General features: G+C 72.5%; 47 protein-coding genes and 2 tRNA genes (2 of these 49 running past the window's edge). 17 read left to right on the forward strand and 32 right to left on the reverse strand.

Annotated features, from left to right (window positions below):
• The 7 genes from dnaE to K1J50_RS03140 all read left to right on the forward strand — a co-directional run.
• Window positions 1-1,127 carry the 3' portion of a DNA polymerase III subunit alpha gene (dnaE, locus tag K1J50_RS03110; protein ID WP_220115977.1) on the forward strand. It extends 2,314 nt beyond the left edge of the window, so only the last 1,127 of its 3,441 coding nucleotides appear in the window; the start codon falls outside the window, past its left edge; its stop codon occupies window positions 1,125-1,127.
• Window positions 1,128-1,639: 512 nt separating this feature from the next.
• Window positions 1,640-2,485, forward strand: coding sequence for a nucleoside triphosphate pyrophosphohydrolase (gene mazG, locus K1J50_RS03115; RefSeq protein WP_220115978.1), 846 nt, complete (start codon window positions 1,640-1,642; stop codon window positions 2,483-2,485).
• A 322-nt stretch (window positions 2,486-2,807) separates the two neighbouring features.
• Window positions 2,808-4,079, forward strand: a complete 1,272-nt coding sequence (locus K1J50_RS03120; protein ID WP_220115979.1) for an ABC transporter substrate-binding protein — start codon at window positions 2,808-2,810, stop codon at window positions 4,077-4,079.
• Window positions 4,080-4,173: 94 nt separating this feature from the next.
• On the forward strand, window positions 4,174-6,048 hold the full coding sequence (locus tag K1J50_RS03125) for an ABC transporter permease (protein ID WP_220115980.1): 1,875 nt from the start codon (window positions 4,174-4,176) through the stop codon (window positions 6,046-6,048).
• The gene (locus K1J50_RS03130; RefSeq protein WP_220115981.1) at window positions 6,045-6,806 is read left to right on the forward strand and encodes an ABC transporter ATP-binding protein; all 762 of its coding nucleotides are present in this window, start codon (window positions 6,045-6,047) and stop codon (window positions 6,804-6,806) included. The genes K1J50_RS03125 and K1J50_RS03130 overlap by 4 nt, the downstream gene beginning before the upstream one ends.
• Window positions 6,803-7,528 carry an ABC transporter ATP-binding protein gene (locus K1J50_RS03135; protein WP_255574866.1) on the forward strand — a complete coding sequence of 242 codons (726 nt, stop codon included), beginning with the start codon at window positions 6,803-6,805 and terminating at the stop codon, window positions 7,526-7,528. Before K1J50_RS03130 ends, K1J50_RS03135 begins: the two co-directional genes overlap by 4 nt.
• 1,058 nt (window positions 7,529-8,586) lie before the next feature.
• Window positions 8,587-9,135 carry a YcbK family protein gene (locus tag K1J50_RS03140; RefSeq protein ID WP_220115982.1) on the forward strand — a complete coding sequence of 183 codons (549 nt, stop codon included), beginning with the start codon at window positions 8,587-8,589 and terminating at the stop codon, window positions 9,133-9,135.
• A gap of 51 nt (window positions 9,136-9,186) precedes the next feature.
• Here K1J50_RS03140 and K1J50_RS03145 read toward each other — a convergent pair whose 3' ends face one another.
• The gene (locus K1J50_RS03145) at window positions 9,187-10,170 is read right to left on the reverse strand and encodes a S1C family serine protease (protein WP_220115983.1); all 984 of its coding nucleotides are present in this window, start codon (window positions 10,168-10,170) and stop codon (window positions 9,187-9,189) included.
• A 391-nt stretch (window positions 10,171-10,561) separates the two neighbouring features.
• Between K1J50_RS03145 and K1J50_RS03150 the strand changes: the two genes are divergently transcribed.
• Window positions 10,562-12,526, forward strand: coding sequence for a putative bifunctional diguanylate cyclase/phosphodiesterase (locus K1J50_RS03150; protein ID WP_220115984.1), 1,965 nt, complete (start codon window positions 10,562-10,564; stop codon window positions 12,524-12,526).
• Between the two features lie 119 nt (window positions 12,527-12,645).
• On the opposite strand, the gene K1J50_RS03155 is transcribed toward K1J50_RS03150, so the two are convergent.
• Window positions 12,646-13,881 (reverse strand): aminotransferase-like domain-containing protein, encoded by a 1,236-nt coding sequence (locus tag K1J50_RS03155; RefSeq protein ID WP_220115985.1) that lies wholly within the window; start codon window positions 13,879-13,881, stop codon window positions 12,646-12,648.
• A gap of 232 nt (window positions 13,882-14,113) precedes the next feature.
• Between K1J50_RS03155 and K1J50_RS03160 the strand changes: the two genes are divergently transcribed.
• Both K1J50_RS03160 and K1J50_RS03165 read left to right on the forward strand, forming a co-directional pair.
• Window positions 14,114-15,148, forward strand: coding sequence for an MBL fold metallo-hydrolase (locus tag K1J50_RS03160; RefSeq protein ID WP_220115986.1), 1,035 nt, complete (start codon window positions 14,114-14,116; stop codon window positions 15,146-15,148).
• Window positions 15,149-15,246: 98 nt separating this feature from the next.
• The gene (locus K1J50_RS03165) at window positions 15,247-15,645 is read left to right on the forward strand and encodes a carboxymuconolactone decarboxylase family protein (RefSeq protein ID WP_220115987.1); all 399 of its coding nucleotides are present in this window, start codon (window positions 15,247-15,249) and stop codon (window positions 15,643-15,645) included.
• Between the two features lie 38 nt (window positions 15,646-15,683).
• Here K1J50_RS03165 and K1J50_RS03170 read toward each other — a convergent pair whose 3' ends face one another.
• The 28 genes from K1J50_RS03170 to K1J50_RS03305 form a co-directional block, all read right to left on the reverse strand.
• Window positions 15,684-16,370: an ABC transporter ATP-binding protein gene (locus K1J50_RS03170; RefSeq protein ID WP_220115988.1), complete on the reverse strand. Its 687-nt coding sequence runs from the start codon at window positions 16,368-16,370 to the stop codon at window positions 15,684-15,686.
• Window positions 16,363-17,616, reverse strand: a complete 1,254-nt coding sequence (locus K1J50_RS03175) for a lipoprotein-releasing ABC transporter permease subunit (protein ID WP_220115989.1) — start codon at window positions 17,614-17,616, stop codon at window positions 16,363-16,365. The genes K1J50_RS03170 and K1J50_RS03175 overlap by 8 nt, the downstream gene beginning before the upstream one ends.
• A 40-nt stretch (window positions 17,617-17,656) precedes the next feature.
• Window positions 17,657-18,970, reverse strand: a complete 1,314-nt coding sequence (proS, locus tag K1J50_RS03180; RefSeq protein ID WP_220115990.1) for a proline--tRNA ligase — start codon at window positions 18,968-18,970, stop codon at window positions 17,657-17,659.
• 457 nt (window positions 18,971-19,427) lie between these two features.
• Window positions 19,428-19,691: a DUF1467 family protein gene (locus tag K1J50_RS03185; protein WP_220115991.1), complete on the reverse strand. Its 264-nt coding sequence runs from the start codon at window positions 19,689-19,691 to the stop codon at window positions 19,428-19,430.
• 27 nt (window positions 19,692-19,718) lie between these two features.
• Window positions 19,719-21,380: a ribonuclease J gene (locus K1J50_RS03190; RefSeq protein WP_220115992.1), complete on the reverse strand. Its 1,662-nt coding sequence runs from the start codon at window positions 21,378-21,380 to the stop codon at window positions 19,719-19,721.
• Window positions 21,381-21,392: 12 nt separating this feature from the next.
• Window positions 21,393-22,196: a type III pantothenate kinase gene (locus K1J50_RS03195; RefSeq protein ID WP_220115993.1), complete on the reverse strand. Its 804-nt coding sequence runs from the start codon at window positions 22,194-22,196 to the stop codon at window positions 21,393-21,395.
• A gap of 3 nt (window positions 22,197-22,199) precedes the next feature.
• Window positions 22,200-22,967, reverse strand: a complete 768-nt coding sequence (locus tag K1J50_RS03200; RefSeq protein WP_220115994.1) for a biotin--[acetyl-CoA-carboxylase] ligase — start codon at window positions 22,965-22,967, stop codon at window positions 22,200-22,202.
• Window positions 22,964-24,418, reverse strand: a complete 1,455-nt coding sequence (nuoN, locus tag K1J50_RS03205) for an NADH-quinone oxidoreductase subunit NuoN (RefSeq protein ID WP_220116052.1) — start codon at window positions 24,416-24,418, stop codon at window positions 22,964-22,966. Before nuoN ends, K1J50_RS03200 begins: the two co-directional genes overlap by 4 nt.
• Window positions 24,418-25,941 (reverse strand): NADH-quinone oxidoreductase subunit M, encoded by a 1,524-nt coding sequence (locus K1J50_RS03210; RefSeq protein ID WP_220115995.1) that lies wholly within the window; start codon window positions 25,939-25,941, stop codon window positions 24,418-24,420. Before K1J50_RS03210 ends, nuoN begins: the two co-directional genes overlap by 1 nt.
• On the reverse strand, window positions 25,941-27,857 hold the full coding sequence (nuoL, locus tag K1J50_RS03215) for an NADH-quinone oxidoreductase subunit L (RefSeq protein ID WP_220115996.1): 1,917 nt from the start codon (window positions 27,855-27,857) through the stop codon (window positions 25,941-25,943). The genes K1J50_RS03210 and nuoL overlap by 1 nt, the downstream gene beginning before the upstream one ends.
• 9 nt (window positions 27,858-27,866) lie before the next feature.
• Window positions 27,867-28,196 (reverse strand): NADH-quinone oxidoreductase subunit NuoK, encoded by a 330-nt coding sequence (gene nuoK / locus K1J50_RS03220; RefSeq protein ID WP_456304549.1) that lies wholly within the window; start codon window positions 28,194-28,196, stop codon window positions 27,867-27,869.
• Window positions 28,177-28,878, reverse strand: a complete 702-nt coding sequence (locus K1J50_RS03225) for an NADH-quinone oxidoreductase subunit J (protein WP_220115997.1) — start codon at window positions 28,876-28,878, stop codon at window positions 28,177-28,179. The genes nuoK and K1J50_RS03225 overlap by 20 nt, the downstream gene beginning before the upstream one ends.
• A gap of 11 nt (window positions 28,879-28,889) precedes the next feature.
• Window positions 28,890-29,381 carry an NADH-quinone oxidoreductase subunit NuoI gene (gene nuoI / locus K1J50_RS03230; RefSeq protein WP_220115998.1) on the reverse strand — a complete coding sequence of 164 codons (492 nt, stop codon included), beginning with the start codon at window positions 29,379-29,381 and terminating at the stop codon, window positions 28,890-28,892.
• A 61-nt stretch (window positions 29,382-29,442) separates the two neighbouring features.
• Window positions 29,443-30,453, reverse strand: a complete 1,011-nt coding sequence (gene nuoH / locus K1J50_RS03235) for an NADH-quinone oxidoreductase subunit NuoH (RefSeq protein WP_220115999.1) — start codon at window positions 30,451-30,453, stop codon at window positions 29,443-29,445.
• Between the two features lie 9 nt (window positions 30,454-30,462).
• Window positions 30,463-32,532 (reverse strand): NADH-quinone oxidoreductase subunit NuoG, encoded by a 2,070-nt coding sequence (gene nuoG, locus K1J50_RS03240; protein WP_220116000.1) that lies wholly within the window; start codon window positions 32,530-32,532, stop codon window positions 30,463-30,465.
• Window positions 32,533-32,538: 6 nt separating this feature from the next.
• Window positions 32,539-33,852 carry an NADH-quinone oxidoreductase subunit NuoF gene (gene nuoF / locus K1J50_RS03245; protein ID WP_220116001.1) on the reverse strand — a complete coding sequence of 438 codons (1,314 nt, stop codon included), beginning with the start codon at window positions 33,850-33,852 and terminating at the stop codon, window positions 32,539-32,541.
• A 10-nt stretch (window positions 33,853-33,862) separates the two neighbouring features.
• Window positions 33,863-34,501 carry a complex I 24 kDa subunit family protein gene (locus K1J50_RS03250; RefSeq protein ID WP_220116054.1) on the reverse strand — a complete coding sequence of 213 codons (639 nt, stop codon included), beginning with the start codon at window positions 34,499-34,501 and terminating at the stop codon, window positions 33,863-33,865.
• A gap of 38 nt (window positions 34,502-34,539) precedes the next feature.
• Window positions 34,540-35,841, reverse strand: a complete 1,302-nt coding sequence (locus tag K1J50_RS03255; RefSeq protein ID WP_220116002.1) for an NADH-quinone oxidoreductase subunit D — start codon at window positions 35,839-35,841, stop codon at window positions 34,540-34,542.
• Window positions 35,838-36,539, reverse strand: a complete 702-nt coding sequence (locus K1J50_RS03260; protein WP_408869358.1) for an NADH-quinone oxidoreductase subunit C — start codon at window positions 36,537-36,539, stop codon at window positions 35,838-35,840. The genes K1J50_RS03255 and K1J50_RS03260 overlap by 4 nt, the downstream gene beginning before the upstream one ends.
• Window positions 36,532-37,089: a NuoB/complex I 20 kDa subunit family protein gene (locus tag K1J50_RS03265; RefSeq protein WP_220116003.1), complete on the reverse strand. Its 558-nt coding sequence runs from the start codon at window positions 37,087-37,089 to the stop codon at window positions 36,532-36,534. The genes K1J50_RS03260 and K1J50_RS03265 overlap by 8 nt, the downstream gene beginning before the upstream one ends.
• Before the next feature lie 7 nt (window positions 37,090-37,096).
• Entirely contained in the window at window positions 37,097-37,465 is a 369-nt protein-coding gene (locus K1J50_RS03270) for an NADH-quinone oxidoreductase subunit A (protein WP_220116004.1), read from the reverse strand.
• A 258-nt stretch (window positions 37,466-37,723) separates the two neighbouring features.
• A tRNA-Asp gene (locus tag K1J50_RS03275) sits at window positions 37,724-37,800 on the reverse strand.
• Between the two features lie 120 nt (window positions 37,801-37,920).
• Window positions 37,921-37,992: transfer RNA gene (locus tag K1J50_RS03280), tRNA-Val, on the reverse strand.
• Between the two features lie 151 nt (window positions 37,993-38,143).
• A complete protein-coding gene (locus K1J50_RS03285; RefSeq protein ID WP_220116005.1) occupies window positions 38,144-38,416 on the reverse strand; it encodes an HU family DNA-binding protein in 273 nt (90 codons plus the stop codon).
• A gap of 246 nt (window positions 38,417-38,662) precedes the next feature.
• A complete protein-coding gene (lon, locus tag K1J50_RS03290) occupies window positions 38,663-41,092 on the reverse strand; it encodes an endopeptidase La (protein WP_220116006.1) in 2,430 nt (809 codons plus the stop codon).
• Between the two features lie 215 nt (window positions 41,093-41,307).
• Window positions 41,308-42,564 (reverse strand): ATP-dependent Clp protease ATP-binding subunit ClpX, encoded by a 1,257-nt coding sequence (gene clpX / locus K1J50_RS03295; protein ID WP_220116007.1) that lies wholly within the window; start codon window positions 42,562-42,564, stop codon window positions 41,308-41,310.
• 199 nt (window positions 42,565-42,763) lie between these two features.
• Window positions 42,764-43,414: an ATP-dependent Clp endopeptidase proteolytic subunit ClpP gene (gene clpP, locus K1J50_RS03300; protein ID WP_220116008.1), complete on the reverse strand. Its 651-nt coding sequence runs from the start codon at window positions 43,412-43,414 to the stop codon at window positions 42,764-42,766.
• A 579-nt stretch (window positions 43,415-43,993) separates the two neighbouring features.
• On the reverse strand, window positions 43,994-45,601 hold the full coding sequence (locus K1J50_RS03305) for an ABC transporter substrate-binding protein (protein ID WP_220116009.1): 1,608 nt from the start codon (window positions 45,599-45,601) through the stop codon (window positions 43,994-43,996).
• A gap of 130 nt (window positions 45,602-45,731) precedes the next feature.
• Between K1J50_RS03305 and K1J50_RS03310 the strand changes: the two genes are divergently transcribed.
• Window positions 45,732-46,391, forward strand: a complete 660-nt coding sequence (locus K1J50_RS03310; protein ID WP_220116010.1) for a DsbA family oxidoreductase — start codon at window positions 45,732-45,734, stop codon at window positions 46,389-46,391.
• 12 nt (window positions 46,392-46,403) lie between these two features.
• Here the strand turns inward: K1J50_RS03310 and mfd are convergent, their stop codons facing one another.
• Entirely contained in the window at window positions 46,404-49,856 is a 3,453-nt protein-coding gene (mfd, locus tag K1J50_RS03315; RefSeq protein WP_220116011.1) for a transcription-repair coupling factor, read from the reverse strand.
• Window positions 49,853-50,140, reverse strand: a complete 288-nt coding sequence (locus K1J50_RS03320) for an FAD assembly factor SdhE (protein ID WP_255574867.1) — start codon at window positions 50,138-50,140, stop codon at window positions 49,853-49,855. The genes mfd and K1J50_RS03320 overlap by 4 nt, the downstream gene beginning before the upstream one ends.
• A 37-nt stretch (window positions 50,141-50,177) precedes the next feature.
• Here K1J50_RS03320 and recG point away from each other — a divergent pair, with 37 nt between their 5' ends.
• The 6 genes from recG to K1J50_RS03350 all read left to right on the forward strand — a co-directional run.
• Window positions 50,178-52,319: an ATP-dependent DNA helicase RecG gene (gene recG / locus K1J50_RS03325; RefSeq protein WP_220116013.1), complete on the forward strand. Its 2,142-nt coding sequence runs from the start codon at window positions 50,178-50,180 to the stop codon at window positions 52,317-52,319.
• A 131-nt stretch (window positions 52,320-52,450) separates the two neighbouring features.
• Window positions 52,451-53,206: an ABC transporter ATP-binding protein gene (locus tag K1J50_RS03330; RefSeq protein ID WP_220116014.1), complete on the forward strand. Its 756-nt coding sequence runs from the start codon at window positions 52,451-52,453 to the stop codon at window positions 53,204-53,206.
• Window position 53,207: 1 nt separating this feature from the next.
• Entirely contained in the window at window positions 53,208-53,939 is a 732-nt protein-coding gene (locus K1J50_RS03335) for an ABC transporter permease (RefSeq protein WP_220116015.1), read from the forward strand.
• Window positions 53,940-53,943: 4 nt separating this feature from the next.
• Window positions 53,944-55,923: a GldG family protein gene (locus tag K1J50_RS03340; protein ID WP_220116016.1), complete on the forward strand. Its 1,980-nt coding sequence runs from the start codon at window positions 53,944-53,946 to the stop codon at window positions 55,921-55,923.
• Window positions 55,924-55,936: 13 nt separating this feature from the next.
• Entirely contained in the window at window positions 55,937-57,001 is a 1,065-nt protein-coding gene (locus tag K1J50_RS03345; protein WP_220116017.1) for a DUF4340 domain-containing protein, read from the forward strand.
• Window positions 56,998-57,086 carry the 5' end (the start) of an NUDIX hydrolase gene (locus K1J50_RS03350; protein WP_220116018.1) on the forward strand. Its footprint extends 358 nt past the window's final position, so only the first 89 of its 447 coding nucleotides appear in the window; it begins with the start codon at window positions 56,998-57,000; the stop codon falls past the right edge of the window. The genes K1J50_RS03345 and K1J50_RS03350 overlap by 4 nt, the downstream gene beginning before the upstream one ends.

Consider the following 57,086-nt stretch of genomic DNA (forward strand, 5'->3'; position numbering starts at 1 on the left):
TCGCCTTCCTCGCCGCCTCGATGTCGCTCGATCTCGACAAGACGGAGAAGCTCGCGGGCCACATGCAGGAGGCGGCGCGGCTCGGCATCGCCGTGCTGCCGCCGGACGTGAACCGGTCGGAGGCCGAGTTCGCGGTGGAGACCGGCCCGGACGGAGCGCCCGCCATCCGCTTCGCGCTCGCCGCGGTGAAGCGGGTCGGGCTCGGCGCGATGCGGGAGCTGGTGGCGGAGCGGGCGCGGGGCGGCCCGTTCGCCTCGATCGCGGACTTCGCCGGGCGGGTGGACCCGAAGCTCCTCAACAAGATGCAGCTCGAGAACCTGGCCAAGGCGGGCGCCTTCGACTCGCTCGAGCCCAACCGGGCGCGGCTGGTCGCCGGCGCCGAGATCATCCTGCGCCGCGCCCAGGCCGCGGCCGAGGAGCGGGCGAGCGCCCAGATCGGCCTGTTCGGCGACGGCGCCGCCCGCGCCGAGCCGCTCCGCCTGCCGGAGGTGGCCGACTGGCCCCAGCTCGAGCGCCTGGCGCGGGAGGCCGAGGCGGTCGGGTTCCACCTCTCGGCCCATCCGCTCGACGCCTACGCGCGCGCGCTGAAGCGGCTCGGCGTCGTGCCCTCGGCGCGGATCGCCGAGCGGGCGCGGGCGGGCGCGGCGCGGCTCCGGCTCGCCGGCACGGTGGCCGCCACCAAGGAGCGGACGACGCGGACCGGGAGCCGGATGTGCTGGGCGACGCTCTCCGATCCCCAGGGGTCGTTCGAGGTGACGCTGTTCTCCGAGGTGCTGAACCGCTGCCGCGACCTGCTCGCCGAGGGCACCGCGGTCCTCGTCACCGCCGAGGCGCGGCTGGAGGGCGAGACGCTGCGCCTGACCGCGAGCGAGGTCGAGTCCCTGGAGAAGGCGGCGCAGGGGGTGGGGCAGGGCATCCGCCTCTGGCTCGAGCAGACCGAGGCGGTGGAGCACATCCGCGTGCTGCTGCAGCGCGAGGGCCGCGGCCGCGGCCGGGTGGTCCTGGTGCCGCGGACGGGCCCGGGCCAGGAGGTGGAGATCGCGCTGCCCGGCGGCTTCCAGGTGAGCCCGCGGCTGATGCAGGCGATGAAGGTGCTGCCCGGCGTGTCGGGGGTCGAGGAGCTGTAGCCGGGCGGGCGCCTGCGGGGAGCGGTCCGGCGCGCGCCTGCCGGGAACGGGCGTTCGCGCGGCGTTGACGAATTTTCCCGCCGGACCGCCAGCGCGGGCTTTTCCCCAGCTTATCCCCAGGCGCGTTTATTTTCCATAATATATCTTATGCGGCAAAAGGAGGTTGTGGATTGGCGCGCATCGCCCGCCGCGGCCCCGGCCGGTTGGCCCTGGCCCCACCCCTCGGATCGGCCTGACCGGGAGCTGCCTGGCCTGGCTCCCGGCGGTTCCGGGCCTGTCGGACGCTCTGCCGCCCGGGCTCGAGGTCCAGGCCGGAGGTCGGCTCGCCCCTCCGGCCTTCCGGATCGCCTCCTCGGCGCGCCCGCCAACGGCGACGCGCGGGGTGCCCGGGGCGCCGATTCCGGCGCGCGGCCGGTTCCGGCCGCGCGCGATCGGCTCTAACCCTCCGGACCGCGGCCGGCCTGCGCTGCCTTGCCCGGCAGGCGCGCGGCCACGAGCAAGGAGAAATTTCCATGCCCCTCCCGGACAGCGCGGCGGCGACGGCGCTGGCGCGCCTTCTTTCGGTGATGGCCCGGCTGCGCGACCCGGTCGCCGGCTGCCCCTGGGACCGGATGCAGAACTTTCGCAGCATCGCGCCGTACACGATTGAAGAGGCATACGAAGTGTCCGCCGTCATTCAGGAAGGCAATGACGGTGCTCCCGACTGGGCGGCGCTGCAGGACGAGCTCGGCGATCTCCTGTTCCAGGTCGTCTATCATGCCCGGATGGCGTGGGAATCCGGTCAGTTCGGCTTCGCCGAGGTCGCGGACCACATTGCTAGGAAAATGATCCTGAGACACCCGCACGTCTTTGCCGGGGACGAAGTGCGAACAGCAGAGGAACAGAACCTCGCCTGGGAGGCCCAGAAGGCCGCGGAACGGGCGGCCCGCGCCGAAACCGGCACCCTCGCCGGCGTGCCTGCCGCCCTCCCCGCCCTCACCCGCGCCGCCAAGCTCACCCGCCGCGCCGCCCGGGTCGGCTTCGACTGGCCGGACGCCGATGCCATCCTCGACAAGCTGGCGGAGGAGGCCGAGGAGCTGCGCGCCGAACTGCGGCCCGGCGCGGCGTCGCCGCCCGATCGTGCCCGCCTGGCCGACGAGGTCGGCGATCTCCTGTTCGTCCTCGCCAACCTCGCCCGCAAGCTGGAGCTCGACCCCGAGGACTGCCTGCGCGCCGCGAACGCCAAATTCGAGCGCCGCTTTGCGGCGGTCGAACGGGCGCTCGCCCGGGAAGGGAAGACCCCCGCCGAGGTCGGGCTGGAGGCGATGGAGGCGCACTGGCAGGCGGCCAAGGCGGCCGAGCGCGCCCCCTCCGCCTGAGGCGGGCGTCGCTCCGCGGCACGGGTGCGAGCGGCCCGGGGCCGCATCGCCGCCCGGCCTGTGCGACGGCGGGGCGCGCCCTGCGCGGCCCGGCCCACGCGGATCGCTGTCGCCCGCGCCCCCTGTTCCCGGCCGGCGCGGCCGCCATGGCGGCGGCCGACCCGCTTGCCGCGCCGCCGGATCCGTATTTTGCTGCGCCGGCCCGGCGTCGTGGCGCTTCCCGTTCGCCCCGCTTCGGCCCAATTCGTCCGCCAAAGGGCCGCGCGCGGGAGGGCCGAGGCTCCCCGATCCCCGCAGGCCAAACCGGGAAGGAGTGACCGATATGGATTCCGGGTTGCTCGCGCGGCGCTCGCTGCTGCGCCGCTCGGCCGCCGCCGTTGCCGTCGCCGCGGCGGCGCCGCTCGCCGCCCCTGCGATCGCGCGCGCCCAGGCGGCCGCGGGCGGCGCGGCCGGCCCGATCCGCATCGGCGAGATCAACAGCTACACCGCCATCCCCGCCTTCCTGCAGCCCTACCGCAACGCCTGGCTGATGGCCCAGGACGAGGTCAACGCCCAGGGCGGCATCCACGGCCGCCGGCTGGAGACGGTGTTCCGCGACGACGCCGGCCGGCCCGAGGACGCCGTCCGCCATGCCGGCGAGCTGGTGAACGTCGAGCGCGTCCATCTGCTCGCCGGGGCGTTCCTCTCCAACGTCGGCCTTGCCCTCTCCGACTTCGCCAACCAGCACCGGCGCCTCTTCGTCGCCTCGGAGCCGCTGACCGACGCGCTGGTCTGGTCGCGCGGCAACCGCTTCACCTTCCGCCTCCGCCCCTCGACCTACATGCAGTGCGCGATGCTGGTGGAGGAGGCGGCGAAGCTCCCCGCCCGCCGCTGGGCCATCGTCGCCCCCAACTACGAGTACGGCCAGAGCGCCGCGCGCTGGTTCAAGGAGCTGCTCGCCCGCGCCAGGCCGGATGTGCAGTTCGTCGCAGAGCAGTACCCCGCCCTCGGCCGCATCGACGCCGGCGCCACGGTGCAGGCGCTGGCCGGCGCCAACCCGGAGGCGATCTTCAACGTCACCTTCGCCCAGGACCTCACCAATTTCGTCCGCCAGGGCAACACCCGCGGCCTGTTCGAGCGCCGCCACGTCGTCTCGCTGCTGACCGGGGAGCCGGAATACCTGCTTCCCCTCGGCGACGAGGCGCCGGAAGGCTGGATCGTCACCGGCTACCCCTACGCCGACCTCGACAACCCGCGGCACAACGCCTTCCGCGAGGCCTATCGCCGGCGCTTCAACGAGGAGCCGCGCTGCGGCAGCGTGGTCGGCTACGACACCGTCACCGCCATCGCGACGATGCTGCGCAGGACCGGCGGCGCGACCGGGACCGACGCGATGATCGAGGCGATGCGCGGCCTGCGCTTCCCCACCGCCTTCGGCACCGCCGAGGTTGAGTTCCGCGCCATCGACCACCAGTCCACGCTCGGCGCCTTCGTCGGCAAGACGGCGCTGCGCGACGGCCGGGGCGTGATGGTCGACTGGCGCTACGCCGACGGCGCGAAGTACCTGCCGCCGGACGAGGTGGTGCGCCAGATGCGCCCGCAATCGGCGTCGTGAGGCGCCGGCCCGCCGCCCGGCGCGGCTCCGTCGCCGCGCGCCCGCGGCCGGGGGCGGTGCCGGCCCGCGCCGCGCGGCGTGCCCCCCCTGCCGCATGGATGCGCTGATCCTCCAGGCGCTGAACGGACTCGCCAGCGCCTCCTCGCTGTTCCTGGTCGCCTCGGGCCTGACGGTGATCTTCGGCGTCAGCCGCATCGTCAATTTCGCCCATGGCAGCCTCTACATGCTCGGCGCCTATCTCGGCTGGACGCTGGTCACGCGCTTCGCCGGGGGCGGCGCGCCGGGGCCGCTCGGCTTCTGGGGCGGGGTCCTGCTCGCCGCGCTCGCGGTCGGCCTGATCGGCGTCGCGATCGAGGTGCTGCTGCTGCGCCGGCTCTACCGGGCGCCGGAGCTGTTCCCCCTGCTCGCCACCTTCGGCGTGGTGCTGATCGTGCAGGACCTCGCGCTCTGGGCCTGGGGGCCCCAGGACCTGCTCGGCCCGCGCGCGCCCGGCCTGCACGGCGCGGTGGAGCTGCCCCTCCTCGGCCTGCGCTTCCCCCGCTACGAGCTGTTCCTGATCGCGCTCGGCCCCGTCGTGCTCGGGCTGCTCTGGCTGCTGTTCCGCCGCACCCGCTTCGGCCTGCTGATCCGCGCCGCGACCGAGGACCGCGAGATGGTCGGCGCCCTCGGCGTGGACCAGCGCGCCCTGTTCACGGGGGTGTTCTTCCTCGGCGCCGTGCTCGCCGGCCTCGCCGGGGCGCTGCAGCTGCCGCGCGAGTCGGTGAACCTGCACATGGACCTCGCGGTGATCGTCGAGGCCTTCGTGGTGGTGGTGGTGGGCGGGCTCGGCTCGCTCGGCGGCGCCTTCCTCGCCGCGCTGCTGATCGGCGAGCTGCACGCCTTCGGCATCCTGGTCTTCCCCCGCATCACCCTGGTGCTGGTGTTCCTGGTGATGGCGGTGGTGCTGGTGCTGCGCCCGCACGGCCTGGCCGGCGCCGCCCCGGCCGCGGTCCCGCCCGGCGCGCCCGGCGCGGCCGAGCCGGTGATCCGCCCCGCGCCGCTCGCGCTGCGCCGGTTCGCGCTCGCCGTCTTCGCCCTCGCCTGCGCCCTGCCGTCCGTTCTCGGCGACTACGCGCTCAGCGTGTTCGCCGACTTCGCCGTGTTCGTGCTGTTCGCGATGAGCCTGCACCTCCTGATGGGTCCCGGCGGGATGGCTAGCTTCGGCCACGCCGCCTATTTCGGCATCGGCGCCTACGCGGCGGCGCTGCTCGCCCATCACCTCGCGGCGCCGATGGCGGCCGGGATCGCCCTCGCCCCCCTCGCCGCGGGGCTCGCCGGGCTCGCCTTCGGCTGGTTCTGCGTCCGGCTCTCCGGCGTCTATGCGGCGATGCTCACCCTCGCCTTCGCGCAGATCGCCTGGTCCGTCGCCTTCCAGTGGGTCGAGGTCACGGGCGGGGACAACGGCATCCTCGGCGTCTGGCCCGACGCGTGGGCGCGCGACAGGCGGGTGTTCGCCTGGCTCGCCCTCGCCCTCTCGGCCGGCGGCACGCTCCTGCTGCTGCGCGCGATCCACGCCCCCTTCGGCTACGCGCTGCGCGCGCTGCGCGACAGCGCGCCGCGCGCGGCGGCGATCGGCATTCCGGCGCTCACGGTCCGCTGGCTCGCCTTCGCCTTCGCCGCCGGCCTCGCCGGCCTCGCCGGCGCACTCTTCGCCTACGGCAAGGGCAGCGTCTTCCCGACCCTGCTCGCCATCCCGCGCAGCGTGGACGCGCTGCTGATGGTGCTGCTCGGCGGGGTGCGGACGGTGACCGGCCCGATCTGGGGCGCGCTTGCCTATGCCGGCCTGTCGGAGCAGCTGGTGCGCGCCACCGACCACTGGCGCCTGCTGCTCGGCCTCGCCATCGTGGCGCTGGTGCTGTTCTTCCCCGAGGGCCTCGCCGGCGCCGCGCGGCGCTGGTGGGAGGCGCGCGAGAGCGACGGCCGGCGATGAGCGCCCCCCCTCCCCCGGTGCTCGAGGCGCGCGGCCTGGTGCGCAGCTTCGGCGGCGTGCGCGCGGTGGACGGCGTCTCGCTCGCCGTGCGCGCGGGCGAGCTGCTCGCGCTGATCGGCCCCAACGGCGCCGGCAAGACCACCTGCTTCCACCTGATCGGCGGCCAGCTCCGCCCCGAGGCCGGCACGGTGCGCCTCGCCGGCCGCGACATCACCGGCCTGCCGCCGCCGCGGATCTTCCGCGCCGGGGTCGGGCGCACCTTCCAGATCACCGCCACCTTCGGCTCGATGACGGTGCGCGAGAACGTGCAGATGGCGCTGCTCTCGCACGCGCAACGCCTGTTCGGCCTGTGGCGCCCGGCGCGCCGGCAGATGCGCGCGGAGGCCGAGGCCCTGCTCGCGCGCGTCGGCATGGCGGAGCAGGCGGAGCGGGCCTCGGGCGTGCTCGCCTACGGCGATCTCAAGCGCCTCGAGCTCGCGATTGCGCTCGCCGGCAGGCCGCGCCTCCTGCTGATGGACGAGCCGACCGCCGGCATGGCCGCGGCCGAGCGCCGTGCGCTGATGGCCCTGGTCGCGCGCCTCGCCCGCGAATCGGGCCTCGCCGTGCTGTTCACCGAGCACGACATGGACGTGGTGTTCGGCCATGCCGACCGCGTGCTGGTGCTCGACCGCGGCCGGGTGCTGGCGGAGGGGACGCCGGAGGCGGTGCGCGCCGATCCCCGCGTGCGCGCCGCCTATCTCGGGGGGGTGGCGGCATGACCGGGGCGCTGCCGCCCGCCCTGCTCGCGGTCGAGGGGCTGGAGGCGCGCTATGGCCGCGCCCGCATCCTGGCGGGGCTCACCTTCCACGTCGCGCGCGGCGAGGTGGTGGTCCTCCTCGGCCGCAACGGCGCCGGCAAGAGCACGACGCTCAAGGCGATCATGGGCCTGGTGCCGCCCACGGCCGGGCGCGTGCGCCTCGCGGGACGCGATCTCGCCGGCCTGCCGCCCTTCCGCATCGCCCGCGCCGGTCTCGGCTACGTGCCGGAGGAGCGGCGCCTCTTTGCCGGGCTCACCGTGCGCGAGAACCTCGCGGTCGGGATGCGTCCCGCCCCGCCCGGACGGCAACCCTGGACGGAGGAGCGGCTGTTCGCGCTGTTCCCCGCGCTCGCCGCGCTGCGCGACCGCCCGGCGGGGCGGATGAGCGGCGGCGAGCAGCAGATGCTCGCCATCGCCCGCACGCTCGCCGGCAATCCGCGGCTGCTGCTGCTGGACGAGCCGGCGGAGGGGCTGGCGCCGGTGGTGGTGGAGCGGCTGGCCGAGGCGGTCAAGGCGCTGCGGGCGGAGGGCCTCGGCATCCTGCTCTCGGAGCAGAACCTGCGCTTCGCCGGCGCGGTCGGCGACCGGGCGCTGATCCTCGAGACCGGCGCGATCCGCTGGGAGGGCCCGCTCGCCACGCTGCTCGCCGAGGAGGCGCTGCGGGCGCGCTACCTCGCGGTGTGAGGCGGGGCGGGCACGGGGACGCGGCGAGGGCCCCGCCTCCCCGGATCGCGGCGACTCGGTTCTGGAAGTGGAAGGGCGCCCTGCGCGCCATCGCGCGCGCGATCCTTCGCGCCGCGCTTGTCACCATCGGACGCAAGCCGGAGAATGCGACGGCACCCGCCGGAGCCGCGCCTCCCTCCATGTCCGCCCCGCCTGCCGATCCCCGCCTTGCGCGACGCCTTCTCGTCCTGCGGCTGGCCGCGCTTGGCGCGGCGCTGCCCGCGGCCGGCGCCGCCATGGGCCCGGGCGAGGCGGCGGCCCAGGGCGCCAAGGCCGGTCCGTCCCCGCTGCCGAAGGACGGCCGCGACGGCGGCGGCCGCACCGGCCTCACCGACGCCGATCCCGACGATGCCCCTGGCGAGGGCCGCGGAGGACTGGGGCCGCGGGGCCGCGGAGGCGTCTCGGACGCCGACCCGGGGGATCCGCCGGGCCGCGGCCGTGGCGGAGGCGGGGTGTCGGACGCGGATCCGGGCGACCCGCCGGGGCAGGGCCGCGGCGGGCCGGGTTCCTCCGATTCCGACCCGGCCGACCCGCCCGGACGCGGGCGGGGGGGCCGGACGCAGGAGCGCAGCATCGGCACGTCCGACGCCGACCCCTCGGACGAGCCCGGCCGGGGGCGTGGCAGCCCAGGAAAGGACGCCGCCCCCCGCGAGCGCCGTGTGACCGACAACGATCCTGACGATCCCCCCGGGCGGGGACGCGGCTGGAACTGACGGCCTGCGGCCGCCCGGCCGCGGCGCAGGCCGGGGCGAGCGTTCCGGCCTTGCTCCCCTCCCCGCCCCCGCACGCCGCAGGCGTTCCGCCCCCTGCCCGATGACCGCGCCGGTCTCCGCCGCCTGGCCGCACGCCTCGGGCGCCCGGGCGCGATGGCCGGATCGGCCTGTTCCCTGTCCGCCGCCCCGAGCGCAGGATGGGCAGGCGTGGCGCCGCAGGGCCCCCAGGGCGCAAACCGGAAAGGTCGGAAAGCAGGACGGAAATTCGCGCCACCGGCGCCGGAACGGTGCATAATGGATCGCGCCATGCGGGCCCCGTCACGACGCCGGATGCTGGTCGTCGCCGCCGCCAGCGCGGCCGGCCTCCTTGCGCCCTCTCGCGTCCGCGCCCGCCCGCTGCAGCGGCTGATCTGGGTGATCAACCAGCGGGACGAGGAATTCGCCGCCACCTACCGGCGCGAGGACGGGCACTACGACTTCCATGCGCTGGCGCGGCTCCAGCACCTGTTCCGCGACATCCGCGAGAACCTGCCCGGGCCGCTGCCGCCGCAGCTGATCGACCTGCTCGCCATACTGCAGGAAAGCTTCGGCTTCGACCGGCCGCTTCGACTGCACTCCGGCTACCGCACGCCGCGCACCAACGCCTCGATCGGAGAAGGGGCCTCGCCGCGCAGCTTCCACCTGCATGGCATGGCGGCCGACATCTCGATGCGCGGGGTTTCGCCGCTCGACCTGGCGCTGGCCGCGCACGCGATCTCGCTGCGGCTCGGGATCATGGGCGTCGGGCTCTACGGCCACTTCGTCCATGTGGACATCGGGCCGGTCGCGCGCTGGACCCGGATCGGAAGAAGCTGAGCGGCCGGCCGCGGGCCCGGTCCGGGCCGGGACGGCCGCGGGGCTGCGCCGTCAGTGCAGCCGCGGCGCCTTGAGGAACCGGCGCCGGTCGGCCGACTCGACCACCACCTCGCGCCGCCGTCCGCCGCGGAGGATCACCAGGGGAACCGGCGCGCCCGCCGCGCCGCAGCCCCACACCGCCTTCCAGAAGGCACCCAGCTCCTCGATCCGAGTGGCGCCCACCGCGAGCAGGCGATCGCCCGGGCGAACCCCCGCATGCTCCGCCGGCCCCCCGGGCGCCACCGCGACCACCGTGACGCCCTCCTCGTCCTCCGAGGCGTAGAGGCCGAGCCAGGGGCGCGCCGGCCGGTTCACGCGGCCATAGGCCAGCAGGTCATCGAGGATCGGCGCCAGGCCGCTGACCGGCACCACCATGTTGAGGTCGAGCCTGCGGCCCATCGAATCGCGCCGCTGCAGGATGAGCGAGCCGATGCCGAGCAATCTCCCGTCCTCGCCGATCAGCGCCGCGCCGCCCCAGGCAGGATGGGCTGGCGCGGTGTAGAAGGCGTCGTCGAGGGCGTATTCCCAGTAGCCCGCAAAGGGCTGGCGCGCCGCGATGACGCAGGCGACCGCCCGCGCGCGGCCGCCGGCGGCGGCCAGCACCGCCCGCGAGCCCGGCTGCGCCTGCCCTGCCTCGCCGATCTCGAGCGCCGGCACGTCCTCCAGCCGGCCGAGCGCCTGCACCAGGCCGAAGCCGCTCTCGTGGTCATAGGCGAGCGCGTGGCCCGGGACGACCCGCCCGGCCGCCGTGGTGAGCCAGACCGATTCCGCCTCGGCGATCAGGTAGCCGATGGTGAGCACCAGCCCGTCGCGGCGGATCAGCACGCCGCTGCCCTGACGCTCGGTGCCGAGGGTGCGCGCGGTGAAGGCGTCCTCCGGAACCACCGACTTCAGCCCGAGCACCGCCCCGAGCGCGCGGTCGAGCGGAAACGGCCACTCCACGGGGTCCGGTTGGAGTTCGGCCGGGATTTCCCAGTCCTCTTCGCTGTTTGCCATGCGTCGATCCATCAGGGGCGCGGAGGCCGGCCTGCCCGCGAGGAGGGACAGCATACCGGCGCCCCCTTTCTCCCGCCACGCTCCCGGGTGGCGCCGCGGGCCGCCAACGCCTTCACTTCATATGCCATGAAAATCGTTCAGTCCCTTGATATAATAAAACATGACACGCCCGATCGAGACTCATCCCGATTCGCAAGAAAGGCCGTAACGCGGTTCGCGCAAACCGCCTCCTTCGCGCGGTCCGGGACCGGGCGCCGGCAGCCGTCGCGACCCGCCCGCACCGGCCGCCCCGCCATGGGGCGTGCCGCTTCTTCTCTCGCATAGCCGGCGCAAAGGCCGCCCGGCGCCGGGTTAGCCGCTTGTTCATGCGGGCGTGAGAAGTGCTCGGCGGATGCGATCCCCCCTCCTTCAACTCCCCCGGCGCCATCACGGCGATGGGCCGAGCGGCGGCCAGAAGCCCGCGACCGCCCGCTTCCCGAACGACCGCTGCGACGGCGTCTGTCGTGCCGCACTCGTGCTGCTGGCGCTGCTCGTGGGCCTGCTCGGCGGGCTGCCCTACTGGATGGGCACGGCGCGTGCCCCGGCCGAGGCCGCGGGCGTCGCCGACCCGCGCGCCGACGCCGTGCTGCCGCCCTCTTCGCGTCCGGGACGGCACCAGGGCATCGCCGCTGCCGCGCCGGAGCCGCCCCGGTCCTGGCCGGGGGATCTGGCCGGGACGCCCGCCACCGCCACGCCCGTCCTCGGGCTGCTCGTGGCCCTGCTCTCGGCCCTGCTGCTGTTCCTCGCGGCCAGGCTCGGCGCGCGCCCCGCGGAGCGCGCGCTCGCGAGGCTGTCCGACGAGACGCAGACCGACGCGCTCACCGGCCTGCCCAACCGCGGAGCCTTCGTCGCACGGCTCGCGGCGATGCTCGCTGGGGCCGGGACCGGCCACCAGGTGGCACTGATCGTCCTGCACCTCGACCGGCTGCGCGAGGCCAACGCGATGCAGGGGCAGGCGGCCGGCGATGCGCTGGTGCGCGAGGCCGCGGAGCGGATGCGGCGCTGTCTGCGCCCCGGAGACGCGCTGGGCCGGCTCAGCGGCGACGAATTCGCCGTCGCCGCGGCGGGGCTTCCGGACGCCGGTTCCGCCGCCGCGCTGGCGGCGCGGCTGCAGGCGGCGCTGCAGGCGAAACCCGTCGCGCATGACGGACGGTCGCTCCGTCTCAGCGCCACACTTGGCCTTGCCGTCGCGCCGGACGCGATCCCCGCCGCCGAGCCGGACACGCCCGATCCCGGCGCGCGCCGGGCCGAGGCCCTGCTCGGCGCCGCCTGCAGCGCCCTCTACCGCGCGAAGGGCTCGGCGCGCGGGACCGTGGCGGTCTTCTCCGTCGCCGATCGGCAGCGCGCCGAACGCGAGGCGGTCCTGCTGCAAAGCCTCGAAGCCGTCGCCGGCGCTTCGCCTGCCATGGGAAGCGGGGCCGCCTTCCCGGACGGCACCCCCGCCCTGGAAGGCCTGTATGCGGCGTTCCAGCCCCAGGTGCGCCTGGCGGATGGCGCAGTGACGGGTTTCGAGGCCCTGCTGCGCTGGGACCATCCCGTGCTCGGCCCCCTGTCGCCGGCGGAGTTCCTGCCCTGGGCGGAGCGGGCCGGGCACGCGGCCCTGCTCGGCGAGGCGGTCCGCCGCATCGCCTTCCGCGCCTACGCCCGATTGCGGGCCGCCGGCCTCTTCACCGGCGCCGTCGCGCCGCCACGCCTGGCCGTGAACCTCTCCGCGGCCGAGCTGGCGAGTCCGGACTGCACGCTCCGGCTCGAACACGCCCTCATCGAGGCCGGCCTCTCCCCGGAGGCGCTGGAAATCGAGATCACCGAGGAGGTGCTGCTCGACCGGGTCGCCCCCGAGGTGCGCGAGCGTCTGGCCGCCTTGCGCCGGCGCGGCGCGCGCCTCGCGCTGGACGATTTCGGCACCGGCTATGCCGGGCTGCACCAGCTGCTGCGGCTGCCGCTCGACGCGATCAAGCTCGACCGCTGCTTCGTCGGCGGCCTCGGCCTCGACCGCCGGGCAGAGGAGATCGTGCGCGCCGCGGTCACCCTGGCGCACAGCCTCGGGCTGGAGCTGGTGGCCGAAGGGGTGGAGACCGAACTGCAGCTCGCCCGGCTGCGTGCCCTGCGCTGCGACGCCGTCCAGGGCTTCCTGATCGCCCGGCCGATGCGACCGCAGGAACTTGCCACCTGGCTGCTGGCCCGGCGCAGCGGGTTCGATGCCACGGTCAGGCTGCCGACGCCCGGGGCGCTGCCGCCCTCGCCACCGGCCGCCGCCCGGGCCGCTCCGGGCGTCGTCGCGCTGCGCCGGCGCGAGACGGGCGCGCAGCAGCGCTAGAGCCGGCCGCCGACGGCCGGACGCGACGGAAGCGGCGATCGGCCCCGCGAACAAACGGCAAGGGCCGCTGCCGGGAACAGGGTGAAACGGCCCCGCCCCGCCGGAGCCCGCGGCACCCCTCAGCGGCGGTGGCGCACGTTGCCGCTCCGCTCCGGGATGCCGGTCTGCTCGAAGCACACCCGCGCGAAGGCCGCGATCCCCTCGCGGATCTCCTCCTTCGACGGCAGCGCGAAGCAGAGCCGGAGCTGCGAGCGGGCGCTCGCCGGGTCGCAGGCCCATTCCGGGCCGGGATTGAAGGCGATGCCCCGCTCGGCCGCCGGCTGGACGAGCTTCGTCACGTCCACCGCGTCGGGCAGGCGGACCCACAGGAAGATCCCGCCCTTCGGCGCCCAGCACTCGGCGGCGCTGCCGAACTCGCGCGCAACCGCCTCCAGCATGGTGGTGAGCTTGTCCTCCAGCACGCCGCGCAGCCTCGCCACATGGCTGTCAAAGTGGCGCGAGAAGTACTCGGCGACGAGCATCTGCTCGAGCGCCCCGGTGCCGGCGTCGGTCTTCAGCGCGACGAGGCGGGAGAGCACGGGCCAGGGCGCGACCGCGTAGGCGACGCGCAGCGCCGGCGCGAGCGTCTTGGAGAAGGAGCCGATGTGGATCACCTGCTCCGGGTCGAGCGCGTAGAGCGCCGGCGGCGCCTCGGTGCCGGCCCAGACCAGGTCGGCATAGCACTCGTCCTCGAAGATCGGCACGCCGTGCGCGCGGGCGAGCGCGATCAGCCGGTGCCGGCGCTCGAGCGGCAGGATCGAGCCGGTGGGGTTCTGGATGGTGGGGATGGTGTAGAGGAATTTCGGCGTGATCCCCCGCGCCTTCAGGTCGCCGAGGATCGTCTCCAGCGCGTCCATGCGGATCCCGTCGGCGTCGAGGGGCATCGGCACGATGTTCGCGCCGCGCTTGCGCGCCCGGGTGATGGTGCCGTTGTAGGACAGCTCCTCGATCAGGACCGTATCGCCGGGCTCGATCAGCAGGTCCATGACCAGATCGAGGCCCTGGAGCGAGCCTGAGGTGATCAGCACGTCCTCGCGCGTGCAGGCGATGCCGCGGTGGCGCGCGAGCTTGTCGGCGACCACCTCGCGCAGCCCCGCGTGGCCGAGCGGGCCGTGGCCAAGGTTGTAGAGGGCGAGGTTCGGCCCCTCGCGCCGCAGCACCGCGGCGGCGGCCGCGGCGAGCGCCTCGGCCGGAACCTGCGTCGGGTCGTTGTGCCCGCCGACGAAATTGTACCTCGGGAAGCCAGTCCAGCGCGGCGCCGGTTCCGGCGTGTCCTTGCGGAAGAGGCGGGCATAGTCGGGGCCGGGGCTGGTCATGGCGGAGACACGTTCGGTCCTTGGCCGTGGTCGGCGGGTTCGAGACTGTGCGCGGACGCCGGTCCGGAGGTTCCTTCCGCCGGCACGCGGGCCGGGCCGGGGCGGCCTCCTCCCCGCACTCTGCCGACCGTTGAACATCCCGGCAACCCTCATCGCCTGCGCCGGCCGGCGGGGCATCGGCTATGCTCGGCCCCACGGCGCCGCCGGAGCGCCGGCGCGAGGGAGGAGACGCATGATCTTCCGTCAGCTCTTCGACCCGGTCTCCTGCACCTACACCTACCTGCTCGCCAGCCGCCGCGGCGGGGAGGCGCTGATCCTGGATCCGGTGCTCGAGCGGGTAGACCGCTACCTCCAGCTCATCGAGGAGCTCGGCCTCAGGCTGGTCAAGGCGGTGGACACCCATCTTCATGCCGACCACATCACCGGCCTCGGTGCGCTGCGCGACCGCACGCGCTGCATCACCGTGATGGGCGAGCGGAGCGGCGTGGACGTCGTCTCCATGCGCGTGCGCGACGGCGAGACGCTGGATATCGAGGGGATCACCCTCGGCGTGATCTACACGCCCGGGCACACGGATGATTCCTACTGCTTCACCCTGCCCGACCGCGTCTTCACCGGCGACACGCTGCTGATCCGCGGCACCGGGCGCACCGATTTCCAGAACGGGGATCCGCGCGCGCAGTACGAGTCGATCTTCAACCGCCTTCTCAGGCTGCCGGACGAGACCCTCGTCTATCCCGCCCACGACTACAAGGGCGACACGGTGAGCACCATCGGCGAGGAGCGGGCGCACAACCCGCGCCTCCAGGTCCGCTCCGTCGAGGAGTACGCGGACCTGATGAACAACCTGAAGCTCGCCAACCCGAGGATGATGGACGTGGCGGTGCCGGCGAACATGCGCCAGGGCCTGAACCAGGAGGAGGTCGCGCGGCGCGGCTGGGCGGTGGGCGCGCGGGAGGCGTTGGCCCTGCTCGGCCAGCCCGGCGTGGCGCTGGTGGACCTGCGCGAGCGCGGCGAGCGCGAGCGGCACGGCGCGATACCCGGTGCGCTGCACGTGCCCTATCAGGACCTGCAGGAGGGCATCCGGCCCGGCGGCGTGCTGCACGAGGCCGCCTCCGCCGCCGGCAAGCGCCTGGTGTTCTACTGCGCCTTCGGCGAACGGTCGGCGATGGCGGTGCAGACGGCGCAGGATGCGGGCCTCACCGCCTCCTGCCACCTCCACGGCGGGCTCGCCGCGTGGAAGAAGGCGGGCGGGCCGCTGGCCTGAGGCGGAGGCCTCCTCCCCGCGGAGGCGGCGCGGCACCGCTTGCCCCGCCCCCGGCCCCTGATAGGCTCGGCCCCGCCGCAGGCGGGAGGAGGCGAACGATGGCGAAGGGCGAACTCTACGAGAAGGGACGCGAGGTCCGCCGCCAGCTCCTGGGCGAGGCATTCGTCGAGCGGATGAATGCCGCCGTCTATGACGATCCGCTCATGGAAGGGTTCGCCGAGTACACCGCCGAGGCGGTGTTCGGGATGCTCTGGACGCGACCTGGACTCGACATGAAGACCCGGGCCCTGATCTGCGTCGTCTCCGACACGGCGACAGGCGCCTGGCCGGAGCTCGCGCTGCATCTGCGCATGGCGCGGCGCCAGGGCTGGACCGAACAGGAGCTGGCGGAGGCGCTGCTGCACCTCTCCGGCTACATCGGCGTCCCCCCGGTGCGCGAGGCGCTGATCGTGGCGAAGAAGGTCTTCGCCGAGATGCGCGCCGAGGAGAAGGGGTAGCCGCCCGCCGGTCCTCGCCGGCCGGCGGGAGCGGCCGCTCAGGCGGGCACCAGCCGGCCGTCGCGCAGGGTCACGACGCGGTCCATCCGGCGCGCGAGCTCCGGGTTGTGCGTCGCGACCAGCGCCGCGACTCTCCGGTTGCGCACCGCATCGAGCAGCTCGGAGAACACGCGGTCGGAGGTGGCGACATCGAGATTGCCGGTCGGCTCGTCGGCGAGCAGGACGCGCGGGGCGTTGGCCAGCGCGCGGGCGATCGCGACGCGCTGCTGCTCGCCGCCGGAGAGCCGGCCGGGCCGGTGGTGCTCGCGCCCCTGCAGGCCGAAGGCGGCGAGCAGGGCGCGCGCGCGTTCCCGGGCGGCGGCGCGCGGCGTGCCGGCGGCGAGCTGCGGGAGGACGACGTTCTCCTCGGCCGTGAACTCCGGCAGCAGGTGGTGGAACTGGTAGACGAAGCCGATGGTGGAACGCCGGATCGCGGTGCGCGCGTCGTCGGGCAAGCGCCCGGCCGCCCGGCCCTCGACGAAGACCTCGCCGCCGTCCGGCTTCTCGAGCAGGCCGGCGAGGTGCAGCAGCGTGGACTTGCCGGCGCCGGAGGGGGCGACGAGGGCGACGATCTCGCCCGCCTGCAGCGTCAGGTCGGCGCCGGTGAGCACCGGCAGCTCGCCTGCCTCGGTGCGGTAGCGGCGCTCCACCGCCGCGAGGCGGAGCGGCGGCGCGGCGTCACTCACTGCGCAGCGCCTCCACCGGGTCGAGCCGCGCCGCCCGCCAGGCCGGATAGACCGAGGCGAGCAGGCTCAGGGCGAGGCTCATGGCGACGACCTCGGCCACCTCGCCCGGGTCGGTGATCGCGGGCAGGCGGGCGAGGAAATAGACCGTCGGGTCGAAGATCACGGTGCCGAGGATCCACTGCAGGAACTGGCGGATGTTCTCGATGTAGGCGCAGAACACCAGCCCGACCAGGAGCCCGGCCGCCGTCCCGATCACCCCGATCGCCGCGCCGGTCATGAGGAAGATGCGCATCACCGCGCCCTGCGTGGCGCCCACGGTGCGCAGCACGGCGATGTCCTTCCGCTTGTCCTTCACCAGCATCACCTGGGTGGTGACGATGTTGAACGCGGCGACCAGGATGATGAGCGAGAGGATGAGGAACATCACGTTCCGCTCGACCTGCACCGCCTGGAAGAAGGCATTGTTCGCCTCCTCCCAGGAGACGACGCGCACCCGCGGCCCGTTGGCGAAGGCGCGCTGGATGGCGCGCTGCACCTCGCGCACGCGGTCCGGGTTCTCGACGAAGACCTCGATCTGGGTCGCCGCGCCCTGGACCTGGAAGAAGACCTGCGCGGCCTCGAGCGGGAGATAGACGAAGCTCGAATCGTACTCGTGCATCCCCGTGCTGAACAGCGCGACGACCTGGTAGGAGCGGATGCGCGGGACGGTGCCCATCACCGTGGTTCGCCCCTGGGGCGAGACCAAGGTGATGCGGTCGCCGACCGCCACGCGCATGCGGCTCGCGAGGCCGGTGCCGATGACGATCGCGTCCTCGCCCTCGAAGTCGCGCAGGTCGCCGGCGCGGATGTTGTCGGCGATGATGCGCTTCGCGCGCAGGTCCTCGGGACGGATGCCGCGGGCAAGGCCGCCGGAGGCCCCGCCGTAGTCGGAGGTGATCAGCGCCTGGCCCTCGACGATCGGCGTGGCGGCGGCGACGCCGGGGATGCCGCGGATGCGCTCGGCCATCGCGTCGAAACCGCGCGCCGGCCCCTCGGCGGCGAAGACGCCGATATGGCCGTTGAGGCCGAGGATGCGGCCGAGCAGCTCCTGGCGGAAGCCGTTCATCACGCTCATCACGATGATGAGCGTGGCGACGCCGAGCGCGATGCCGATCAGGCTGAACCAGGCGTTGAACGAGACGAAGCGCTCGCCCGAGCGCGCGCGCAGGTAGCGCGCGGCGACGCTGCGCTCGAACGGGCCGAACATCCCGGCGGGCCGTGGCGCCGGCGGCCGGCTTGCGCGCATCCTAGCCGCGGATCTTGGCGACGGCGTCCTCGAGCGAGACCTCCTGCCGCTCGCCGGTCGCCCGCCGCTTCAGCTCGACGCGGCCCCTGGCCGCGCCGCGCGGGCCGACGATCGCCTGCCAGGGGAAGCCCATCAGGTCGGCGTCGGCGAACTTCACCCCGGCACGCTCGTCGCGGTCGTCATACACGACCTCGCCGCCGAGCGCGGCGTAGAGCCGCTCGCACAGCGCGTCGCAGGCGGCCTCGCCGGGCTTGAGGTTCAGGATCGCCGCCGGCCAGGGCGCGACCGGATCGGGCCACTTGATCCCGGCCTCGTCGTGGTTGGCCTCGATGATGGCGCCGACCAGGCGCGAGACGCCGATGCCGTAGCTGCCCATCTCCGGCGTGACCGGCCGCCCGTCCGGCCCGGCGACGGTAAAGCCCATGGCGGCGCTGTACTTGGTGCCGAAGTAGAAGATGTGGCCGACCTCGATGCCCCTGCCCTCGCGCCGGCGCTCCGGCGGCACCTTCTCCCACGCCGCCGGATCGTGCTTCTCGTCGGTCGCCGCGTACATCGAGGTGAGCAGCCCGGCGAAGCGGGCGAGGTCCTGCGGGTCCTCGTAGTCGTAGTCCGTGTGCTCCCAGTCGAGCGTCTCGAAGCCGGCGTCGTAGAACACCGCGCTCTCCCCGGTCTCGGCGAGGATGATGAACTCGTGGCTGAGGTCACCGCCGATCGGGCCGGTCTCGGCCGCCATCGGCACCGCCTTGAGGCCCATGCGCTGGAAGGTGCGCATGTAGGCGAGCATCATCGCCCGGTAGCTGCGGATCGCCCCCTCGCGGTCGAGGTCGAAGGAGTAGGCGTCCTTCATCAGGAACTCGCGGCCGCGCATCACCCCGAAGCGCGGCCTGACCTCGTCGCGGAACTTCCACTGGATGTGGTAGAGGATGCGCGGCAGGTCGCGGTAGCTCCTGGCGTAGGCCTTGAAGATGTCGGTCACCATCTCCTCGTTGGTGGGGCCGTAGAGCATCTCGCGGTCGTGGCGGTCGCGGATGCGCAGCATCTCCTTGCCGTAGTCGTCGTAGCGCCCGCTCTCGCGCCACAGCTCGGCCGGCTGGATGGTGGGCATCAGCATCTCCTGCGCCCCGGCGCGGTCCTGCTCCTCGCGCACGATCTGCTCGATGCGGCGCAGCACGCGCAGGCCGAGCGGCAGCCAGGCGTAGATGCCGGCGCTGGTCTGGCGGATCATCCCGGCGCGCAGCATCAGGCGGTGCGAGGCGATCTGCGCCTCGGCGGGGGTCTCTTTCAGCGTGGGCAGGAAGGCGCGGGACAGGCGCACGGCGGCAGGATCCTCGGAGCGGGAAGGCGCGCGAAAGTAAGGGCTGCGGCGCGGCAGGGCTAGACCGCCGCCTCCCCGGTGCCGGCGCCACCGGGAGACCGGGCGGCCCGTTCGCCTCCCGACTACGCTGCACCGCAGCAATTGTGTTCCCCGGACCGGCGGCCTGGCGCAATTCCTTGCAAAATTTCCGCCCCTTCCGCGAAAATACCGCTTGGCCTGGGCCATCGTGCCCGTTAAGAAAAATTGGGCCACTTCCCAGGAGGGAAGCGGCCCGAGTTTAGGGAGGAAACGCCAGTCACACGGCAGGAAGGGCGAATGCCCTTCCCGTCGGAGATCATGGCGCGTTCCAGGAATGCGGTTCAACCGGCTTGACTGCTGTCCCAAGCCGGAAAATTGAGCCGCGGGACATGGTTTGCCAAGGGATGAGGCGAGTATCGCCCAAAGCGCCGGCATCTGCCTAATTGTCCGGCAGAGCCAGCCAGCCGCTGCGGAAGCTGAGCCAGTCGCTTTCGACCAGCGCATAGACCGCCAGCCAGATCAGCGCCGACACCAGCGTCGTGGCCAGCAGCTTGCGGCCAAGTCGCGGCTGGCGCGGGGCCCCGCGCCAGCCCCCCGCCGCGGGATCGCCCTCCGGGTCCGGCTGGGTGCCGACCGGCAGCACGGCGAACAGCGCAGTCCACCAGATCAGCAGATAGACGACGATCCCGGTGAACCAGGTCATGAAGCCCTCCTCCGCCGAGGGGCGCGGTCAAACCCGCAGCAGGTGCACCTCGACGGTCGGGCGCTTCCGCAGGCGGCGTCCGACCGCCTTGCGCAGCGCGCTCCGCGCGGCCTCGCGCAGCGCGTCGTCCTCGCGCTTGAGCGGGCCGGGCAGGTCGCCCACGGCGCGCGCCAGATCCGCCGCGATCTGGGCCGGCTCCTCGTCGCCCGGGTCGAACAGGCCGGGCGCGGAGACGACGGGGCGGCCGACCACCCGCCCGGCTCCGTCCACCGCGAGCGAGGCCATGACCACGCCGTGGAACAGCATCCGCTTGCGCGCCGCGAGCACGCCGCCCGAGAGCGGCAGCAGCCGGTCGCCGTCGAGTGCCAGGCGGCCGGTGGGCACGCCGTCCACCACCTCCGGGCGGCCGGGGGCAAGGCGCAGCACGTCCCCGTCCTCCACCAGGATCGGCGTCGCCCCGCATTCCCGCGCCAGCGCCGCGTGCTCGGAGAGGTGGCGCCATTCGCCGTGCACCGGCACGGCATAGCGCGGCTTCACCAGCGCGTAGAGCCGCTTCAGCTCGTCCCGCGCCGGGTGGCCGGAGACGTGGACCATGTGGTCCTCCGCCGTCATCACCCGGCAGCCGCGGCGCGCGAGGTCGTCCTGCAGGCGCAGGATCGCCCGCTCGTTTCCCGGAATGATGCGGGAGGAGAAGATCACCGTGTCCCCCTCCCCCAGGGCGATGTGCGGGTGGCTGTCGGCCGCGATCCTGGCGAGGGCCGAGCGCGGCTCGCCCTGGCTGCCCGTGCACAGGAGCAGCAGCGAATCGTCGGGCAGGTAGCCCGCTTCCTCCTCCGGCACGAAGGGCGGGACGTCGCTCAGGTAGCCGCATTCCCGCGCCGCCGCCTCGGCGTTGCGCAGCGAGCGGCCGAACAGGGCGACCTGGCGCCCCGCAGCCTGCGCCGCCCGCGCCACGCTCTCGATCCGGGCGATGTTGGTGGCGAAGCAGGTGACGGCGACCCGTCCCTTGAGGCTGCGGATGATGGCCGCGAGGTTGCGCCGCACCTCCGCTTCGCTGCCGGAATGGCCCTCGACCATGGCGTTGGTCGAATCGCAGACCATGGCGAGCACGCCACGCGCGCCGAGCCGGGCGAAGGCGGCCTCGTCGGTCGGAGGGCCGATCAGCGGGTCGGGGTCGAGCTTCCAGTCCCCGGTGTGGAGCACCGTGCCGTAGGGCGTGTGCAGGGCGAGCGCCTGCGCCTCCGGGATCGAGTGGGCGACGCGGAGGAACTCGAGCTCGAAGGGCGGCAGCGCAAGGCTGCCGGAGAGCGGGACGGTGGTGAGCGGGACCTGGCCGAGCAGCCCGACCTCGACGAGCTTGCGGCGCAGCACCGCCGAGACGAAGGGGCCGGCGAAGACCGGGCAGCGCAGCATCGGCCAGAGATGCGCCACCGCGCCGACATGGTCCTCGTGCGCATGGGTGACGATCAGGGCGAGGAGCTGGTCGCGCCGCTCGGCGAGCCAGGCGGGATCCGGCACCAGGACCTCGGCCTCCGGGTTCTCCGGACCGCCGAAGCCGATGCCGCAATCCACCGCGAGAAGCTTTCCGTCGCAGCGATAAACGTTGAGGTTGAGGCCGATCTCGCCCGTGCCGCCGAGGGGGATGAAGGCCAGATCGCCGGGGGGGGAACCGGTCGTGGAAGCGTCCATTGCGGAATGGTGTTACGCGTGATCGCGCTGGGCGGTTCTTGGCAACATGGGGATAGGGTTGCGTTCCGCCAACAGCCGCAGCCCTTCGAGCGTGATGTCGGGATCGGTGCGCTCGATCACCAGCGTGCCCTCGGCGAAGAGGGGCGCGAGGCCGCCGGTGGCGATCACCTTCATGGGCCGGCCGAACTCGGCCCGGATGCGCGCCACCAGGCCCTCGATCAGCCCGACATAGCCCCAGTAGATGCCGCTCTGCATGGCCGGGACGGTGGCGCGGCCGATCGCCGCCTGCGGCCGGCCGATGCCGATCCGCGGCAGCCGGGCCGCCGCCTGGTGCAGCGCCTCGATCGAGAGGTTGATGCCCGGGGCGATGGCGCCGCCGAGATAGCTGCCGTCCTCGTCCACCACGTCGAAGGTGGTGGCGGTGCCGAAGTCGATGACGATCAGCGGGCCGCGGTAGTGGTGATGCGAGGCGAGGGCGTTGAGCAGCCGGTCGGCGCCGACCTCCTCCGGATTCAGCACCTTGATGGCGAAGCCCCAATCGAGCCCGGCACGCGCCACCAGCGGCTCGCAATGGAACCATTCGCGGACGAGCCGACGCAGGTTGTAGAGCGCGGCCGGCACCACGGTGCCGATCACGCAGCGGTCTATGTCGGCGGGCTGCAGCCCCGCATGCTGCAGCAGGGCCAGCAGCCAGACCGCGTATTCGTCGCTGGTCCGGTCGGCCCGCGTCGCGACGCGCCAGCGGCCGCGCCACTCCGTGCCGTCGTGCACGGCGAAGACGATGTTGGTGTTGCCCGCATCCACCGCGAGAAGCATGGGTCAGACCGCCTCCACCTCGCCCGTCCGCACCGCGCGGATGCCGCCGTCGGGGCCGGCGAGCAGCAGGCTGCCATCCTCGCCGAGCCCTGCAAAGGCGCCTGCCGCCCCGCCGACGGCGAGCGGCGTGCCGAGCCGTGGCCCCCGTGCCAGCCAGGCCTCGCGGACCGGTGCGAAGCCCTGATGCGCCAGGATCCGCCGCCAGCGGTCGAGGGCGGAGAGGAGCGCCGCTGCGCAGGCCTCCGGCGCCGGTGGCGGCGCGGCGCCGAGGGCTGCGAGCGAGGAGGTCGGCCGGCCGTCGGGCAGGACCGGGGCGTAGGCGAGGTTCGCGCCGATGCCGAGGGCGAGCCAGGCCGCGCCGCCGCCCGGCCGCGTCGCCGCCTCGGCGAGGATTCCCGCGAGCTTGGCGCCCTCCTCGCCGGCCAGCACGTCGTTCGGCCATTTGAGCCGGAGCGGCGGCGCCCCCGGCGGCAGATGCGGCGCCAGTACCTCGATCAGCGCCACCGCCGCGAGCAGCGCCCAGCGCGTCGCGTGCCGCACGGGCCCGCCCGGGCGCAGCAGGACCGAGAGGTGCAGGTTGCCGGGAGGCGATTCCCAGCCGCGCCCCTCCCTTCCCCGCCCCGCCGTCTGGCGCCGGGCGAGCACGGCCAGCCCCTCCGGCTCCCCGGCCTCCGCGGCGCGGAGGACCGCGTCCTGGGTGCTCGGCAACTCCTCATGCACCCGCAGCCGCCAGACCGGCGCGGCGGAGCGCGGCGGCGGCCGCGCCGTCACCCCGCGATCGCCGCGACCGCGGCCTGCGCCGCGGCGAGAAGCGGCCCCGGCGCGACGGAGAACAGGGCGGTGAACAGGCCGGTCGCCGCCATCACCACGGTGAGGCTCGCCGGCCGGGCGTCGAGCGCGCCTGCCGCGCCCGGCGCATCGAAAAACATGACGCGCACGATCCGCACGTAATAGTAGGCCGCGACCACGCTGGTGAGCACGCCGATGACCGCGAGCCAGACATAGCCGCCCTCGATCGCCGCGCGGAACACGAAGAGCTTCGACCAGAAGCCCGCGAGCGGGGGCACGCCGGCCATGGCGAACATGAAGACCAGCATCCACACCGCCATGCCGATGTCGCTGCGCGCCAGGCCCGCGAGGTCCTCGATCTCCTCGACCGGCCTGCCCCGGCGCCGCATCGCCGCAAGCACCGCAAAGGCGCCGATCGTCATCAGCAGGTAGATCGCCATGTAGAACAGCAGGGCGCGCACCCCCTCGCTGCGCACCGCCGGATCCGCCGAGGCCGCGGCCACCAGGCCGATCAGCGCGTAGCCGACGTTGCCGATCGAGGAGTAGGCCATCAGCCGCTTGATGTTGCGCTGGCCGATCGCTGCGAAGGCGCCGAGGATCATGGATCCGGCCGATACCAGCCACAGCACCTGCCCCCACTGCGCGCTGAGCTCGCCGAAAGGCTGCGTCAGCACGCGCGTCAGCAGCGCGACCGCGGCAAGCTTCGGGGCCGAGGCGAAGAAGGCCGTGACCGGCGTCGGCGCCCCCTCGTAGACGTCCGGCGCCCACATGTGGAACGGCACCGCCGAAATCTTGAAGGCGAGCCCGGCGAGGACGAAGACGAGGGCCGTGACCAGGCCGAGCGAGGCGGCATGCTCCGCCGTCAGCGCCTCCGCAAGCCGGTCGAAGCTGGTCGTGCCGACGAAGCCGTACACCAGGCTCATGCCGTAGAGCAGCAGGCCGGAGGCGAGCGCGCCGAGGACGAAGTACTTCAGACCGGCTTCCGCCGAGCGTTCGGAGTCCCGGTTGAAGGCTGCGAGGACGTAGGCGGCGAGCGACTGCAGCTCGAGCCCGAGATACAGCGTCATCAGGTCGTTCGCCGAGACCATCAGCATCATGCCGATCGCGGCGAAAAGAATGAGGACCGGATACTCGAAGCGCGCGAGGTCGCGGTCGGTCTGGTTGAAGTCGAGGGCGAGCGTCAGCGCGAGCGCCGCGCCGATCAGCACCAGCACCTTGGAGAAGCGCGCGAAGGCGTCGGACACGTACTGTCCAGCCAGGGCGGCGCCGTCTCCCTGCCCGAGCACCAGCACGCCGGCGAGCACCAGCGCCCCGATCACTGCCATCGAGATCGGGAAGAACATGTCGTGCCGTCGCGGCAGCACGCCGGCGCCGAGAATGGCCAGGCCGGCGCAGGCGAGCGCCGCTTCCGGCAGCGCGAGCGTCCAGTTCATCATCGGACGACGGTCTCCGCGAAGCGCTGCGCGGCGCCGACCGCGGCCTCGTGCTGCTGGACGAGGGCGGCGACGCTGGTCTCGAAGAAGGAAAGGAAGGACTGCGGGTAGACGCCCATCCAGAGCACGAGCAGGACCAGCGGAGCGAAGACCGCGTGCTCCCGGGGGCTCATGTCGAGCAGCCCTTTGAGGTCCTCGCGCGTGATGCGCCCGAACGCCACCCGCCGGTAGAGCCAGAGCGTATAGGCCGCGCCGAGCACCATGCCGAGCGCCGCCCCGAAGGCGAGCCAGAAGTTCGTCCGCATCGCCGAGACGATGACCAGGAACTCGCCGACGAAATTGGCGGTGCCGGGCAGTGCGACGTTGGCCATCGAGAACAGCATGAACACCGCCGCGAAGGCCGGCATCACCTTCGCCACGCCGCCGTAGCGCGCGATGTCGCGCGAGTGGACGCGGTCGTAAAGCACGCCGACGCAGAGGAAGAGGGCGGACGAGACCACGCCGTGCGCCAGCATCTGGAACACCGCGCCGGACAGGCCCTGGTGGTTGAAAGTGAAGATGCCGAGCGTGACGATCCCCATGTGGGCCACGGACGAGTAGGCGATCAGCTTCTTCATGTCCTCCTGCGCCAGGGCGACGAAGGAGGTGTAGACGATCGCGATGACGGACAGCGCGAAGATCAGCGGCGCGAGCTCCGCTGCCGCGTGCGGAAAGAGCGGCAGGGAGAGGCGCACGAAACCGTAGCCGCCGAGCTTCAGAAGCACGCCGGCGAGGATGACGGAGCCCGCGGTCGGCGCCTCGACATGCGCATCCGGCAGCCAGGTGTGCACCGGCCACATCGGCACCTTCACCGCAAAGGCGGCGAAGAAGGCGAGGAACAGCCAGATCTGGTAGCGCGGGTCCACCCCGGTCTGGATCAGCGTCGGGATGTCGGTCGTGCCGGCGTTGTGCCAGAGGAAGATGATGGCGAGCAGCATGAGCAGGCTGCCGGCCAGCGTGTAGAGGAAGAACTTGAAGGCGGCGTACACCCGGCGCGGCCCGCCCCAGATCCCGATGATGAGGAACATCGGGATCAGGACCATCTCGAAGAACAGAAAGAAAAGCAGCAGGTCGGTCGCGCAGAAGAAGCCGACCATGGCCGATTCGAGCACGAGGAAGGCCGCCATGTACTCGCGCACCCGGTGTTCTATGCTCTCCCAGGACGCAAGGACGCAGAGCGGCGTCAGCGCGGTGCAGAGCAGGACGAACAGCACCGAGAGACCGTCCACGCCCATCGCATAGGCCACGCCGTAGTCGGGCAGCCAATCGAGGCGCTCGACGAACTGCAACTCGGCCGAGGACCGGTCGAAGCGGAACCAGAGGATCAGCGACAGGCCGAAGGCGATGAGGCTGGACCAGAGTGCCGTCCAGCGCGCGTTGGAGGCGATCACCCGCTCCTCGCCGCGCACCAGGGCGATGATGAGCGCACCGGCGAGCGGCAGGAAGGTGACGAGCGAGAGGATCGGGAAGCCGGCGGCGTTCATCAGCGGGTGGTCCCGAGGTAGAGCAGCGAGACGAACAGGACGAGGCCAATGATCATGGTGAAGGCGTAGCTGGCCACCCGCCCGGTCTGGATCCGCACCGCGCCGCGAGCGGCGTCCACGGCGAGCGCCGCCGCGCCGTTCGGCACGCCGTCAATGATGCGCTGGTCGCCGACGCGGAAAGCGATGCGCGCAATCGCCAGGGCCGGCCGGACGAAGATCGCATCGTACAGTTCGTCGAAGTACCACTTGTTCAGAAGGAACAGGTAGAAGCCCCGGAAGGTCGCGGCGAGCCTTTCCGGCACGCCGGGCGCGAACATGTAGAGGACGTAAGCCAGCGCGATGCCGGTGAACCCTGCCACGGTCGGGGCCAGCGGCACCCACGCCGGAACCTCGTGCATGTCGTGCAGGATGTGGTTGTGCGGCGCGTTGTGGATCGAGCCGGCCCAGAACTCCTCCCAGGCGTGCCCGATGAAGAACGGCGCGAAGAGGTATCCCGTCAGCACCGCGCCGGCGGCGAGCAGCAGCAGCGGCACGAGCATCACGAGCGGGCTCTCATGCACATGCGCCATCACATGCTCGTCGGCGCGCGGCGCGCCGTGGAAGACGAGAATGAGCAGCCGCCAGGAATAGAAGGCGGTGAGGAAGGCGGCAACTAGGCCGAGCAGGAAGGCGAGCATGCCGGTCGCCGAGTGCGAGGCGAACGCGGCCTCGAGGATCGCGTCCTTCGAGTAGTAGCCCGCGAAGATCGGAATTCCCGCCAGCGCGAGCGAGCCCACCCACATCACGGCATAGGTCACGGGAACCCTGGTCCAAATCCCGCCCATCTTCCGGATGTCCTGCTCGTCGCTCATCGCGTGGATGACCGAGCCGGCGCCGAGGAAGAGCAGCGCCTTGAAGAACGCATGGGTGAAGAGGTGGAAGATGGCTGCCTGGTAGGCGCCCACCCCTGCGGCGAAGAACATGTAGCCGAGCTGCGAGCAAGTGGAGTAGGCGATCACCCGCTTGATGTCGTTCTGCACGCAGCCGACGGTCGCGGCGAAGAACGCGGTTGCCGCGCCGACCACGGTGACGATGGCGAGCGCGGTCGGCGCGTACTCGAACAGCGGCGACATGCGCGCGACCAGGAACACGCCCGCCGTCACCATGGTCGCCGCGTGGATCAGGGCCGAGACCGGCGTCGGTCCCTCCATCGCGTCCGGCAGCCAAGTGTGCAGGCCGATCTGCGCCGACTTGCCGCAGGCGCCGAGGAACAGCAACACCGCGATCAACTCGAGCGCCGGCACCCCAAGGAAACGGTCGCCGAGGTGCTGGTCCACCGCGCCGAAAATCGCGGTGAACTCCAGGCTGCCGAAGGTCCAGAAGGTGAGCGCGACGCCGAGCATGAAGAACAGGTCGCCCACCCGGTTGACGACGAACGCCTTGATCGCGGCAGCGTTCGCGCTCTCGCGCTCGTACCAGTAGCCGATCAGAAGGTAACTTGCGAGGCCCACCCCCTCCCAGCCGAAGAAGAGCTGGACGAGGTTGTCCGCTGTCACCAGCATCAGCATCATGAAGGTGAACAGCGAGAGGTAGGCGAAGAAGCGCGGCTGCGTCGGGTCGTGCGCCATGTAGCCGACGCTGTAGAGATGGATCAGGAAGGAGACGAAAGTCACCATCCCGACCATCACTGCGCTCAGCGTGTCGTAGCGCAACGCCCAGGACACCTCGAGCCCGCCGGTCGCGATCCAGGCGGCGATCGGCACCGTTGCGGGGTTGTGCCCGAAGGCCACGTCGAAAAACGCCGGAACGCCGCAGGCCGCCGCGAGCGCCATGCAAACCACGGTGGACCAGCGCGCCGCAATCGGGCCGATCCAGCGGCCGAGGAAGCCCGAGATGCACGCCCCGAGGAGCGGGAAGAAGACGGCGCCGACGTACATGCTGCTGCCTCAGCCCTTCAGGGTCGAGATGTCCTCGACCTCGATGCTGCCCTTGTTGCGGAAGTAGATCACCACGATGGCGAGGCCGATCGCCGCCTCGGCCGCAGCGACGGTCAGCACGAACATCGCGAAGACCTGGCCTGTCAGGTCGTTCAGCGCCGAGGAAAAAGCGACGAGGTTGAGATTGACGGCGAGCAGGATCAGCTCGACCGACATCAAGATGACGATGACGTTCTTCCGGTTGAGGAAGATGCCGAAGATGCCGAGGACGAACAGGATCGCCGCGACGATCAGGTAGTGCGCGAGGGTGATCGCCATTTCAGTGGTGCCCTCCGCCATGGCCGTGGCGTTCGGGTTCCGACAAGGCCTCCCGCTCCTCCGCCGCCGGCGGCGGGCGCAGGATGCCGATGTTCTTGAGCCCGGCACCGATCGGCACCTGGCGCAGGACCACTGTCTCGGCCGGAGCGCGCGCAACCTGGGCTGCGATGACCTGCCGGCGCGTCCCGGGACGCTCTCGGAGGGTCAGCACGATCGCGCCGATCATCGCGACCAGCAGTATGACGCCCGCTGCCTGGAACAGCAGCACATTGTCCGTGTAGAGGATGCGCGCCAGCGCCTCGGTGTTGCCGACGGTCGCGCCGGGGTTCGGGCTCAGGCGCAACCCGGGCGCCTCCGGCGCGAACCGCCAGGACCCGAGCACGAAGAGCAACTCGACAAGCAGCACGCCGCCGACCAGGGCGCCGACCGGCGCATAGCGCTGGAAGCCTTCGCGCATCCGGGCAAAGTCCACGTCGAGCATCATCACCACGAACAGGAACAGCACCGCGACGGCGCCCACATAGACGATGACGAGGATCATCGCCAGGAACTCGCCCCCCGCGATCAGCATCAGGCCCGCAGCGTTGAAGAACGCGAGGATGAGGAACAGCACGGAATGCACGGGATTCCGGGCAACGACGACCATCGCCGCCGAGGCGATGAGCACGGCGGAGAAGGCGTAGAAGGCGACGGCGGCGAGCATTCCCGGCAGCCTCAGCGGTAGGGCGCGTCGAGCCGCAGCCGTTCGGCGATGATCGGCTCCCAGCGGTCGCCGTTCTCGAGCAGCTTTTCCTTGTGGTAGATCAGCTCCTCGCGCGTCTCGACGGCGAATTCCAGGTTCGGACCCTCGACGATGGCGTCCACCGGACAGGCCTCCTCGCACATGCCGCAGTAGATGCACTTCACCATGTCTATGTCGTAGCGCGTGGTGCGGCGGGAGCCGTCCTCGCGGGGCTCGGCCTCGATGGTGATGGCAAGCGCGGGGCAGATCGCCTCGCACAGCTTGCAGGCGATGCAGCGCTCCTCCCCGTTCGGATACCGGCGCAGCGCGTGCTCGCCCTTGAAGCGAGGCGAGAGCGGATAGCGCTCATAGGGGTAGTTCAGCGTCACCGCCGGCTTCGTGAAGAAGTACTTTAGCGTCAGCATCATGCCCGAGAGCAGCTCGGAAAGCAGCATGCTGCGGGCGACGCGGTCGAGTGCAGCCATCTCTCTCACCTCGCGACGGGACGCCGCAGGGCAGTCCCGTCCCTGGATTCGGCGGGCGCGTTCATGCCGGCAACCAGCCGGTCAGCTTGAGCAGCGCCGCGGTCACCACCAGCCAGAACAGGCTGAGCGGCAGGAACACCTTCCAGCCCAGGCGCATGAGCTGGTCGTAGCGGTAGCGCGGGAAGGTCGCGCGCACCCAGATGAAGACGAAGACGAAGAACGCCGTCTTCAGGATGAACCACACGACCCCGGGGATCCAGGTGAAGGGCTCGACATGCAGAGGCGGCTGCCAGCCTCCCAGGAACAGGATGGCGGTCATCGCCGACATCAGCACGATGTTCGCGTACTCGCCGAGGAAGAACAGCGTGAAGCCGATCGTGCTGTACTCGACGAAGAATCCCGCCACCAGCTCGCTCTCGCCCTCCGGCAGGTCGAAGGGGGCGCGGTTGGTCTCGGCGAGCGCGGAGATGAAGAACACGACGAACATCGGGAAAAGCGGGATGAAGAACCACACCCGCTCCTGCGCGCGCACGATCTCGTTCAGATTCAGCGAGCCGGCCCAGAGCAGCACGGTGACGATGACGAAGCCGATCGAGACCTCGTAGCTCACCATCTGCGCCGCCGAGCGCAGCGCTCCGAGGAAGGCGTATTTCGAGTTGCTGGCCCAGCCGGCGATGATGATGCCGTAGACGCCGAGCGAGGAGATCGCGAACAGATAGAGCACGCCGACGTTGATGTCCGCCGCCGCCCACCCGTCCGCCACCGGGATCACCGCCCAGGCGATCAGCGCGAGCGTCACGGTGATCATCGGCGCGAGCATGAACAGCACGCGGTTCGCGCCGGTCGGGATCACCGTTTCCTTGAACATCGCCTTCAGCGCGTCGGCGAAGGGCTGCAGCAGGCCGAAGGGCCCGACCACGTTCGGCCCCTTGCGGAGCTGCATGGCGGCCAGCACCTTGCGCTCGGCCCAGGTGACGTAGGCGACGGCGATCAGCAGCGGAACCAGGATCGCGAGCGAGTGCGCGACCGTGATCGCGACCTGTCCGACGGGCGAGGCGAGGAAAGCGTCCATGTCCGCGCCTCACTCCGCCGCCAGCTTCGCTGGCGCCGCGCCGCCGTAGATCCGCGCGCACTCCGCCATGGTATCGGAAGCGCGGCTGATGGCGTCCGCCTGGTAGTAGTTCGTGATCGGCAGCACGAAGGGGCTCTCGCCCAGCGCTGCGGGGTCGCCGGCAGGACCGCGCGTGTCCGCGCAGCCTCGGCGCTCCAGCGTCCCGATCGTGCCGAAGACCGGGTTCGCCCCGGCCAGGCGCGCGCGCAGCGCATCGAGGTCGTCATAGGGCAGGCGCTTGCCGATGCCTTCGCTGAAGGCGCGGACGATCTTCCAGTCCTCGCGGGCCTCGCCGGGCGGAAACACCGAGAGATAGCCGCGCTGCACCCGGCCCTCGGTGTTGACGTAGGTTCCGTCCTTCTCGGTGTAGGCGGCACCGGGCAAGATCACGTCGGCGCGTGAAGCGGCACGGTCACCGTGATGCCCCTGGTAGATCACGAAGGTCGAGGGCGGGATGCGCGCCGGATCGAAGCCGTCCGCGCCGAGCAGCCAGAGCGCGTCCACGTCCCCCGCCAGCATCGCGGCGAGGTCCTTGCCGCCCTCTCCCGGCACGAAGCCGAGGTCGAGCGCGCCGACCTGGCCGCCGAACAGGTGCAGCAGGTTGAATCCGTGCCAGTCCGGCCTCAGCATCCCGGTTTCGGTCGCGAGCTGCCAGGCAGCCGCCAGCACCGCCGCGCCGTCGGCGCGCGCGACCGCGCCGCGGCCGAGGATCAGCATCGGCCGGTCCGCCTTGCGCAGCGTCTCGGCGAAGGGGTGCGCGGCGCCGAGCAGGGCGCGCAGCGCCGCCGGCCCCTCCCCCAGATGCGCCGCCGGATAGGTGAGGTTGACGCCGTGCGGGCCGATGTATCCCACCGGGAAGGGCCTGCCCGCGATGGCGCGCTTGCGGATGCGGGCGTTGAGCACCGGCGCCTCGACGCGCGGATTGCTGCCGATGATCAGCAGCGCGTCCGCCTCCTCGATGCCGGCGATCGTGGTGTTGAACAGGTAGAAGTCGCGGCGCGAGGCGTCGAGCGCCGCGCCGTCCTGCCGGCAGTCCAGGTTCGCGCTGCCGAGCGCCGTCATCAGGTCCTTCAGCGCCACGACCGACTCCGCGTCCGCCAGGTCGCCCGCCACCGCGCCGATCCGGTGCCCGGGCAGCGCGGTGAGCCGCCGCGCTATCGCCGCGAAGGCCTCCGGCCAGGTCGCCGGCAAGAGCCTGCCGTCCCTGCGTACCCAGGGACGGTCGAGCCGGCGACGCTTCAGCCCGTCCAGCGCGAAGCGGGAGCGGTCGCCGAGCCACTCCTCGTTCACCGCGTCGTTGGTCCGTGGCAGGATGCGCAGCACCTCCGGCCCCCGGCTGTCCACCCGGATGTTGCAGCCGACCGCGTCCAGGACGTCCACGCTGTCGGTCTTGCGCAGCTCCCAGGGGCGCGCGGCGAAGGCATAGGGCCGGCTGGTCAGCGCGCCGACCGGGCAGATGTCGATCAGGTTGCCGGAGAGTTCGGTGCGCAGCGCCTGCTCGACGTAGGTGCCGACCTCCATCGCCTCGCCGCGCCCCGTCGCGCCGAGCTCCGGCACGCCGGCGACCTCCTGCGAGAAGCGGATGCAGCGGGTGCAGTGGATGCACCGCGTCATGATGGTCTTGATCAGCGGCCCGACGTACTTGTCCTTCACGGCCCGCTTCGCCTCGCGGTAGCGCGAGCGGTCCATGCCGTAGCCGTAGGCTTGGTCCTGCAGGTCGCACTCCCCGCCCTGGTCGCAGATCGGGCAGTCGAGGGGGTGGTTGATCAGCAGGAACTCCATCACCCCGCGGCGCGCGTTGCGCACCATCGGGCTGTCGGTGCGGATCACCATGCCGTCGGCGACCGGATAGGCGCAGGAGGCGATCGGCTTCGGCGCCTTCTCCAGCTCGACCAGGCACATGCGGCAATTGCCGGCGATCGAGAGCCGCTCGTGGTAGCAGAAGCGCGGGATCTCCTTGCCCGCCGCCTCGCAGGCCTGGAGCACCGTCGCGCCGTTCGGGACCTCGACCTCGATCCCGTCAACCGTGACCTTCGCCATCGCGCGCTACTCCGCCGCCATCGGCAGCGCCGGCTGCGGCGAGCCGTGCCGCGCCCTGTACGCCGCGATGCGCTCTTCCATAAGCGGCCGGAAGTGGCGGATCAGCCCCTGCACCGGCCAGACGCCGCCGTCGGCGAGGGCGCAGATCGTGTGGCCCTCGATCCGGCGCGTCACCTCCTCGAGCACGTCGATCTCCTCGATCTCCGCGCGTCCCTCGACCATGCGCTCCATCACCCGCCAGACCCAGCCCATGCCCTCGCGGCAGGGGGTGCACTGGCCGCAGCTCTCGTGCTTGTAGAACTTGGACAAGCGCGCGATCGCCTTGATGATGTCGGTGGACTTGTCCATCACGATCACGCCCGCCGTGCCGAGACCCGATTTCACGTCGCGCAGCGCATCGAAGTCCATCAGCACGTCGTCGCAGATGTGCTTCGGGATCAGCGGCGTCGAGGACCCGCCCGGGATCACCGCGAGCAGGTTGTCCCACCCCCCGCGCACCCCGCCCGCGTGCCGCTCGATCAGCTCGCGCAGCGGAATGGACATCTCCTCCTCCACATTACAGGGCCGGTTCACGTGGCCCTGGATGCAGAAGATCTTGGTGCCGTGGTTCTTCGGCCGCCCGAAGCTCGCGAACCAGGCGGCGCCGCGGCGGAGGATCGCCGGCACCACGGCGATGGTCTCGACGTTGTTCACCGTGGTCGGGCAGCCGTAGAGCCCGACCGCCGCCGGGAAGGGCGGCTTCAGGCGCGGCATGCCTTTCTTGCCCTCGAGCGACTCGATGAGGGCGGTCTCCTCGCCGCAGATGTAGGCGCCGGCGCCGCGGTGGACGTGGAGGTCGAAGTCCCAGCCGCTGCGCGCCGCGTTCCGGCCGAGCAGCCCGGCCTCGTAGGCCTCGCGGATCGCGGCCTCGAGCACGACGCTCTCGTTGTAGTACTCGCCGCGGATGTAGATGTAGCCGGTGTTAGCCCCCATCGCGAAGCCGGCGAGCAGGCAGCCCTCGATCAGCAGGTGCGGATCGTGGCGGATGATGTCGCGGTCCTTGCAGGTGCCCGGTTCGGACTCGTCCGCGTTGACGACGAGGTAGTGCGGCCGCCCGTCCGACTGCTTCGGCATGAACGACCACTTGAGCCCGGTGGGGAAGCCGGCGCCGCCACGGCCGCGCAGGCCGGAATTCTTCACCTCCTCGATGATCCAGTCGCGCCCCTTGGCGATCAGCGCGGCGGTGTTGTCCCAGGCGCCGCGCCTGCGCGCGGCATGCAGCGACCAGGGCTGCAGGCCGTAGAGGTTGGTGAAGATGCGGTCCTTGTCGCTCAGCGCCATCGCTGCGCCCTCACTCCCCCGGCACGTCTAGCAGCGTGGTGCGCTCGCCCTCCGGTGCGCTCGCCTGGCGGCCGATGACGCTGCCGGGCCTCGGCCGCTCGCCGCGCCGCAGCGCCTCGATCAGCCGCACCGTGCTCTCGTAGTCGAGATCCTCGTAGTAGTCCAAGTCCACCTGCAGCACCGGCGCGTTGACGCAGGCGCCGAGGCACTCGACCTCGCTGAGCGTGAACATCCCGTCGGCGCTGGTCTCGCCATAGGCCTTGATGCCGGTGGCGTCGCGGCAGGCCCGCGCCACCTCCTCGGCGCCGCGCAGCATGCAGGGCGTGGTGCCGCAGACCTGCAGGTGATGGCGCCCGATCGGACGGGTATTGAACATGAAGTAGAAGGTCGCGACCTCGTAGACGCGGATCGGCGGCATGCCGAGCCGCGCCGCGACCACGTCCATCGCCGCCTTCGGCACCCAGGCGCTGCCGGTCTGCCGGCGCATCTGCTCCTGCACCAGCCACAGCAGCGGGATCACCGCGCTCGCCTTCCTCGTCTCCGGATAGCGCGCGAGGATGCCCGGAATCCGCCGCTCGCTCTCCTCGTCGAAGGCGAAGTGCGCCGGCTGGTGCCGCTCCGCCTCGTCCGCCGCCTGGGTCGCGCCGATGCCGCCGCCGTTCTCGGGCGAGGCGCCGCTGCCGCCACTCACCGGTCAATCTCCCCGAAGACGATGTCGAGCGAGCCGATGATCGCCACCGTGTCGGCGAGCATGTGGCCCTTGGAGAGGGCCTCGAGCGCCTGCAGGTGCGCGTAGCCCGGCGCGCGGATCTTGCAGCGATAGGGCCTGTTGGTGCCGTCGGCCACCAGGTAGACGCCGAACTCGCCCTTCGGCGCCTCGGTCGCGGTGTAGGTCGCGCCCGCCGGCACGTGGTAGCCCTCGGTGTAGAGCTTGAAGTGGTGGATCAGCGCCTCCATCGAGCGCTTCATCTCGGCGCGCGGCGGCGGCACGATCTTGTGGTCCTGGATCTTCACCGGGCCGGGCCGCATGCGGTCCAGGCACTGCTCGACGATCCGCAGGGACTGACGCATCTCGTGCATGCGGACCAGGTAGCGGTCGTAGCAGTCGCCGTGCCGCCCGACCGGCACCTCGAACTCGACCCGGTCGTACATCTCGTAGGGCTGCGCCTTGCGCAGGTCCCAGGCGCAGCCGGAAGCGCGCAGGCAGGGGCCGCTGAACCCCCAGGCGATCGCCTGCTCCGGCGTCATCACGCCGATGTCCACGGTGCGCTGCTTGAAGATGCGGTTCTCGGTCAGCAACCCCTCGAGATCGTCGAGGAAGGAGGGGAACCGTCGCGCCCAGTCCGCGACGCGGTCGAGCACCTGCGGCGGGATGTCGCGCGAGACGCCGCCGGCGCGGAAGTAGTTGGCGTGGTAGTGGCTTCCCCCCGCCGCCTCGTAGAATTCGAGGATCGCCTCGCGCTGCTCGAAGCCCCACAGCGCGGGCGTGATGGCGCCGACGTCGAGCGCGAAGGTGGTGACGTTGAGCAGGTGGTTGGCGATGCGCGTCAGCTCCGCATACAGCGTGCGGATCCATCGCGCGCGCTCCGGCACGTCCTGCTCGATGCCGAGCAGACGCTCCACCGCGAGCACGAAGCTGTGCTCCATGCACATCGGCGAGACGTAGTCCAGGCGGTCCATGTAGGGCATCGCCTGGAGGTAGGTCTTGTACTCGATCAGCTTCTCGGTGCCGCGGTGCAGCAGGCCGATGTGCGGGTCGGCGCGCTCCACCACCTCGCCCTTCATCTCGAGGATGAGACGCAGCACGCCGTGCGCGGCCGGGTGCTGGGGGCCGAAATTGATGGCGTGGCTGTCCACCTCCACCGTGCGCGTCGCGGCCGACGGTTCCTCCGCGCCGGGGGGCGCGGCCGGCGGCTCGTGCAGTGCGAGGCCCGCGGCAGCGCCCCGGACCTGGCCACCCCCGGCGGCGATGTGGCTGCTGCCGCTCATTGGCTGGGACCCTCCAGGCGATCCGGCGGCGCCTGCCCCCCGAGGCGCTCGCGGCTGGCGTGCACCTTCTCGTCGCCGGGCAGCGTCGTCATCGCCTCCCACGGGGAAAGGAAGTCGAAATTGCGGAAGTCCTGGGTCAGCTTCACCGGCTCGTACACGACCTGCTTGCGCTCCTCGTCGTAGCGCACCTCGACATAGCCGGTGAGCGGGAAGTCCTTGCGCAGCGGATGCCCCTCGAAGCCGTAGTCGGTGAGGATCCGCCGCAGGTCGGTCTGGCCCTCGAAGACGATGCCGAACATGTCCCAGGCCTCGCGCTCGTACCAGGTGGCGCTCGGCCAGAGGTCCTTCACGCTCGGCACCGGCGTCGCCTCGTCGGTCTCGACGATCACGCGCAGACGGCGGTTCCAGGAGAGGCTCAGCAGGTTGTACACCACGTCGAACCGCCGCGGCCGCCCGGGCCAGTCCACGCCGCAGATGTCCACGCACTGCTCGAAGGCGAAGCGCGGGTCGTCGCGCAGCAGCGCCATCACCGGCAGCAGCGCCTCGCGCCGCACGCGCAGAACCAGCTCGGCGCCGCGCTCGATCTCGACCGACTCGAGCGCACCCGCCGGCGCCGCCTCCGCGATCGCGGCGCCGAGCGCGCGCAGGGGCGCCGTCGCCTCCCCCGCCGCCGTGGCCGTCAGCTCGCCCTCAGCCACGGAGGATCGTCCCCGTCCGGCGGATCTTCTTCTGCAGCTGCAGGATGCCGTACACGAGCGCCTCCGCCGTCGGCGGGCAGCCCGGCACGTACACGTCCACCGGCACGATCCGGTCGCAGCCGCGCACGACGCTGTAGGAGTAGTGGTAGTAGCCGCCGCCGTTGGCGCAGCTCCCCATCGAGATCACCCAGCGCGGCTCCGCCATCTGGTCGTACACCTTGCGCAGCGCCGGGGCCATCTTGTTGGTCAGCGTCCCCGCCACGATCATCACGTCCGACTGGCGCGGGGAGCCGCGCGGGATGATGCCGAACCGGTCGAGGTCGTAGCGCGCCATGTAGGCGTGGATCATCGGCACCGCGCAGCAGGCGAGGCCGAAGGTCATCGGCCACAGGCTGCCCGTGCGCGCCCAGTTCACCACCCGGTCGAGGCTGGCGACGATGAAGCCCTTCTCCTCGATCTCGCCGGTGATGCCCTTGACGACCGCGTCCTGCTCCGGCCCGGGCGGCAGGTGCTCGCGGTTCCAGGCGATGGCGTCGGTCGCACCGCTCATCGCATCGCTACTCCCACTCCAGGGCGCCTTTGCGCCACTCGTAGAGGAACCCCACCGTCAGGACGAGCAGGAAGGCCATCATGGACCAGAAGCCGAACCAGCCGATCTCGCCGAGCCCGACGGCCCAGGGGAACAAGAAGGCGACCTCGAGGTCGAAGATGATGAAGAGGATCGCCACCAGGTAGAACCGCACGTCGAAGCGCCGGCGCGTGTCGCCGAACGGCTCGAAGCCGCACTCGTAGGGCGAGAGCTTCTCCGGGTCGGGCTTCCGCCGCGCCAGGAGGAGGTTGCCGCCGACCATGGCGGCCGCGACCCCGCCGGCGATGACGAGGAAGACCAGAATCGGGAAGTAATCGGCCAGCAGAGGCTGGGTCATGCAGCGCGCTCGCTCGTTTCGGCCAGCGGTACGGCATTGGGCCGCGGAACAGCGTCCGCGCCGCAGCCTCGCCGCGGTGCAGCGCGGCGGACATTAGCCCTGCCCCGCCTGCCGCGCCATAGGGGGGCGTCTTGCACAGTGCCCGAATGTGCGCAGGAGCACCCAAACCGGGAAGGGAAAAACCGGCCCTTCTGCGCCCTTCGCGCCGCTCCCGCCCTCCTTGGCGGGGCCATCTCCGCCAGGGAGAAGCGGCACGGGTGGCGCGAGTGACGGGGCTCGAACCCGCGACCTCCGGCGTGACAGGCCGGCGCTCTAACCGACTGAGCTACACCCGCATTGCCCGTGCAGTCAGGCGCGCGCGGTTTAGGGCGCTGGCGCGGGACGTGTCAAGGCGGCATGCCGCGCGCCGCGAAAGCACCCTCCGGCCGTCGTGGGCGCCGTGTTCGCCCCGGGCATGGGCACTGACGGATTCGAACCGCCGCCATCCTCGGTGTAAGCGAGGCGCTCTACCGCTGAGCTAAGTGCCCGCCCTCATCCCCGGGCCGGGACCGGATTCGCCGGCTCGCCTAGCGGCGCCGGGCGGAAATGCAAAGGGCCGGCAGAAGCCGGCCCTTCGGAACGTCACCCCCTCCCCGCCGGCGCGACAGGTTGCGCGGCAAGAGTGCGGAGCTGTGCCGCTCAGTTCACCGCTTCCTTGAGAGTCTTGCCGGCCTTGAACCGCACGGTGGTGCTGGCGGGGATCTTGATCTCCTCGCCGGTCCGCGGGTTGCGGCCCTTGCCGGCCTTGCGCCGGGAGGTGCTGAAGGTGCCGAACCCCACGAGCCGCACCTCCTGCTTCTTCTTCAGCGACTTCTGGATGGCGTCGAAGACGGCGTCCACCACCTCTCCCGCCTTCGCCTTCGGCAGATCCGCGGCATCCGCAACCGCGGCGATGAGATCCTGCTTGTTCATTCGGGAACCCCCCTCTCTGCTCTGCGGCGGCAAGGCAGGACCGATTCCCCCGGGCCGCGCTGCTCCGCGCAGTCTAGGTAAGGGAATTCCTCGCCGTCAATCGGAAGGGGGCCGATTCGGCCCGGATTTCCGCCATTCCCCGCGAGCGCTGCGGCGCAAACGCAACGCCCGGGTGACATTCCGGGTCGCACCCGTGCGGGATGAGGGCGGGCCGGCTTGCCGCCGCCCCGCCCTCGCCCGTCGGCCTCAGTGCGGCAGCACGGCGCCGGGATCGGCGGTCGGGCGCGCCACGGCCGGGGGCGGCGCCGGAACCTCCTCCGGCTCCTCCCACTGGATCGGCTCAGGCTTGCGGACCAGGGCCCGCCCGATGACCTCGTCCACGTGGCTGACCGGGACGATCTCCAGCCCCTTCTTCACGTTGTCCGGGATCTCGGCCAGGTCCTTCTCGTTCTCCTTCGGGATCACGACGGTCTTCACCCCGGCCCGCAGCGCCGCCAGCAGCTTCTCCTTCAGCCCGCCGATCGGCAGCACCCGCCCGCGCAGCGTGATCTCGCCGGTCATGGCGATGTCCTTGCGCACCGGGATGCCGGTGAGGACGGAGACGATCGAGGTCGCCATGGCGATGCCGGCCGAGGGGCCGTCCTTCGGCGTCGCGCCCTCCGGCACGTGGACGTGGATGTCGCGCCGCTCGAACAGCGTCGGCTTGATGCCGAAGGTGGTGGCGCGCGAACGGACGTAGCTCATCGCCGCCGAGACGCTCTCCTGCATCACGTCGCCGAGCTTGCCGGTGTGCTGCACCTTGCCCTTGCCCGGCACGGTGACGCTCTCGATCGTCAGGATCTCGCCGCCCACCTCGGTCCAGGCGAGGCCGGTGACGACGCCGACCATGTCCTCCGCCTCGGCCTCGCCGAAGCGGAACTTGCGCACGCCCGCGTACTTCTCGAGGTTCTTGCGGGTGATCGCCACCTTCTTCGCCTTGCCGGAGACGATCTCCTTCACCGCCTTGCGGGCGAGCCCGGCGATCTCGCGCTCGAGGTTGCGCACGCCGGCCTCGCGCGTGTAGTAGCGCACCAGGTCGCGCAGCGCGTCCTCGCTGATGCTCCACTCGCCCTTCTTCAGGCCGTTCGCCTCGGCCTGCTTCGGGATCAGGTGGCGCTTGGCGATCTCGATCTTCTCGTCCTCGGTGTAGCCGGGGATGCGGATGATCTCCATCCGGTCCATCAGCGGCTGCGGCATGCGCAGGCTGTTGGCCGTGGTGACGAACATCACGTCCGAGAGGTCGTAGTCCACCTCCAGGTAGTGGTCGTTGAAGGTGGAGTTCTGCTCCGGGTCCAGCACCTCGAGCAGGGCCGAGGACGGGTCGCCGCGCCAGTCGGCGCCGAGCTTGTCGATCTCGTCGAGCAGGAAGAGCGGGTTCGAGGTCTTCGCCTTGCGCATCCCCTGGATGATCTTGCCCGGCATCGAGCCGATGTAGGTCCGCCGGTGGCCGCGGATCTCGGCCTCGTCGCGCACGCCGCCGAGCGACATGCGCACGAAGTTCCGCCCCGTCGCCTTGGCGATGGACTTGCCGAGCGAGGTCTTGCCGACGCCCGGAGGCCCGACCAGGCAGAGGATCGGCCCGCGGATCTTCGGCGAGCGCGCCTGCACCGCGAGGTACTCGATGATCCGCTCCTTGACCTTCTCGAGGCCGTAGTGGTCGGCGTTGAGGATCCGCTCGGCCTCGGCGAGGTCGTTCTTGATCTTGGAGCGCTTCTTCCAGGGGATGGAGAGCATCCAGTCGAGGTAGTTGCGCACCACCGTCGCCTCGGCGCTCATCGGGCTCATGGTGCGGAGCTTCTTGAGCTCGGCCAGCGCCTTCTCGCGCGCCTCCTTCGACAGCTTGGTGGCCTTGATCTTGGCCTCGAGCTCGGCGGCCTCGTCCTTGCCGTCCTCGCCCTCGCCGAGCTCCTTCTGGATCGCCTTGAGCTGCTCGTTCAGGTAGTACTCGCGCTGGGTCTTCTCCATCTGCCGCTTGACGCGGTTGCGGATGCGCTTCTCCACCTGGAGGACGCCGATCTCGCTCTCCATGTGGCCGAAGACCTTCTCGAGCCGCGCCGGCACGTTGACGGTCTCGAGCAGGTCCTGCTTCTCGGCGATCTTCAGGTTGAGATGCGCCGCCACCGTGTCGGCGAGCTTGGAGGGGTCGTCGATCTGATTGATCGAGACCAGCACTTCCGGCGCGATCTTCTTGTTGAGCTTGATGTACTGCTCGAACTGGGAGACGACGGTGCGCCCCAGCGCCTCCGCCTCGCGCGGGTCGGGGCCCGGCTCCTCGGCGAGGATCTCGGCGTAGGCCTCGAAATAGGCCTCCGTCTCCTTGTAGCCGGCGATGCGCGCGCGGCGCCCGCCCTCGACCAGCACCTTCACCGTGCCGTCGGGAAGCTTCAGGAGCTGCAGCACGGTCGAGACCGTGCCCACCTCGTAGAGGTCGGACGCGGCGGGATCGTCCTGCGCGGCGTTCTTCTGCGCGACCAGCAGGATCTGCTTGTCGTCGCGCATCACCGCCTCGAGGGCGCGCACGCTCTTCTCGCGACCGACGAAGAGCGGCACGATCATGTGCGGGAACACCACGATGTCCCGCAGCGGCAGGACAGGGAGGAGTTCGCCGCGGAGCGTTTCGGGAGACGTATCCGCCATCAGGACCTCGCATTCGACAGTCGGCGCCCGGCCCGCCCGGAGGGCGGCACGGGCGGGGCGCCGCGGGGTTGCCCGCTAGATGGGACCCCGGCGGACCCCTCACAAGGCCTTGCACGCCGCGCCAAGCGCCCAAGGCCGCCGGCGCAGCGCACACGCCCTGGCCGGACAGGTGGCGGGAGCCGCGCCGCCGGGCGGCGCCCCGCCGCAGGCGAGCCTCAGCCGGCGGACTGCTCCGCGGCCCGTTCGCCGTAGATGTAGAGCGGGCTGGCGCGACCCTCCGCGACCTCGCGGTTGACCACCACCTCCTCGACCTCCTCGAGGCTCGGCAACTCGAACATGGTGCCGAGCAGGATCTGCTCCATGATCGAGCGCAGGCCGCGCGCGCCGGTCTTGCGCTGGATGGCGCGCGCCGCCACCGAGCGCAGCGCGTCCTCGGTGAAGGTGAGCTTCACCCCCTCCATCTCGAACAGCCGCTGGTACTGCTTGAGAAGCGCGTTCTTCGGCTTGGTCAGGATCTCGATCAGCGCCTTCTCGTCGAGGTCGTCGAGGGTCGCCACCACCGGCAGCCGCCCGATGAACTCCGGGATCAGGCCGAACTTGAGCAGGTCCTCCGGCTCGACCTCCTTGAGGATCGCGCCGGTGCGCCGCTCGTCCGGGGCCCGCACCTCGGCGCCGAAGCCGATGCCGGAGCCCTTGCCGCGCGCGGCGATGATCTTCTCGAGCCCGGCGAAGGCGCCGCCGCAGATGAACAGGATGTTGGTGGTGTCCACCTGCAGGAATTCCTGCTGCGGGTGCTTGCGCCCGCCCTGCGGCGGCACCGAGGCGATCGTCCCCTCCATGATCTTGAGGAGCGCCTGCTGCACGCCCTCGCCGGAGACGTCGCGCGTGATCGAGGGGTTGTCGGACTTGCGGCTGATCTTGTCCACCTCGTCGATGTAGACGATGCCGCGCTGCGCCCGCTCCACGTTGTAGTCCGCCGCCTGCAGCAGCTTGAGGATGATGTTCTCGACATCCTCGCCGACATAGCCCGCCTCGGTCAGGGTCGTGGCGTCGGCCATGGTGAAGGGTACGTCGAGGATGCGCGCGAGCGTCTGGGCGAGCAGCGTCTTGCCCGACCCGGTCGGCCCGATCAGCAGGATGTTGGACTTCGCGATCTCGACGTCCGAGTTCTTGGCCCCGTGCGCGAGGCGCTTGTAGTGGTTGTGGACGGCGACCGAGAGGACCTTCTTGGCGTGGTCCTGTCCGATCACGTAGTCGTCCAGCACCTTGCAGATCTCGCGCGGGGTCGGCACGCCGTCCCGCGACTTGACCAGATGCGTCTTGTGCTCCTCACGGATGATGTCCATGCAGAGCTCGACGCACTCGTCGCAGATGAACACCGTGGGGCCGGCGATCAGCTTGCGGACCTCGTGCTGCGATTTGCCGCAGAACGAGCAGTACAGGGTGTTCTTCGAATCGCCGGACTTGCTCATGGGCACTCTCCGCTCGCCAGGGCGCCCAGGGAGGCACCCGGGGAGGCATGGTCTTGACTGTAGCCCCCTTGGCACCGGGGGGAAAGGCAATCGGCCGCGCGGCCGGCCCCGGCCGGGGCCGTGTGGCGCCCCGGCCTCATGGCGCGACCGTCACCGCCTGCGCCTCCGCCCCGGCCGCCCCGGGGCACGGACCGCTCATTCAGGGCTTCGCGCTGCCTTCGGCCGCCATGGAGGGCGGACGCTGCTCGACCACGTGATCCACCAGGCCGAAATCGCGTGCCTCCTCGGCCGACATGAAGGTGTCGCGATCGAGCTTGCGCTCGATCAGCTCGATCGGCTGGCCGGTGTGCCGGGCGTAGATCTCGTTCAGCCGCTTGCGCAGCGTGAGGATCTCGCGGGCCTGGATCTCGATGTCGGCCGCTTGGCCCTGCGCCCCGCCCGAGGGCTGGTGGACCATGATCCGGGAATTCGGCAGGGCGTAGCGCTTGCCCTTCTCGCCGGCGCAGAGCAGGAGCGAGCCCATCGAGGCCGCCTGCCCGATGCACACCGTGCTGACCGGGCTGCGGATGTACTGCATGGTGTCGTAGATCGCGAGGCCGGCGGACACCACGCCGCCCGGGCTGTTGATGTAGAAGGCGATGTCCTTGTTCGGGTTCTCGCTCTCCAGGAACAGCAACTGGGCGCAGATCAGGGCCGACACCTGGTCATATACCGGGCCGGTAAGGAAGACGATCCGCTCCTTCAGCAGACGCGAATAGATGTCGAAAGCCCGCTCGCCCCGCGCCGTCTGCTCGACGACCATGGGAACAAGGGCATTGGAGTAGATCTCGACCGGGTCGCGGTCACGCATCGTCTGTCCCTTCCTGCCCCGGCGGGTAATACCGGATCGCCGCCTGCCCGCGGACCGCCCGCGCCGCCGGGGGCGCGTTCTGATGTGGGGCGAGGCGTGGCGCCGGAAAAGGCCTGCCGGACAGCGGTCCCCGGCCCCTCCGGCACGAGCCCCGGCCGGCGGGCCGACCGTCCTCCACCCCGCCCGAATCCGTCGCGCCGCCGTCGGCAGCCTATGTGCCATTCCCCGACGCCGGCGCCAATGCCCGCCGCGGCGATGCAACGAGCGGCCGGGTCCTGGCGGCCGCCGGGCGTTCCCCGCCGGGCCGCGGTGCGGACCCCTGCGCGGTTCCGGTCGCCCCCCCCCGGCCCGGCCGCGCTGCCGGCACCCGGCCCCTGCGGCGTCGCGGCACGCCCCACGCTTGCGCCGCCCCGCCACCCCGGCCGCGTCCGCGCGAGCCCCGCCCGCCCAGGCCGGGCGCGCCCCGGCGCGGCTCTGCAGGCCTGATCCCGTCCGCGCGGCCCGCGGCGCCGCCTGGCCCGCGCTCGCGCCGGCCGGCGGGGCCTGTCCGACCGCCGGCGGCGTCGGGGCGCGGCCCGCCTACTCGGCCGGCCGCGCGTGGATCGCCGCGGTGTGGTTGATCGGGCTCGGGTCGTACACCACGCGGTCGCGCCAGCCGGCCCAGGTGTTGCGCAGGAAGATGACGGGCAGCACGCCCTTGTCCTCGAGCAGCGCCCGGGCCGCCTGCTGCGTCAGCGCCCGGCGCCGCTCCTCGTCCATCGTCGTCAGCGCCTGGCGCGCCGGCTCGTCCACCGCCGGGTTCGAGTAGCGCTGGCGGTTGAACGGCCCGAAGCCGAGCTCCCGGTTCTGCGTCATCACCACGTGGCGCAGCGGGTTGATCGTCAGGTAGGAGCTGAAATAGGTCATGAACAGCGAGAACTCGCGGTTCGTCGCCCGCGTGAACAGGTTGGCCGGCGGCAGCGCCTGCACCTGGGTCTCGATGCCGATGCGCGTGAAGGCCTGCGCGATCGCCTGCAGCAGGTTGTCGTCGAGCGGGAAGAAGCCGTTCGGGCCGTGGATCGTCATGCGGAAGCCGTCCGGCCAGCCGGCCTCCGCGAGCAGCGCCCGCGCCCGCGCCGGGTCGTAGGGCAGCGGCGGCAGGTCGGGGATGCGGTGCTCGGCGGCCGGAGCGGCGAACTGGTCGGCCGCGCGCGCCTGGCCCTGGTAGAGCCGCTCCGCGATCGCCTGCCGGTTGATGGCGAGCGACAGCGCCTCGCGCACGCGCCGGTCGGCGAGCGGGTTGCGCGCGAGCGGCCGGCCCTGCTTGTCGAACACGTGCGGCGAGGTGTCGCGCATCGAGTCCGGGAACAGATAGACGAAGGTGACGCTGTCCACCGAGAACAGGGCGAAGCGCCGGTCGCGCTCGAGGCGCGGGATGTCCTGCACCGGCACGTAGTCGATCAGGTCCACCTCGCCGGTCAGCAGCGCGGCGACGCGCGATCCGGCCTGCGGGATGTAGCGGTACACCACCCGCTCCCAGGGCTCGGCCGGCCCCCAGTAGGTCGGGTTGCGCGCGAGCTCGACGCGCTCGTTGTGGGCGAAGGCGACGAAGCGGTAGGGGCCGGTGCCGATGGCGAGGCGGCCGGAGTTGAAGTCCGCGGTGGCCGGCCAGTCGGGGCCGTGAACCCGCCGCGAGAGGATCACCGGCCCGGTCAGGTCCCAGGGCAGCAGCGGGTTCGGCTCGCGCAGGCGCAGGCGCACCGTCGCCGGGTCCACCACCTCGACGGCGGCGATGGTCCGCACCGCGGGGGTGAACAGCGCCGGGCTGTTCGGCACCGTGGGCACCCGGGCGAAGGTGAAGGCGATGTCGTCCGCCTCGAAGGGCGTGCCGTCGTGGAAGCGCACGCCCTGGCGAATCTTCACCTCCCAGGTCAAGTCGTCGAGCGGCCGCAGGCTCTCCGCGAGTCGCGGCTGGCGCTGCGCCCGGGTGTCGAGGTCGAACAGCGCCTCGAAGATCTGGCCCCGCAGCACCATGTTGTTGTTGGTGGTGTTGTGGTAGTGCGGGTCCATCGCGCTCGGCGGTGTCTGCGCCCCGATCGCCAGCGTGCGCGGCGCCTGCCGCTGCGGCTGCGCCGCCGCCCCGACCGCGGCGAGACAGGCGACGCCGAGCGCCGAGCCTGCGAGGACGAGCCGCCGGCTCCTGCTCATGATCCCTTTCCCTCCCTGCTGGCCCGCATGCTCCGCCGTCCCGGCCGCTCCGGTCAAGCGGGCGCGCCGGGCTGCGCCGTCCGATTCGGCGGTGGCACCCGCCCGGCCGGCCGGATAGGATGCCGCGGCCGTGAACCTGCTTTCGCCGCCCCGCGCCAACCTGCAGATCGAGGTCGTGTTCGACCTGGTCTGTCCCTGGTGCTTCCTCGGCACGCGGCGCCTGCGCCGCGCGCTCCGCGCCCGCCCGGACATCCTGGCCGAGATCCAGTGGCGGCCGTTCCTGCTCAACCCGGACATCGCGCGCGAGGGGGTGCCGCGCCAGGACTACCTCGTGCGCAAGTTCGGCGGCGAGGAGCGGGCGCGGCGGCTGCACGCCACCATCGCCGAGCTCGGCCGGGCCGAGGGCGTGCCCTTCCGCTTCGACCGCATCCGCCGCGTGCCGCAGAGCCTCGATGCCCACCGCCTGGTCCGCCTCGCCGCGCGCGAGGGGATGGCCGACGCGCTGGTGGACGCCCTGTTCGTCGCCTATTTCGCCGAGGGAGCCGACATCGGCGACCACGACGCCCTGGCCGCGATCGCCGCCGCGGTCGGCCTCGATCCCTTCGCCGTGCGCCGCCACCTCGCCAGCGGGGCGGAGGCGGAACAGGTGCACGCCGACAACCTCCGCGCCCACCGGCTCGGCATCAACGGCGTGCCCTGCTTCGTCATCGGCGGGCGCCACGCCATCGCCGGCGCGCAGGAGCCGGAGGTGCTGGAGCGGCTGCTCGACGTCGCGCTGGCCGAGGAGTGAGCCGGCCCGCCGCTAGGCCGCCCGCGCCTGCCGCGCGACGCGCGCCAGCGCCCCGAGCAGGTCGCGCGCCGCCTTCACCCGGCGCGGCAGATCGAGCTCGCGCACCAGCGCGAGCTTGTGGTCCGGGCGCAGCTTCACCTGCCCCTTCTGCGCCTGCACCCAGGCGATCAGCCCGCCCGGATTGGCGAACCGGTTGAGCCGGAAGGTGACGACGATCCCCTTCGGCCCGGCGTCCAGCTTCTCCACCCCCGCCTCGCGGCACAGCCGCTTGATCGCGACCACGGCGAGCAGGTTCTCCACCTCCTCCGGCAGCGGGCCGAAGCGGTCGGCGAGCTCGGCCGCCATCGCATCCACCTCCTTGTCGGAGTCGAGGGCGCCGATGCGACGGTAGAGGCCGAGGCGCACCGGCAGGTCCGGCACGTAGCCCTCCGGGATCAGCACCGGCAGGCCGAGGTTGATCTGCGGCGTGAAGTCGCGCTCCGTCTCGGCGCGCCGCCCCTGCCCCGCGCGCAGCTCCGCCACCGCCTCCTCGAGCATCTGCTGGTAGAGCTCGATGCCGACCTCGCGGATGTGGCCGGACTGCTCCTCGCCCAGCAGGTTGCCGGCGCCGCGGATGTCGAGGTCGTGGCTCGCCAGGGTGAAGCCGGCGCCGAGGTTGTCGAGCGTCTGCATCACCTCGAGCCGCTTCTCGGCCGCGGGCGAGAGCCGGTGGCCCTGCGGCCAGGTGAGGTAGGCGTAGCCGCGCAGCTTGCCGCGCCCGACCCGGCCGCGGAGCTGGTAGAGCTGCGCCAGCCCGAACAGGTCGGCGCGGTGCACGATCAGCGTGTTGACCGCCGGCATGTCGAGTCCGCTCTCGATGATGTTGGTCGAGAGCAGGATGTCGTGCTTGCCGTCGCCGAACTCGGTCATCACGCGCTCGAGCTCGGTCGCGGCGAGCCGGCCGTGCGCGGTCACCAGCCGCGCCTCCGGCACGATCTCGCGCAGCCGCGCGGCGGTCGTCTCGAGGTCCTCGATGCGCGGCACGACGCAGAACACCTGGCCGCCGCGGAAGCGCTCGCGCTGGATCGCCTCGCGCAGAACCACGCCGTCCCAGGGCATGATGAAGGTACGCACGGCCAGGCGGTCCACGGGCGGCGTCGCGATCACGCTCATCTCGCGCACGCCGGTCAGCGCGAGCTGCAGCGTGCGCGGGATCGGCGTCGCGGTCAGCGTAAGCACGTGCACGTCGCTCTTCAGCGCCTTCAGCTTCTCCTTGTGCGCGACGCCGAAGTGCTGCTCCTCGTCCACGATCAGCAGGCCGAGGTCGGCGAACTCGATCCCCTTGGCGAGCAGCGCATGGGTGCCGATGACGATGTTGACCGAGCCGTCCTTGAGCCCCGCCCGCACCGCCGCCGCCTCCTTCGCCGAGACCAGCCGCGAGAGCTGCGCGACCTTGAGCGGGAAGCCCTCGAAGCGCGCGGCGAAGGTGCGGTAGTGCTGGCGCGCGAGCAGCGTCGTCGGCACGATCACCGCCACCTGCGCGCCGGCCATCGCCACCACGAAGGCGGCGCGCAGCGCCACCTCGGTCTTGCCGAAGCCGACGTCGCCGCAGACCAGCCGGTCCATCGGCCGCCCGGCGGCGAGGTCCTCCAGCACGTCGGCGATGGCGCGCTGCTGGTCCTCGGTCTCGGCGAAGGGGAAGCGGGCGCAGAACTCGTCCCAGCTCCCCTCGGGCGGGATGGCGACCAGGCCATCCTTCATCTTGCGCTCGGCGGCGATGCGGATCAGCCCCGCCGCCATGTCCTGGATGCGCTGCCTCGCACGCGCCTTGCGGTGCTGCCAGGAGGTCCCGCCGAGCCGGTCGAGCGCGACCCCGACGGTGTCGGAGCCGAAGCGCGACAGCACCTCGATGTTCTCGACCGGGACGAACAGCTTGTCGCCGCCCTCGTAGAGGATGCGCAGGCAGTCGTGCGGCGCGCCGTTGACCTCGATCGTCTCCAGCCCCTCGTAGCGGCCGATGCCGTGGTCCTGGTGCACGACGAGGTCGCCCTCGGCGATCTCGGTCGCATCGGCGATGAACTGGTCGGCGCGGCGGCGCCGGCGCGGCGGGCGGGCGAGGCGCTCGCCGAGCAGGTCCTGCTCCCCCACCACGGAGAGGCCGGGCGCGGTGAAGCCGCGCTCGAGGCCGAGCACGATCAGCGCCACCACGCCCGGGGGCAGCGCCTGCGCCGCCTCCCAGTCCTCGACGCCGGCCGCGGCGACCTTGTTCTCGCGCAGCAGGTTGCCGAGCCGGTCGCGCGAGCCGCGCGTCCAGGCGGCGACGATCGGGCGTCGCCCGGCGCGCACCGCCGCCTCGGCGTGCTCGGCATACGCCGCGAACACGTTGCGCCCGGCGGCGCGGACATCGGCGAACAGCGGCCCGGGATGGCCGCCGGCGTCGATGCCCTCCGCCCCCTCGGGCCGCGCCGACGGCGTGAACCGCAGCAGCGGCCCGCCGGCCAGCATCGCCTCCCAGCCGGCGCGGTCGAGATAGAGCCGCTCGGGCGGCGACGGACGGTAGGGCACCTCGCCCTCGCCGAGCCGCACCGGGGCGCGGCGCGCCTCGTAGTGGTCGGCGATCATCTCGAGCCGCGCCGCCAGCACCTCCTCCGCCTGGTGGTCGAGGCTGACGCTCGCCCCCGGCAGGTAGTCGAGCAGCGTCTCCATGCGCTCGTGGAACAGCCCGGCCCAGTGCTCCATGCCGGGATGCCGGCGCCCGGCGCTGATCGAGACGTAGAGCGGGTCGTCGGTCGCCGCGGCGCCGAACAGGTCCACGTAGCCGGTGCGGAAGCGGTGGATGCTCTCGGCGTCGAGGAACACCTCGCCCACCGGGCGCAGCCACAGCTCCTCCAGCGCCTGGCCGCTGCGCTGCGTTCCGGTGTCGAAGCGGCGCAGGCTCTCGATCTCGTCGCCGAACAGGTCGAGGCGCACCGGATCGGGCTCGCCGGCCGGGAAGAGGTCCACGATCCCGCCGCGCACGGCGTATTCGCCGGGCTCCATCACGGTGCCGCTGCGCCCGTAGCCGTTGGCCTCGAGGAAGGCGAGCAGGGCCTCCGGCCGCAGCCGTCCGCCCCTGCGGAGGTGCAGCGTCGCGCCGCGGAACACCGCGCGCGGCGGCACCTTCTGCACCAGCGCGTTGACGGTGGTGACGACGACGCGCGGATGGCCGGGACGGGGGAGCTCGAGCAGCCGGGTCAGCGTCGCGACGCGCTCGGCGACGATCTCCGGGTTCGGCGAGACGCGGTCGTAGGGCAGGCAGTCCCACGCCGGGAAGCGCAGCACCTCGATCTCCGGCGCCCAGAAGCCGAGCGCCTCGGCGACGCGGGCCATGCGCGCGTCGTCGCGGCAGACGTGCACGACCGGCGCCTCGGTCTCGGCGCGGCGGCGGGCGATCAGCAGGGCATCGTAGCCCTCCGGCGCGCCGTAGACGGTGAGGCCGCGGCTCATGGGGCCTCCGCCGCCCCGCGCGCCGCCGCCTCGGCGGCGATCCGGCGCAGCATCGGGCTGTCGCAGGCCGCCGGCACGGGGCGGCGGCCGGACAGCCAGTCGGCGAGGTCCGCGTCGGGGTATTCCAGCACCGCCTCGAGCTCGTCGAGCTCCTGCTCGGAGAGGGTGGCGATGGCGCGGGCGACGAAGCCGCCGATGAGGAGGTCCGCCTCCTTGGTGCCGCGGTGCCGCGCGCGGAACAGCAGGCGGCGGCGGCGGGGGTCCAGTTCGGTCGTGTCAGGCATGTCGTGGGATCGGGCTCGGGCTGGCATATAGAGGCCGATGGGAATCCTGTCAGCCCGAGGCGGCCGGCGCGGGGCGGCGCCGCCGGCCGCCCCCGCTGCGCCGTCCGCCGAGGCCGACCCGCGCCTCGCCCCGCTGCTCGCCCCCCTCGCCACGCTGCGCGGCGTGGGCCCGGGCCTCGCGCGGCTGCTCGCCGAGGCGGCGGGCGGGGAGCGGGTGCTCGACCTGCTGTTCCACCTGCCGGAGCGGGTGGTGCTGCGCCGGCGCCTCGCCGACCCGGCGGAGGCGCCGGCCGAGGGCGAGGTGGTGCTGGCCGCCACCATCCGCTCGCTGCGCGCGGCCGTCGCCCGCACCGGCCGGCCCTATGTGGAGGCGCGGGCCAGCGCCGCCGGCCGGCCGCTCACCATCCGCTATATCAACGGCCGCCTCGCCTGGCTCAAGGAGAAGCTGCCGGTCGGGGAGGTGCGCTTCTTCGCCGGCAGGCTGCTGCCGGAGGGCGCCGGCTATGCGATGCTGAACCCGCTCGCGGCGGCGCAGGAGGCCGCGCTGCCGCTCGCCGAGCCGGTCTGGCCGCTGGTGCGCGACCTCAGCCAGCCGCGCCTCGCCGCCGCCATGCGCGCCGCGCTGGAGCGCCTGCCGGAGCTGCCCGAGTGGCAGGACCCGGCGCTCCTGCGGCGCGAGGGCTGGCCCGGCTTCGCCGCCGCGATTCGCGCCCTGCAGGTGCCCGCCGGCCCGCTGCCGGAAGGGGCGCGCCGGCGCCTCGCCTACGACGAGCTGCTCGCCGGCCAGCTCGCCCTCGGCCTGGTGCGGCGGCGGGTGCGGGCGCGGCCCGGGCGGGCGCTGACCGGCGACGGGACGCTGCGCGCGCGGGCGCTCGCCGCCTTCGGCCGTGCCCTGACGCCAAGCCAGGCCCGGGCGGTGGCCGAGATCGACGCCGACCTCGCCGCGCCGACGCGGATGCTGCGCCTGCTGCAGGGCGATGTCGGCTCCGGCAAGACCCTGGTCGCGGTGCTGGCGATGCTGCGCGCGGTCGAGGCAGGCGCCCAGGCGGCGCTGATGGCGCCGACCGAGATCCTGGCGCGCCAGCACCTGCGCACCCTCGCCCGCCTGTGCCTGCCCGCCGGGGTCCGCGTCGAGCTGCTGACCGGCAGCGTCAAGGGCGCGCAGCGCCGCCGCGTGCTGGCCGGGCTTGCCGAGGGCTCGGTCAGGATCGTCGTCGGCACCCACGCCCTGTTCCAGGAGAGCGTGGAGTTCCGCGACCTCGGGCTCGCCGTGGTGGACGAGCAGCACCGCTTCGGCGTCGCCCAGCGGCTGATGCTCGCCGGCAAGGGCAGCCAGGCCGACATGCTGGTGATGACCGCGACGCCGATCCCGCGCACGCTGCTGCTGACGCAGTGGGGCGAGATGGCGGTCAGCCGGCTCACCGACAAGCCCGCGGGGCGGCGGCCGGTGCGCACCACGCTGCACGGGCTCAGGCAGCTGCCCGAGGTGACCGAGGCCATCGCCCGCGCCCTCGACCGCGGCGCGCGCGTCTACTGGGTCTGCCCGCATGTCGCCGAGAGCGAGGCGAGCGACATCGCCGCCGCCGAGACCCGCGCGGCGGAACTGCGCGAACGCTTCGGCGCCCTGGTCGGCCTCGCCCACGGCCGGCTGGAGACGGACGCGCGCGAGGCGGCGCTCGGCGACTTCGCCGCCGGCCGCACGCGCATCCTCGTCGCCACCACGGTGATCGAGGTCGGCGTGGACGTGCCCGAGGCCACGGTGATGGTGATCGAGCACGCCGAGCGCTTCGGCCTCGCCCAGCTCCACCAGCTCCGCGGCCGCGTCGGGCGCGGCGCGGAGGCGAGCCACTGCCTGCTGCTCTACGACGAGGGCCTCGGCCACGCCGCGCGCGAGCGCCTGCTGATCCTGCGCGACACCGAGGACGGCTTCGCCATCGCCGACGCCGACTTCCGCCTGCGCGGCGCCGGCGAGGCGCTGGGCACGCGCCAGTCCGGCCTGCCCGGCTTCCGCCTCGCCGATCCCGTCGAGCACGAGGGGCTGATCCGCCTCGCCCACCAGGACGCGGAGCTGCTGCTCGAGAAGGACCCGCGGCTCGCCTCCGAGCGCGGGCGGGCGGCGCGGCTGCTGCTTGCGCTGTTCGGCAAGGAGGCGGCGATGGAGACGCTGCACGCGGGCTGATCCGGCCGCGCCGCCCGCCCGCCGGGGGCGGCGGACCGTTCCGGCGGCGGCGCCGCCGCAGGGGGTTGCAAGGCCCCCGCCCGCATGTAAATCCGCCCACCGTCGGGGGAGTGACCCAGGGGGACCACGCCGTGCCCGCGCTGATCGAGATCGAGCGCCTCACCAAGCGCTTCGGCAGCTTCACCGCCGTGGACGACGTCTCCTTCACCGTGGACCGCGGCGAGGTGGTCGGCTTCCTCGGCCCGAACGGCGCCGGCAAGTCCACCACCATGAAGATGCTCGCCGGCTTCGTCACGCCGAGCGCCGGCACCGCCCGCGTCTGCGGCCACGACGTGGTGGACGAGCCGGTGGCGGTGAAGCGCTGCCTCGGCTACCTGCCGGAGGGCGCGCCGACCTACCCGGAGATGAGCGTCCTGGGCTTTCTCCGCTTCGTCGCCCGCGTGCGCGGCTACCGCGGCTCGGAGGCGGAGGACCGCGTCGCCCGCGCGATGCGCCTGACGAGCCTGGAAGGCGTGCGCCTGCAGCCGATCGAGACGCTCTCCAAGGGCTTCAAACGCCGCGTCGGCCTCGCCCAGGCGCTGCTGCACGACCCGCCGGCCCTGGTGATGGACGAGCCCACCGACGGCCTCGACCCCAATCAGAAGCACGAGGTGCGCGAGCTGATCCGCGCCATGGCTCCCGAGAAGGCGATCGTGATCTCGACCCACATCCTCGAGGAGGTGGACGCCGTCTGCACCCGCGCCGTGATCATCGCCCGCGGCCGCGTCGTGGTGGACGCCACACCGCGCGCACTGGAGGCGCCGGGCAGGACGCTCGACGAGGTGTTCCGCGAGCTCACCCTCGGCGGCGCCCGCGCGCCGGAGCCCGCGGCAGCGGAGGCCGCCTGAGATGGGCGCCACCCTTGCCGTCGCGCGGCGGGAGCTCGCCGGCTACTTCGCCACCCCCGTCGCCTACGTGTTCATCGTCATCTTCCTGGTGCTCTCGGGGGCGCTGACCTTCACCGCCGGCGGCTTCTTCGCGCGCAACCAGGCCGACCTGCAGCCCTTCTTCAACCTCGTCCCCTGGCTGTTCCTGTTCCTCGTCCCCGCGATCACCATGCGGCTCTGGGCCGAGGAGCGCCGCCTCGGCACGATCGAGCTGCTGCTCACCCTGCCGGTCGCGCAGTGGCAGGCGGTGCTCGGCAAGTTCCTCGCCGCCTGGGCGTTCTGCGCGATCGCGCTCGCCCTCACCTTCCCGCTCTGGATCACGGTGAACGTGCTCGGCGAGCCGGACAACGGCGTGATCCTCAGCGGCTACGCGGGCTGCCTGCTGGTCGCCGGCGCCTATCTTGCGGTCGGCGCCGCGCTCTCGGCGCTGACCAAGAACCAGGTCATCGCCTTCGTCCTCGCCGTCGCCGTCTGCTTCGTGTTCGCCGCCGCCGGCACCCAGGTGGTGACGGAGTTCCTCTCGCGGCGCCTCCCCGCGCTGGCCGAGGTCGCGCGCCAGCTCTCGGTGACCGAGCGCTTCGGCGGCTTCCAGCGCGGCGTGATCGCGCTGCGCGACATCGTCTTCTTCGCCAGCTTCATCGGCTTCTGGCTGTTCGCGAACGCGGTGGCCGTGGACCACCGCAAGGCGGACTGACCCCATGAGCGTCGCCACCACCGCCGGCACCGCCGCCGCCCGCCCCGCCCCGCGCCCCGCCGCGCGGCGCGGCTGGTCCTCCGCCTTCGCCCTGCTCGCCGCCGCCGCGCTCGCCGTCGGCGTGAACGCGCTGGCGGACCGGCTGCTGCCGCGCGCCCGGCTCGACCTCACCGCGCAGCGCCTCTACACGCTGAGCGAGGGCACGCGGCAGGTGCTCGCCGGCCTGCGCGACCCGGTGACGCTGCGGCTCTACTACTCGCGCAAGCTCGGCGCGCAATTGCCGATCTACGGCGCCTACGCCGACCGGGTGCGCGAGATGCTGCAGGAATACGCCGCCCTCTCCGGCGGCAAGATCCGCCTCGAATTCCACGACCCCGAGCCGTTCAGCGAAACCGAGGACCGGGCGCTGGCCTACGGCCTGCAGGGCGTGCCGCTCGACCAGTCCGGGGAGCAGGTCTATTTCGGCCTCGCCGGCACCAACCTGCTCGACGACGAGCGCACCATCCCCTTCTTCCAGCCGGAGCGCGAGCGCTTCCTCGAGTACGACCTGACGCGGGTGGTGTTCGAGCTCTCGAACCCCCGCCGGCCGGTGGTCGGCGTGATGTCCTCGCTGCCGCTCAACGGCGACCCGCGCCTGATGATGATGCGCATGGGAAGCGGCGGCGGACAGCCCTTCGTGGTGATGCAGCAGCTCCGCCAGTTCCTCACGGTGCGCGACATCCCGCTCGACGCCCAGCGGATCGCGGACGACGTGCAGGTCCTGATCGTCGCGCACGCGCAGAACCTGTCCGAGGCGACGCTCTACGCGATCGACCAGTTCGTCATGCGCGGCGGCAAGCTGTTCGTGCTGACCGACCCGCATTCCGAGAGCCAGGCGAGCCGCGCGCCGCTCGGCCGCCCGCCCGCCTCCACCGCCTCCTCGCTCGACCGCCTGCTCAGCGCCTGGGGCATCGAGGCGCCGTCGGACAAGGTGGTGCTCGACCTGCGCGGCGCCTGGCGGGTGCGCGCCAACCCGCAGGACCGGGTGCAGGCGGTGGACTACGTCGCCTGGTACAACCTCCAGGGCGATTCGCTGAACCGCGCCGACGTCGCCACCGGCGAGCTCGCCCAGGTCACCGTCGCCTCCGCCGGCGAGGTCCGCCGCCGCGAAGGCGGCCCGCCGATCGAGTTTACCCCCCTCCTCACCACCAGCGAGCGCAGCATGGTGGTGGATGCCCAGCGGGTGCGCGAGAACCCGAACCCGGCCCAGCTCCTCGCCGAATTCCGTCCCGACGGGCAGCGCCGCGTGATCGCGGCGCGGGTGCGCGGGGAGCTCCGCTCCGCCTTCCCCGACGGCCCGCCGCAGCCGCCCGAGGGCCAGGAGCGCCCGGCCGACTTCCCCGCGCACCGCACCCGCACCGAGGGGCCGGCCAACCTGGTCGTCGCCGGCGACGCCGACATCCTCGAGGACCGCTTCTGGGTGCGCATCCAGGACTTCTTCGGCCAGGAGATCGCCACCCCCTTCTCCGACAACGGCGCCTTCGTCGCCAACGTCGCGGACACGCTGGCCGGCGGCGACGCGCTGATCTCGCTGCGCTCGCGCGGCGAGTCGCTGCGCCCCTTCACCCTGGTCGAGGACATCCGGCGCGAGGCCGACCGCAAGTTCCGCGCCCGCGAACGCGAGCTGCAGCAGACCCTGGAGCAGACCGAGCGCCGCCTGCGCGAGCTGCGCCAGGGCCCCGCCGCCGGCAGCGCCCAGGGCGGCCAGGCGGCCGGCGCCGTGATCACCCCCGAGCAGCGCGCCGAGATCGACCGCGCACGGGCGGAGATCCTGCGCACGCGCCAGGAGCTGCGCACCGTGCAGCTCGAGCTGCGCCGCGACATCGAGCGCCTGGAGACCTGGCTGCGCATCGCCAACATCGCCCTGGTGCCGGCGCTGCTGACCCTGTTCGCCGTCTTCCTCGGCGTGGCGCGCGCCCGCCGCCGCGCCGCGGCGCGGGCGTGAGAAGGGAAGGCCGATGCGGCGGCGTACTCTCGTCCTCCTCGGCGGCGCAGCGGCCCTCGTCGCCGGCGCCGCCGTCCTGCTCACCCCCGGCACCACCCCGCCGCCGGCGCCCTCGGACGGCGCGCTCGCCTTCCCCGGCCTCGCCGAGCGCCTGCAGCGCGCCGCCGCGATCGAGGTGCGGCGGCACGACGGCACGCTCCGCGTCGAGCGCCAGGGCGAGACCTGGGTGCTGCCCGACAAGGCGCACTACCCCGCCCGCCCGGAGCGCGTGCGCGAGCTGCTGACCGGCCTCACCGAGCTCCGCCTCGCCGAGCGGCGCACCTCCGACCCCGCGCTGCTGGACCGGCTCGGCCTCGAGGACCCCGAGCGCCCCGGCGCCACCTCCTCGCTGCTGCGCGTGCTCGATGCGCAGGGCGCCCCGCTCGCCGAACTGGTGGTCGGCCGCCGCCGCGTGCGCACCCAGGGCAACGTGCCGGAGAGTGCCTATGTGCGCCGGCCGGACGAGACCCAAGCCTGGCTCGCCGAGGGCCGCATCCCGGTGGACGCCGACGCCCAGCTCTGGCTCGACCGCGACCTCGCCAACCTGCCGCCCGACCGCCTGCGCCGCGTCGTGGTGCGCCGCGCCGGTACGGCGGAGCTGGTCCTGACCCGCGCCGGCGATGCCGACGCCAGGCTCGCGCTGGCGCAGCCCGCGGAGCACCCGCCGCTCGACGAGACCAGTCTCGACGAGGTGGCGCGCGGCTTCGAGTTCCTCACCTTCCTCGAGGTGAGGCCGGAGGCCGAGATCCCCGGCGAGCCGCTCGGCGAGGCGCGGTTCGAGTTCACCGACAACCTCGCCGTCACCGTGCGTCCCTACAAGGCGGACGCGCTGGTCTGGATCCGCCTCTCCGCCGAGGGCGACGAGGAGGCGGCGCGGCTCAACGCGCGCTGGCGCGGCTGGGCCTACCAGGTCGGGCAGTGGAAGGAGAAGGCCTTCGTGCCGCGGCTCGAAGACCTGCTGCGGCAGGAGGCGGGTGCGGCACCGGAGGCGCCGGCCGGCGCCGCGCCCGCCGCCGCGCCAGGCGACGCGCCGCAGTGAGCCGGCGCGAATATCCGGACCGGCCCTGGGTCGGCATCGGCGTCGTCGCCTTCCGCGGCGACGCGGTCCTGCTGGTGCGCCGCGG

Origin of the sequence: Caldovatus aquaticus, assembly GCF_019458025.1 — a bacterium.
Classification (GTDB): domain Bacteria; phylum Pseudomonadota; class Alphaproteobacteria; order Acetobacterales; family Acetobacteraceae; genus Caldovatus; species Caldovatus aquaticus.

Bases quoted from the DNA above. Each gene is read 5' to 3' on its own strand.
- mazG (WP_220115978.1), top strand. From the start codon at position 1,640: ATGCCCCTCCCGGACAGCGCGGCGGCGACGGCGCTGGCGCGCCTTCTT.
- K1J50_RS03120 (WP_220115979.1), top strand. From the start codon at position 2,808: ATGGATTCCGGGTTGCTCGCGCGGCGCTCGCTGCTGCGCCGCTCGGCC.
- K1J50_RS03125 (WP_220115980.1), top strand. From the start codon at position 4,174: ATGGATGCGCTGATCCTCCAGGCGCTGAACGGACTCGCCAGCGCCTCC.
- K1J50_RS03130 (WP_220115981.1), top strand. From the start codon at position 6,045: ATGAGCGCCCCCCCTCCCCCGGTGCTCGAGGCGCGCGGCCTGGTGCGC.
- K1J50_RS03135 (WP_255574866.1), top strand. From the start codon at position 6,803: ATGACCGGGGCGCTGCCGCCCGCCCTGCTCGCGGTCGAGGGGCTGGAG.
- K1J50_RS03140 (WP_220115982.1), top strand. From the start codon at position 8,587: ATGCGGGCCCCGTCACGACGCCGGATGCTGGTCGTCGCCGCCGCCAGC.
- K1J50_RS03145 (WP_220115983.1), bottom strand. From the start codon at position 10,170: ATGGCAAACAGCGAAGAGGACTGGGAAATCCCGGCCGAACTCCAACCG.
- K1J50_RS03150 (WP_220115984.1), top strand. From the start codon at position 10,562: ATGCGATCCCCCCTCCTTCAACTCCCCCGGCGCCATCACGGCGATGGG.
- K1J50_RS03155 (WP_220115985.1), bottom strand. From the start codon at position 13,881: ATGACCAGCCCCGGCCCCGACTATGCCCGCCTCTTCCGCAAGGACACG.
- K1J50_RS03160 (WP_220115986.1), top strand. From the start codon at position 14,114: ATGATCTTCCGTCAGCTCTTCGACCCGGTCTCCTGCACCTACACCTAC.
- K1J50_RS03165 (WP_220115987.1), top strand. From the start codon at position 15,247: ATGGCGAAGGGCGAACTCTACGAGAAGGGACGCGAGGTCCGCCGCCAG.
- K1J50_RS03175 (WP_220115989.1), bottom strand. From the start codon at position 17,616: ATGTTCGGCCCGTTCGAGCGCAGCGTCGCCGCGCGCTACCTGCGCGCG.
- K1J50_RS03185 (WP_220115991.1), bottom strand. From the start codon at position 19,691: ATGACCTGGTTCACCGGGATCGTCGTCTATCTGCTGATCTGGTGGACT.
- K1J50_RS03190 (WP_220115992.1), bottom strand. From the start codon at position 21,380: ATGGACGCTTCCACGACCGGTTCCCCCCCCGGCGATCTGGCCTTCATC.
- K1J50_RS03195 (WP_220115993.1), bottom strand. From the start codon at position 22,196: ATGCTTCTCGCGGTGGATGCGGGCAACACCAACATCGTCTTCGCCGTG.
- nuoN (WP_220116052.1), bottom strand. From the start codon at position 24,418: ATGAACTGGACGCTCGCGCTGCCGGAAGCGGCGCTCGCCTGCGCCGGC.
- K1J50_RS03210 (WP_220115995.1), bottom strand. From the start codon at position 25,941: ATGAACGCCGCCGGCTTCCCGATCCTCTCGCTCGTCACCTTCCTGCCG.
- nuoL (WP_220115996.1), bottom strand. From the start codon at position 27,857: ATGTACGTCGGCGCCGTCTTCTTCCCGCTCCTCGGGGCGTGCATCTCG.
- nuoK (WP_456304549.1), bottom strand. From the start codon at position 28,196: ATGGCGGAGGGCACCACTGAAATGGCGATCACCCTCGCGCACTACCTG.
- K1J50_RS03225 (WP_220115997.1), bottom strand. From the start codon at position 28,878: ATGCTCGCCGCCGTCGCCTTCTACGCCTTCTCCGCCGTGCTCATCGCC.
- nuoI (WP_220115998.1), bottom strand. From the start codon at position 29,381: ATGGCTGCACTCGACCGCGTCGCCCGCAGCATGCTGCTTTCCGAGCTG.
- nuoH (WP_220115999.1), bottom strand. From the start codon at position 30,453: ATGGACGCTTTCCTCGCCTCGCCCGTCGGACAGGTCGCGATCACGGTC.
- nuoG (WP_220116000.1), bottom strand. From the start codon at position 32,532: ATGGCGAAGGTCACGGTTGACGGGATCGAGGTCGAGGTCCCGAACGGC.
- nuoF (WP_220116001.1), bottom strand. From the start codon at position 33,852: ATGGCGCTGAGCGACAAGGACCGCATCTTCACCAACCTCTACGGCCTG.
- K1J50_RS03255 (WP_220116002.1), bottom strand. From the start codon at position 35,841: ATGAGCGGCAGCAGCCACATCGCCGCCGGGGGTGGCCAGGTCCGGGGC.
- K1J50_RS03265 (WP_220116003.1), bottom strand. From the start codon at position 37,089: ATGAGCGGTGCGACCGACGCCATCGCCTGGAACCGCGAGCACCTGCCG.
- K1J50_RS03270 (WP_220116004.1), bottom strand. From the start codon at position 37,465: ATGACCCAGCCTCTGCTGGCCGATTACTTCCCGATTCTGGTCTTCCTC.
- K1J50_RS03285 (WP_220116005.1), bottom strand. From the start codon at position 38,416: ATGAACAAGCAGGATCTCATCGCCGCGGTTGCGGATGCCGCGGATCTG.
- lon (WP_220116006.1), bottom strand. From the start codon at position 41,092: ATGGCGGATACGTCTCCCGAAACGCTCCGCGGCGAACTCCTCCCTGTC.
- clpX (WP_220116007.1), bottom strand. From the start codon at position 42,564: ATGAGCAAGTCCGGCGATTCGAAGAACACCCTGTACTGCTCGTTCTGC.
- clpP (WP_220116008.1), bottom strand. From the start codon at position 43,414: ATGCGTGACCGCGACCCGGTCGAGATCTACTCCAATGCCCTTGTTCCC.
- K1J50_RS03305 (WP_220116009.1), bottom strand. From the start codon at position 45,601: ATGAGCAGGAGCCGGCGGCTCGTCCTCGCAGGCTCGGCGCTCGGCGTC.
- mfd (WP_220116011.1), bottom strand. From the start codon at position 49,856: ATGAGCCGCGGCCTCACCGTCTACGGCGCGCCGGAGGGCTACGATGCC.
- K1J50_RS03320 (WP_255574867.1), bottom strand. From the start codon at position 50,140: ATGCCTGACACGACCGAACTGGACCCCCGCCGCCGCCGCCTGCTGTTC.
- recG (WP_220116013.1), top strand. From the start codon at position 50,178: ATGGGAATCCTGTCAGCCCGAGGCGGCCGGCGCGGGGCGGCGCCGCCG.
- K1J50_RS03335 (WP_220116015.1), top strand. From the start codon at position 53,208: ATGGGCGCCACCCTTGCCGTCGCGCGGCGGGAGCTCGCCGGCTACTTC.
- K1J50_RS03340 (WP_220116016.1), top strand. From the start codon at position 53,944: ATGAGCGTCGCCACCACCGCCGGCACCGCCGCCGCCCGCCCCGCCCCG.
- K1J50_RS03345 (WP_220116017.1), top strand. From the start codon at position 55,937: ATGCGGCGGCGTACTCTCGTCCTCCTCGGCGGCGCAGCGGCCCTCGTC.